Source organism: Pelagicoccus sp. SDUM812005 (assembly GCF_031127875.1).
Taxonomy (GTDB): Bacteria; Verrucomicrobiota; Verrucomicrobiia; order Opitutales; family Opitutaceae; genus Pelagicoccus.
The window spans coordinates 1-57,671 of sequence record NZ_JARXIA010000001.1 but is presented as its reverse complement, the minus strand read 5'-3'; the positions used below and the strand labels follow the sequence as shown (position 1 = coordinate 57,671).

The 57,671-nt window shown below is 59.7% G+C and carries 42 protein-coding genes (1 of these 42 running past the window's edge); 17 read left to right on the top strand and 25 right to left on the bottom strand.

All coding sequences use genetic code 11. The features are described from left to right. The 3 genes in view from QEH57_RS00210 to QEH57_RS00200 are tightly spaced (at most 43 nt apart) and all read right to left on the bottom strand, a layout consistent with a single transcriptional unit that may run on beyond the window. Window positions 1–219, bottom strand: partial view of an SDR family oxidoreductase gene (locus QEH57_RS00210; RefSeq protein WP_309004643.1) — the start only. The gene continues 603 nt to the left of window position 1, outside the view; only the first 219 of its 822 coding nucleotides appear in the window; the start codon lies at window positions 217–219; its stop codon lies off the left edge, out of view. Between the two features lie 4 nt (window positions 220–223). Next, window positions 224–673, bottom strand: a complete 450-nt coding sequence (locus QEH57_RS00205) for a 3-hydroxyacyl-ACP dehydratase FabZ family protein (RefSeq protein WP_309004642.1) — start codon at window positions 671–673, stop codon at window positions 224–226. A gap of 43 nt (window positions 674–716) precedes the next feature. Next, window positions 717–2,201: an FAD-dependent oxidoreductase gene (locus QEH57_RS00200; RefSeq protein ID WP_309004641.1), complete on the bottom strand. Its 1,485-nt coding sequence runs from the start codon at window positions 2,199–2,201 to the stop codon at window positions 717–719. Between the two features lie 165 nt (window positions 2,202–2,366). Between QEH57_RS00200 and QEH57_RS00195 the strand changes: the two genes are divergently transcribed. Beyond that, a complete protein-coding gene (locus QEH57_RS00195) occupies window positions 2,367–2,843 on the top strand; it encodes a peptidylprolyl isomerase (protein WP_309004640.1) in 477 nt (158 codons plus the stop codon). A gap of 95 nt (window positions 2,844–2,938) precedes the next feature. Here QEH57_RS00195 and QEH57_RS00190 read toward each other — a convergent pair whose 3' ends face one another. Then, window positions 2,939–3,793 carry a hypothetical protein gene (locus QEH57_RS00190; protein ID WP_309004639.1) on the bottom strand — a complete coding sequence of 285 codons (855 nt, stop codon included), beginning with the start codon at window positions 3,791–3,793 and terminating at the stop codon, window positions 2,939–2,941. A gap of 79 nt (window positions 3,794–3,872) precedes the next feature. On the opposite strand from QEH57_RS00190, the gene QEH57_RS00185 reads away from it, so the two are divergent. The 5 genes from QEH57_RS00185 to QEH57_RS00165 all read left to right on the top strand — a co-directional run bounded on the left by QEH57_RS00185 (window position 3,873) and on the right by QEH57_RS00165 (window position 10,964). Continuing rightward, the gene (locus QEH57_RS00185; protein ID WP_309004638.1) at window positions 3,873–4,877 is read left to right on the top strand and encodes a 3'(2'),5'-bisphosphate nucleotidase; all 1,005 of its coding nucleotides are present in this window, start codon (window positions 3,873–3,875) and stop codon (window positions 4,875–4,877) included. Window positions 4,878–5,164: 287 nt separating this feature from the next. Continuing rightward, entirely contained in the window at window positions 5,165–6,391 is a 1,227-nt protein-coding gene (locus QEH57_RS00180; protein WP_309004637.1) for a TolC family protein, read from the top strand. A gap of 39 nt (window positions 6,392–6,430) precedes the next feature. Next, window positions 6,431–7,306, top strand: a complete 876-nt coding sequence (locus QEH57_RS00175; protein ID WP_309004636.1) for a response regulator — start codon at window positions 6,431–6,433, stop codon at window positions 7,304–7,306. Beyond that, complete coding sequence (locus QEH57_RS00170; RefSeq protein WP_309004635.1) at window positions 7,306–9,543, top strand: type I secretion system permease/ATPase; 2,238 nt, start codon at window positions 7,306–7,308, stop codon at window positions 9,541–9,543. Before QEH57_RS00175 ends, QEH57_RS00170 begins: the two co-directional genes overlap by 1 nt. Before the next feature lie 11 nt (window positions 9,544–9,554). Next, a complete protein-coding gene (locus QEH57_RS00165) occupies window positions 9,555–10,964 on the top strand; it encodes an HlyD family type I secretion periplasmic adaptor subunit (protein WP_309004634.1) in 1,410 nt (469 codons plus the stop codon). A gap of 131 nt (window positions 10,965–11,095) precedes the next feature. On the opposite strand, the gene QEH57_RS00160 is transcribed toward QEH57_RS00165, so the two are convergent. The 7 genes from QEH57_RS00160 to QEH57_RS00130 form a co-directional block, all read right to left on the bottom strand. Next, window positions 11,096–11,305, bottom strand: a complete 210-nt coding sequence (locus QEH57_RS00160) for a hypothetical protein (protein ID WP_309004633.1) — start codon at window positions 11,303–11,305, stop codon at window positions 11,096–11,098. A gap of 8 nt (window positions 11,306–11,313) precedes the next feature. Continuing rightward, complete coding sequence (locus tag QEH57_RS00155) at window positions 11,314–11,910, bottom strand: cytochrome c oxidase subunit 3 (RefSeq protein WP_309004632.1); 597 nt, start codon at window positions 11,908–11,910, stop codon at window positions 11,314–11,316. A 30-nt stretch (window positions 11,911–11,940) separates the two neighbouring features. Further along, window positions 11,941–12,369, bottom strand: coding sequence for a cytochrome C oxidase subunit IV family protein (locus tag QEH57_RS00150; protein WP_309004631.1), 429 nt, complete (start codon window positions 12,367–12,369; stop codon window positions 11,941–11,943). A gap of 29 nt (window positions 12,370–12,398) precedes the next feature. Beyond that, window positions 12,399–12,977, bottom strand: coding sequence for a cytochrome c oxidase subunit 3 (locus QEH57_RS00145; RefSeq protein ID WP_309004630.1), 579 nt, complete (start codon window positions 12,975–12,977; stop codon window positions 12,399–12,401). 26 nt (window positions 12,978–13,003) lie between these two features. Continuing rightward, a complete protein-coding gene (locus tag QEH57_RS00140) occupies window positions 13,004–14,725 on the bottom strand; it encodes a cbb3-type cytochrome c oxidase subunit I (protein WP_309004629.1) in 1,722 nt (573 codons plus the stop codon). Further along, window positions 14,718–15,452 carry a cytochrome c oxidase subunit II gene (locus QEH57_RS00135; RefSeq protein ID WP_309004628.1) on the bottom strand — a complete coding sequence of 245 codons (735 nt, stop codon included), beginning with the start codon at window positions 15,450–15,452 and terminating at the stop codon, window positions 14,718–14,720. The genes QEH57_RS00140 and QEH57_RS00135 overlap by 8 nt, the downstream gene beginning before the upstream one ends. Before the next feature lie 228 nt (window positions 15,453–15,680). Then, window positions 15,681–16,334 (bottom strand): c-type cytochrome, encoded by a 654-nt coding sequence (locus tag QEH57_RS00130; protein WP_309004627.1) that lies wholly within the window; start codon window positions 16,332–16,334, stop codon window positions 15,681–15,683. A 494-nt stretch (window positions 16,335–16,828) separates the two neighbouring features. Between QEH57_RS00130 and QEH57_RS00125 the strand changes: the two genes are divergently transcribed. Beyond that, on the top strand, window positions 16,829–18,667 hold the full coding sequence (locus tag QEH57_RS00125; protein WP_309004626.1) for a response regulator: 1,839 nt from the start codon (window positions 16,829–16,831) through the stop codon (window positions 18,665–18,667). A 14-nt stretch (window positions 18,668–18,681) separates the two neighbouring features. Continuing rightward, on the top strand, window positions 18,682–22,050 hold the full coding sequence (locus QEH57_RS00120; protein ID WP_309004625.1) for a HAMP domain-containing sensor histidine kinase: 3,369 nt from the start codon (window positions 18,682–18,684) through the stop codon (window positions 22,048–22,050). A 60-nt stretch (window positions 22,051–22,110) separates the two neighbouring features. Here QEH57_RS00120 and lepB read toward each other — a convergent pair whose 3' ends face one another. The 5 genes from lepB to QEH57_RS00095 all read right to left on the bottom strand — a co-directional run bounded on the left by lepB (window position 22,111) and on the right by QEH57_RS00095 (window position 35,747). Next, window positions 22,111–23,442, bottom strand: a complete 1,332-nt coding sequence (gene lepB, locus QEH57_RS00115; RefSeq protein WP_309004624.1) for a signal peptidase I — start codon at window positions 23,440–23,442, stop codon at window positions 22,111–22,113. 141 nt (window positions 23,443–23,583) lie between these two features. After that, the gene (gene lepA / locus QEH57_RS00110) at window positions 23,584–25,380 is read right to left on the bottom strand and encodes a translation elongation factor 4 (protein ID WP_309004623.1); all 1,797 of its coding nucleotides are present in this window, start codon (window positions 25,378–25,380) and stop codon (window positions 23,584–23,586) included. A gap of 95 nt (window positions 25,381–25,475) precedes the next feature. Then, entirely contained in the window at window positions 25,476–26,687 is a 1,212-nt protein-coding gene (locus QEH57_RS00105) for a hypothetical protein (protein ID WP_309004622.1), read from the bottom strand. Window positions 26,688–26,690: 3 nt separating this feature from the next. After that, the gene (locus QEH57_RS00100; protein WP_309004621.1) at window positions 26,691–27,275 is read right to left on the bottom strand and encodes a VPDSG-CTERM sorting domain-containing protein; all 585 of its coding nucleotides are present in this window, start codon (window positions 27,273–27,275) and stop codon (window positions 26,691–26,693) included. Window positions 27,276–27,347: 72 nt separating this feature from the next. Continuing rightward, complete coding sequence (locus QEH57_RS00095) at window positions 27,348–35,747, bottom strand: Ig-like domain-containing protein (protein WP_309004620.1); 8,400 nt, start codon at window positions 35,745–35,747, stop codon at window positions 27,348–27,350. Between the two features lie 328 nt (window positions 35,748–36,075). Between QEH57_RS00095 and QEH57_RS00090 the strand changes: the two genes are divergently transcribed. Continuing rightward, a complete protein-coding gene (locus QEH57_RS00090) occupies window positions 36,076–36,579 on the top strand; it encodes a hypothetical protein (RefSeq protein ID WP_309004619.1) in 504 nt (167 codons plus the stop codon). A 26-nt stretch (window positions 36,580–36,605) separates the two neighbouring features. Here the strand turns inward: QEH57_RS00090 and QEH57_RS00085 are convergent, their stop codons facing one another. The 7 genes from QEH57_RS00085 to QEH57_RS00055 all read right to left on the bottom strand — a co-directional run bounded on the left by QEH57_RS00085 (window position 36,606) and on the right by QEH57_RS00055 (window position 44,933). Next, window positions 36,606–38,636, bottom strand: a complete 2,031-nt coding sequence (locus tag QEH57_RS00085) for a TonB-dependent receptor (protein ID WP_309004618.1) — start codon at window positions 38,634–38,636, stop codon at window positions 36,606–36,608. Window positions 38,637–38,718: 82 nt separating this feature from the next. Then, window positions 38,719–39,624, bottom strand: coding sequence for an ACP S-malonyltransferase (fabD, locus tag QEH57_RS00080; RefSeq protein WP_309004617.1), 906 nt, complete (start codon window positions 39,622–39,624; stop codon window positions 38,719–38,721). 134 nt (window positions 39,625–39,758) lie between these two features. Then, a complete protein-coding gene (locus QEH57_RS00075; protein ID WP_309004616.1) occupies window positions 39,759–41,318 on the bottom strand; it encodes a sigma-54 dependent transcriptional regulator in 1,560 nt (519 codons plus the stop codon). A 115-nt stretch (window positions 41,319–41,433) separates the two neighbouring features. Further along, on the bottom strand, window positions 41,434–41,937 hold the full coding sequence (locus QEH57_RS00070) for a M50 family metallopeptidase (RefSeq protein WP_309004615.1): 504 nt from the start codon (window positions 41,935–41,937) through the stop codon (window positions 41,434–41,436). Between the two features lie 70 nt (window positions 41,938–42,007). Then, window positions 42,008–42,784: an alpha/beta fold hydrolase gene (locus QEH57_RS00065; RefSeq protein WP_309004614.1), complete on the bottom strand. Its 777-nt coding sequence runs from the start codon at window positions 42,782–42,784 to the stop codon at window positions 42,008–42,010. A gap of 87 nt (window positions 42,785–42,871) precedes the next feature. Further along, window positions 42,872–44,473, bottom strand: coding sequence for an agmatine deiminase family protein (locus QEH57_RS00060; protein WP_309004613.1), 1,602 nt, complete (start codon window positions 44,471–44,473; stop codon window positions 42,872–42,874). Between the two features lie 142 nt (window positions 44,474–44,615). After that, window positions 44,616–44,933 (bottom strand): hypothetical protein, encoded by a 318-nt coding sequence (locus QEH57_RS00055; protein ID WP_309004612.1) that lies wholly within the window; start codon window positions 44,931–44,933, stop codon window positions 44,616–44,618. A gap of 306 nt (window positions 44,934–45,239) precedes the next feature. Between QEH57_RS00055 and mutS the strand changes: the two genes are divergently transcribed. Then, window positions 45,240–47,828: a DNA mismatch repair protein MutS gene (mutS, locus tag QEH57_RS00050; RefSeq protein WP_309004611.1), complete on the top strand. Its 2,589-nt coding sequence runs from the start codon at window positions 45,240–45,242 to the stop codon at window positions 47,826–47,828. A gap of 144 nt (window positions 47,829–47,972) precedes the next feature. Here the strand turns inward: mutS and QEH57_RS00045 are convergent, their stop codons facing one another. Then, window positions 47,973–48,248: an SWIB/MDM2 domain-containing protein gene (locus tag QEH57_RS00045; RefSeq protein ID WP_309004610.1), complete on the bottom strand. Its 276-nt coding sequence runs from the start codon at window positions 48,246–48,248 to the stop codon at window positions 47,973–47,975. 100 nt (window positions 48,249–48,348) lie between these two features. Beyond that, window positions 48,349–49,506, bottom strand: a complete 1,158-nt coding sequence (locus QEH57_RS00040; RefSeq protein ID WP_309004609.1) for a response regulator — start codon at window positions 49,504–49,506, stop codon at window positions 48,349–48,351. Between the two features lie 302 nt (window positions 49,507–49,808). On the opposite strand from QEH57_RS00040, the gene QEH57_RS00035 reads away from it, so the two are divergent. The 7 genes from QEH57_RS00035 (at window position 49,809) to QEH57_RS00005 (ending at window position 56,980) form a co-directional block, all read left to right on the top strand. After that, window positions 49,809–50,507, top strand: coding sequence for a response regulator transcription factor (locus QEH57_RS00035; RefSeq protein WP_309004608.1), 699 nt, complete (start codon window positions 49,809–49,811; stop codon window positions 50,505–50,507). Between the two features lie 211 nt (window positions 50,508–50,718). Further along, the gene (locus QEH57_RS00030) at window positions 50,719–51,435 is read left to right on the top strand and encodes a lipid-binding SYLF domain-containing protein (protein ID WP_309004607.1); all 717 of its coding nucleotides are present in this window, start codon (window positions 50,719–50,721) and stop codon (window positions 51,433–51,435) included. 407 nt (window positions 51,436–51,842) lie between these two features. Then, on the top strand, window positions 51,843–52,460 hold the full coding sequence (locus QEH57_RS00025; protein WP_309004606.1) for a MotA/TolQ/ExbB proton channel family protein: 618 nt from the start codon (window positions 51,843–51,845) through the stop codon (window positions 52,458–52,460). A 38-nt stretch (window positions 52,461–52,498) separates the two neighbouring features. Next, window positions 52,499–53,152 carry an energy transducer TonB gene (locus QEH57_RS00020; RefSeq protein ID WP_309004605.1) on the top strand — a complete coding sequence of 218 codons (654 nt, stop codon included), beginning with the start codon at window positions 52,499–52,501 and terminating at the stop codon, window positions 53,150–53,152. A 246-nt stretch (window positions 53,153–53,398) separates the two neighbouring features. Beyond that, window positions 53,399–54,052: a TonB family protein gene (locus tag QEH57_RS00015; RefSeq protein WP_309004604.1), complete on the top strand. Its 654-nt coding sequence runs from the start codon at window positions 53,399–53,401 to the stop codon at window positions 54,050–54,052. Between the two features lie 217 nt (window positions 54,053–54,269). Then, complete coding sequence (locus tag QEH57_RS00010) at window positions 54,270–54,728, top strand: 2Fe-2S iron-sulfur cluster-binding protein (protein ID WP_309004603.1); 459 nt, start codon at window positions 54,270–54,272, stop codon at window positions 54,726–54,728. A 29-nt stretch (window positions 54,729–54,757) separates the two neighbouring features. Next, the gene (locus QEH57_RS00005) at window positions 54,758–56,980 is read left to right on the top strand and encodes a molybdopterin cofactor-binding domain-containing protein (protein WP_309004602.1); all 2,223 of its coding nucleotides are present in this window, start codon (window positions 54,758–54,760) and stop codon (window positions 56,978–56,980) included. The last annotated feature ends 691 nt before the right edge of the window (window positions 56,981–57,671 follow it).

Below are 57,671 nucleotides of genomic sequence, written 5' to 3'. Positions count from 1 at the left end.
GAGCTTGGCGACCTCTTCCTTGTTCTCCACATCGCAGACATAGACCGGCTTGTCCTTGAGCAGCTTGGCGGCGCTCTCCTTGCGGGCTTCGGAACGCACGCTGTAGATGACTTTCGCTCCCTCTTCTTCCAAAGTCTTGGCAATGAACCAGGCCACGCTCTTGCGATTGGCTACGCCCATCACAAGAATGTTCTTACCTTCCAGGTTTAGGAATCCCATGGCACTATTTGTTTTGGGCGCTCGCCAAAGCCACGCAGAAGGAAACCGTCATCACGCGGCGACCGTCCTCGGTCTGCACGCTGCCGTCCATGAAGCTGAAGCTTCCCACGCTTTCCTTGTAAGTCGCGGTGATCAACAGGGTATCGCCCGGACGCACGATGCTCTTGAAACGCGCGTTCTCGATCTTCGACAATACCGGAACCAAGCTAGGGTCGTCCTTGATCTTGTCCGCAAACAAACGGCTCATCAAAATGGCGCCCGTCTGGAAAACCGCTTCCGAAATGATCACGCCCGGCATGATCGGATTGTTGGGATAGTGCCCTTCGAAGAAGGCTTCCGTCTCCGGCACATGGCGACGGGCAGTGAGCGATTTTTCGGTCTGCTCAACCACTTCGTCTACGAATAGGAAAGGAGGACGGTGCGGGATCGCGTTGAGAACTTCTTCGGTAGCCATAGTCAATCGGGGTCGTGGGTTGCGGAAAGGGTTGTATTCAATATTAGGCGACAGGCTTGCCGGCCGCCGCGGCCTTCATCGCGACAATCTGCTTGTCGACCTTGTTGGAAGTGATGACGCCGTAGTTCATCGAGCCCAGCCAGCCGGACATAATGATGCCGACCGAGCCAGCGTGATAGAGTCCGGTGACTTGCTCCGGCAGCTCCATGGAAGACTTCAGCCCCTCGAACTTGGTTCCGAAGGAAGTGCCTTCCGGGTGGCGGGTGTAGTGGTTGATGGTGCGCGGGGTGGCCGCTTCCAGGTGGTCGATCTTGGAACGCACGTCGGGAATGTACTTCTCGAGCGAAACCAGCGACTCCTCGATGAGGCGTTCCTTGTGCTGCTCGTACTCCTCGTCGCTGAGGTTCTCCCAGTCGACCATCTTGGCGTTCAAGGATGCAACTATAGTATAGCGGTCGGTTCCGGGACGAGTTTCGGGATAGTAGACGGAAAAGGTCCGGCTGGTCGTGTGCAGGTCCACCAGCTCCTCGCTGCTGAAAATGGGGGCGTCGGAAGTGAAGACGAGGTCGCCGATGTTGGGGATGGTTTCGCCTTCCTTGATGCCCATGTAGACTTGGCAGGAGCTGCTGTTGATGCGTACCGCGTCCAACTCCTCGAGGTACTCCTTGGAGAACTTCTCCGCGCCGACCATCTTCTTGACCGTGGTCACCACGTTGGCGTTGGAAACGACCGCCTTGCTGCGAACCGTCATCACGTTGTCCGGCTCCGAATCCCGGGTGCGGCCCTCGATGACCACGCCCGTTACCTGCGGCTTGCCGTCCACCTCCTCGGTCAGGATCTGACGCACGAGCACGTTTTTCTTGAGGGTCGCTCCGTTGCGTTCGAGCTCTTCCACCATCTTGCCGATCAGCACGTCCGTGCCGCCTTGGAAGGTGTAGACCCCCTTGCTCATGAAATTGGAAAATACGATGCCGTAGGTGATCGCCGGCTCGTCGAGGGTGGAACCGTTGGCGTAGGCGATCGGCTCGAGCAGGAGGCGGTGCACGTCCTTGCGGCCGGGGAAGAACTCCTCGAAGAGCTCCCGCGTGGTGCGCTTGTCGTCGTCGTAGAAATTCATCTGGCGCAAGTGGGTGTAGAAGCCTTCCACCTGCTCGAGCTCGAGCTTGAAGTCCTCGACCAGGATCCGCGTGAAGTCCTTGCGATCGAAGGTGGTCCACACGTCGAACTGCGGGTTGATGAAACGCACGTCCTTGAGCTGGTGGATCGAGTCGGCGATTTCCTTGGTCCAGTACTTGCGGCAGGACTTCACCATGCCATGGGGAAAGCCATGCAGGGAGATGTCGAAGATATGCTTGCCGGGGCGCTTGAACCAAGTGGCAAGCCCGCCGAATTGGTAATGATGCTCGAGCAGGAGGACCTTGTGTCCGCATTTGGCGAGTACATTGGCGCTGGTAAGCCCGCCTAGGCCGCTGCCGATTACGACCACGTCGTACTCCTCATCTACTCCTTCTAGCCAGTTTTTGCCCATAAGCGGCCAACGAATAGGGCTGGAAACGGGAAATACAACTGAGAAATCGCCTCTGGGAAATTCCCCGAGCTTTCCGCCGAACCCGCGATTCCGCCCCGAACGCCGCCCTCCCAAATTCAGCTTTTCTGCTTGCGGATCACCCAACACGCGCAATTCGTAACAAAGATGGCTAAGACCAAGATCAAATTCGAAACCAATCAGGGAACGATCACCCTGAAGCTTTATCCCGACGTAGCTCCCAAGGCTTGCGAAAACTTCGCCACCCACGTGGAGAACGGCTACTACGACGGCATCATCTTCCACCGCGTCATTCCAGAGTTCATGGTTCAGTGCGGCGACCCGACAGGCACCGGACGCGGCGGCCAATCCATCTGGGGCAAGACCTTCGAAGACGAGTGCACCCCGGACGTGCGTTTCGACAAGACCGGACTGCTCGCCATGGCCAACGCCGGCCCCGGCACCAACGGCAGCCAATTCTTCATCACCACCGCCAAGACCCCTTGGCTCAACATGCGCCACACCATCTTCGGCGAAGTGGAAGAAGGCTACGAAGTCGTGCAAGCCATCGAGTCCGTCGAGCGCGACGGCATGGACAAGCCGCTCGAAGAGCAAAAGATCCTCAAGGCCACCGTCATCGACTGAGCCCAAGGCGCCCTTTCAAAACAAAAGCCCGTTCCTGCCAAGGAGCGGGCTTTTTTGCGGAGCAAGGCCTGAGCGGAAGCCCAAGCCGTCTCCAGTCAGTCCCGCTTCTTCGTCAAAGCCACCAAGCGGTCCCACTCCTCCAGGTAGCGGATGAAGTGCGTCTTCCCCTTCTCGATCTCGTCGTCCAAGAGCTCGCGCACCAAAGTCTGCTCGCGCTCGTACCCCTCCGAGCTGAGCAAGCCGGAAAAGTGGGCGATGCGGGCCCATAGCAAATGCGTGGTGATCGCATCGAACTCGTTGTAGTCCAAGATATCCTGCAGCTTCCCCTGTAACCAGAGGTCGGATACGAACCCGCCCTCCGTGTCCACCTTGCCGGGAATTCCGGACAGGGTCGCGATCTCGTGCAAGCGGGGAGTCTGCCCCCAGCGCCCCACCATGGGCGCCAAGTCCACGTTGTGGTCGCCGCTGGTCGCGAAGTAGTCCACCCCTTCCCAGGGCTTGTTCGGACGCTCGCCCATGCCTTGGCTGAAAAGCCCGTGCACGATGGCCCGCTGCACGATGATCGGCACGTCCGCGTTGTGCGAATTGTAGCCGACCAGCTGCGGCTTACGGGAACCGATCGCCTTGAGCAATTGCTTCAAAATGGTCCGCTCCTTGGCCTTTTCCTCGTCGCCCGCAGTCGCCGGCAAGGTCACGAGCTTGAGCTTCACCTCGCCCCCCACTACCTCGCGCAGCACGCCCGAAACGGAAACGATGCGGCAGAGCACCGTCTTCAAGTACGGCTGCGGATTCTCCTCCGTGGCTCCGCTCTCGCGCCAAAGCCGCTTCATGGCCTCCTCGCTCCCGTGGGCCCCGCTAGTGTCGACACCGAAAAGCATCTCCGCGCTCAAGGGATCGGGGATCCATTCCAAGTCGAAAGAAAACAGGCAGGTCTCGATGGTCTTTAACACGGCAACAGATATAGGAGAGGACTTTCCTCCGTGTTAAGTCTTTCTTGCACAAGCCGCCCAGCTTTCCATCGTCTTCGCCATGCCATTCCAACAGGAACTCAACGTCGCCAAAGAAGCCGTCCTCAAAGCCTCGCTCCTCTGCTCCGCCGCCCAACGCGGACTCGTAGACGCCGAAAAGCACGACAAGGCGGACAAGTCCCCCGTCACCGTCGCCGACTACGGCGCCCAAGCCCTCGTGCTCTCCACCCTCGCCCAAGCCTTTCCCAAAGATCCCGCCGTCGGCGAGGAAGACTCCAGCGACCTGCGTAAGCCGGAAAACGCCGAACTCTTCGCCCGCGTCGTCGAATACGCCCAAAAGATCGACGGCTCCCTCGACGCCGATTCAGTCCTAGCCGCCATCGATCGCGGCAACCATGCCGGCGGAGCCGACGGGCGCTTCTGGACCCTCGACCCCATCGACGGCACCAAGGGCTTCTTGCGCGGCGAGCAATACGCCGTCGCCCTCGCCCTCATCGAAAACGGCCAAGTCGTGCTTGGCGTGCTCGGTTGCCCCAACCTGCCCGTCGACCCCGCCAATCCCGACAGCGAAAAGGGCTGCATCCTCTTCGCCGTGCAAGGCCAAGGCGCCTTCCAAGCGCCCTTGAGCGACATCGCTGCCGCCGTTCCCATCTCCACCGACTCCGTATCCGAGGCGGCCCATGCCGTCTTTTGCGAATCCGTCGAGTCAGGGCACACCGCCCACGGACGCTCCGCCGCCATCGCCGAAGCCCTCGGCACCGCCGTGGAGCCCTTCCGCATGGACAGCCAGTGCAAGTACGCCGCCGTCTCGCGCGGCCAAGCCTCCGTCTACCTTCGCCTCCCCACCCGCCCCGGCTACGAGGAAAAGATCTGGGACCACGCGGCCGGCTACGTCGTGCTGCAGGAGGCTGGCGGCAAAATCGCCGACACCTTCGGCCAGCCGCTCGACTTCTCCCTCGGCCGCACGCTCAAGAACAACAAAGGCATCGTGGCTACCTCCCCCGCCGTCTTTGAAACGGTCGTAAAAGCGGTGGTCGCCTCCGGCCAATCCTCGAAAGCCGTCTAGGGAAAATCCCGCATCTCGGACTGCCCTCCGCATTACGTCCCCTTCCAAGCTCCCAATCTGGGAGCTTTTTTTGGGCTCGAACCCCATGGTCTGAGGAGTTCGCCTGCCTCGAAATGAGTTTTGCACCTCTCTTGGACCCCGAGCTCAAGTTTCACTTCGTTTGAACGATCATAGAGTACCACACCTAACCAATTAGTACTCTGAAAGCTCCATCCCACAGCCAAACCCCGCTCCCATGCGGACGATCACGACGCCCGATCCACACGATCTGGCGCCTCTCGCTAACGATGGCCGCTCTGGCCGCGACCTCCGCCAGCCAAGCCCAGACGCTCGGCGAAGCCCTGGAGGCCACCCTTTCCCGCTACCCGAAAGTGCGGGTCCTCGAATCCCGCGTACAGATCGAGCAAAACAAGCTCGAAGGCGAACGCGCCGCCCGCCGTCCACAGCTCTCCCTCAGCATGCGAGGGGGCGAAGAACGCTTCGGCAACGACAAAGGCTTCCAGGTCTACGGCGAAACCGGCGACGCCTCCCTGCAAGGCAAGCAACTGCTTTTCGACGGCGGCAACACCCGCCACCGCATCACCGAGGCCCAAGCCAACCTGCGCACCAGCGAGGAGTCCCTGCGCAAAACCCGCGAAGACCTCGCCCTCGAGCTCACCCTTACCTACGTCAACGTCCTCAAATACACTCGCCTGCGCAACCTCGCCGAGCAAAGCGTCTACCTCCACCAGGACGCCCTCGACAAGATCGAGGAAAAGTTCGAGGCCGGAGCCGGCCCCAAAGCGGACGTCATTCTCGTCAGGGCCCGCCTAGCCATGGCCAAGGCCAGCCTCGAAGCCCGCAACCGCCAGCTCAACAACGCCAACAATACCTTCCTCAAGCTAACCGGCTCCTACCCCACCCGGCTCATCGAACCGGAGTTTCCGGAATGGGCCATTCCCGATTCCCTCGACGAAATCTCCTTCGAGGCCAACCCCAGCGTCCGAGCCGCCCATTCGGAGCTCCAGGCCACCTACTCTCGCCGCAAGGTAGCGGAAAGCGCCTTCCGCCCCAAGCTCAACTTCGTCGTCGAAGGCGACGCCGCTCGCTCCGACCGCTACGACAAGCTCCAAGAGGACGCCGTAGCCCTCATAACCCTCTCGTATAACATCTTCGACGGCGGCCGACGCCGCGCCGAAATCTCCCGCACCAACTACCAAATCGAAGAGGCTGACTACAAGCTGCAGGACACCCTCGTCGAAACCGAGACCACCTTCGCCAACGCCTGGAACGAACTGACCTCCACCAACGAGCGAATCTACCTGCTGCAGACGCACCGCGACTCCATGGAAGCGGTCGTCTCCGCCTACCACGAGCAATTCGAGCTCGGCAAGCGCCCGCTGATCAACCTGCTCGACGTCGAAAACGAGCTCTCCTCCGCCCGCGCTTCCGTCGAAGAGGAACGCCTCAACCGGCTGCAGGCCGCCTATCGACTCCTCTCCGCCATGGGCGAGCTGACCAACGCCATCCGCTAACCTTTCCGAAGCCAAGATTCCAACTAAGAGCAACCCAGAATGAGCGGTCACAAAGAAGAGAAAGTATCCAAAGGGAAACTACGAGTCCTCATCGTAGAGGATTCGAAGATCGAGGCGAAGTTCACCGCCAACCTTCTCAAGAAGAACGGATACGAGGTCACTAGCGAGCGGGTAGAAACGCGCGAGGACATGAAATTCCAACTCGACGAGCGCGAGTGGGATATCGTCATCTCCGACTACCAGATGCCCGAGTTCGACGGCATGCAAGCCTTGCAGCTCTTCCAAGCCTACGATCTGGACATCCCCTTCATTCTCGTTTCCGGAAAGATCGGCGAGGAAAGCGCCGTGGACCTCATGAAGATGGGCGCCCACGACTACATTATGAAGGGCAATACCGCCCGCCTCCTCCCCGCCATCGAGTCCCACCTCAAGGACGCCGCCAACCGCCGCGAGAAAACCCAGCTCGAAAGCAAGCTGCGCGAAAGCGAAGCCCAATACCGCGGCTTCTTCGAAAACGCGGCCATCGGGATTTTCCGCTGCGACGCGGACAGCAACCTGCTCGACGTGAACAGCTTCCTCGCCCACGCCCTCGGCTTCGAGACGCGTGAAGACTGTATCCAAGTTTGCGAGACGCTCGTCCCTGAAACCTACGATCACCAAACCCACCAGGCCGCGACCATAGACCTCGCCGACGAAGCCGAGCAAGGCGGTCGCTTCGAAGCCATTTTCCACCGACAAGACGGCTCCATCATGGAGGCCATCATCAACGTCTGGGCAATCGAAGACGAAAGCACCGAAAGCGTTTTCCTCGAAGGCACCATCGAAGACGTTACCGAACAAAGAGAAATGGAGCGCAAGCTCCGCGAAATGGAGCAACTCCACGAGTCCCTAATCGACCTCACCAGCAATCTCTAATGATCTCGGACAAAAAGAACACGAGGCTCGCTCCCTCCATACGGAAGGCAGCTCCCCGACCCAGGATCGACAAGGCAAAGCCAGAGACCAGCGCTCCTGCGCCTTCCGCTGAGGAAACGCGTGTATTCGACGACTCGCTACTGGATTGCTTGATCATGATCGGCAAGATGCATGATCGCCAGCTCTCCGGCGACGTGCTCACCTCAGGCCTTCCCCTTGTCGATAACCGACTCACTCCGCGCCTCTTCATCCGAGCCGCCGAAAACGCCAACTTCTCGGCCCGCCTCGTAAAGCGCAAGCTCGCGGAAATTCCCGAACTCGTCTTTCCCTGCGTCCTGCTCCTCGAGGACAATCGCAGCGCCGTGCTGGTCAGCCGCAAGGACGACGACTTCTCCGTTATCCTTCCCGAAACCGGATCCGGCCAAGTCGTCCTAGACAAGGCGAAGTTGGAATCCGAATACATCGGAACCGCCATTTTCGTTAAGCCGGAGTTCGCCTTCGACGCCCGGGCCGACAAGAACGACAGCTCCGTCAAGTCGAAGCACTGGTTCTGGGGAACCCTCTGGAAATACCGCCGCGTCTACCAAAGCGTCCTTCTCGCTGCCGTCTTCATCAACCTCTTTGCCGTAGCCGGATCCATGTTCGTCATGAACGTCTACGACCGCGTCATTCCTAATAACGCGATCGAAACCCTCTGGGTCCTCGCCAGCGGCGTCACCCTCGTCTACGGCTTCGACTTCCTCCTGAAGATCCTGCGCACCTCCCTCATCGACAAAGCCGGAAAGAACGCCGACGTGCTGCTCTCCAGCTTCATCTTCCAACGAGTGCTCGGCATCAAGATGGAACACAAGCCCGCCTCCGCAGGCAGCTTCGCCAACCAAGTCAAAGGCTACGAAAGCCTGCGGGAGTTCTTCACCTCCGCTACGATGGCGACCTTGATCGACCTCCCCTTCGTGGTCCTCTTCATCGGATTCATGTATTTCATGGCAGGCTGGGTAGCCTTTATCCCGGCAGCCGGCATCCTTCTCATTTTGGCAGTCGGAGCGATCCTGCACATACCGCTCAAGCGAGCTGCCGAAACGGCCCAAGGATCCGCGGCGCAGAAGCATGCCCTGCTAGTGGAAGCGATCGGTGGCTTCGAAGCCATCCGAGGACTCTCCGCTGCAGGCATCTTCCAGCGCCGCATGGAAAATTTCCTCGGCAGCTCCGCCAAGAGCGAGGTCGCCTCCCGGCGCATCTCCGCCGCCGCCACCAACTTCACCGTGTTCGTCACGCAGATGGTATCGGTCGTCATCGTCGTCGCATCCGTTTACCGGATACGCGAAGGAGAGATGAGCATGGGAGCCCTCATCGGCTGCACCATCCTTAGCGGCCGCGCCATGGGCCCCATCGGCCAAGTCGCCGCCCTGCTCTCCCGCATGCAGTCCTCCCTCGTCTCCCTCAAGGGACTCAACGAAATCGTGGCCCTCCCCCAAGAACGCGAAGCCGGCCGCAACTACGTGCGCAAAAGCGACTTCCGCCCCAGCATCGAATTCAAGGAGGTCACCTTCTCCTACTCGGAAGATGCCGAACCCGCCGTCAGGAACGCGAGCTTCACCATCGAACCCGGCGAGAAGGTAGCTATTCTCGGACGCGTTGGCTCCGGGAAAAGCACCCTGCTGCGCCTCATCCTCGGATTCTACCAGCCGACCTCCGGCATGATCCTGGTCAACGGTACCGACATCCGCCAGCTCGATCCCGCCGAACTGCGCCGCCGCCTCGGATACATTGCCCAGGAGAACAACCTCTTCTATGGCTCCCTCAAAGAAAACATCCTCATGGGCGCCCCTTGGGCCGACGAGGAAGAGCTCCTGCAAGCTGCCCAGCTTTCCGGCGTGGAACGTTACGCCTCTCGTCATCCCATGGGCTACGACATGCAAATCGGCGAACGCGGCGAACGCCTCTCCGGCGGCCAGCGCCAAGCGATCAACATCGCTCGCGCCATTATCGCCAAGCCGCCCGTACTCGTCATGGACGAACCGACCAGCGCCATGGACGCCAATGCGGAACGCGAATTCATCGCCGCCATGGACGCCTACGGAAACGAAGGCGGCCGCACCCTCGTGCTTTCCACCCACAAGCCTTCCATGCTCAAACTCGCCGACCGCATCATCGTGATGGACCAAGGCCGCGTCGCCGCCAACGGCCCCAAGGCCGAAGTCATGCGCCAACTCTCAGGAGGAGCCGGTAGAAACTGATGTCCGATCCCATGAACACGCCAGAACCATCCAAGCCCGCCGCCAAGACGGAGCCGGAAAAAGCAGAAGCACCCGAGCCAAAGCCGGAAAAAGCCGCTGAGTCGGAACCGCAAACGGAAACCGACGCGAAGCCAGCAGCCAATCCCGAAGCCAAGCCGGAGCCCGTTCCTACCGAAGCCGCTGCGACGCCACCCGACGCAGAAGGGCAGGAAGAAGGCAAAAACCTTAAGCTCAAAAAGGCCGACCTCGACTTCGTCTCCGATACCAAAGCAGCTTTCCTCGAAAATCGCAGCCCCCTCGCCACCCTGCTGATGTTCACCATCGTCGGCATCGTCAGCGCCCTCGTTTTCTGGGCCAGCTCTTCCGAGGTGAACGAAATCACTCGCGGCCAGGGAAAAGTGGTCCCTACCGACTTCCTCCAGGTCGTGCAAAGCCTGGAAGGCGGTATCCTCGCCGAACTCAACGTTTCCGCGGGAGATCGCGTGAGCCAGGGCGACAGTCTGCTACGCATCGACAGCACCGCCTTCTCCGCCGCCCGCAGCGAAACCGCCGCCCAGCGGGACAACCTCATGGCTACCATCGCCCGCCTCGAAGCGGAAGCGAACAACCGGGAAAGCATCGAGTTCCCCAACTACATTCTCCAGAAACGCCCCGATCTCGCGGAGAGCGAACAAGCCCTTTTCGCAAGTCGTCGCGGCAACTTGGCAGGATCTATCCGACACCTCAGCCGCAGCCTCGAGCTCAAGCGCAAGGAGCTAGACATCACCATCCCCTTGGCGGAAAGAGGAATCGTCTCCCAAGTGGAACTGCTCCGCCTCCAATCCGCCGTGAACGACACGGAAAGCGAGCTGAGCCGCATCCAGTCCGACTATACCAAGGAAGTCCTCAGCCAGCGCAACGAAGCCCGAGCCAAGCTCGAGCAGATCGAGCAAAGCCTGCTCGCCTTCGAGGACAAGATTCGCCGCACCGACGTCACCTCACCCGTCAACGGCACCATCAACAAGGTTAATTTCAACACCATCGGCGGCGTCATCCGCTCCGGAGAGCCCATCGTCGAAATTGTCCCCTACGAAAGCGACCTCATCGTCGAAGCCAACGTCTTGCCCAAGGACATCGGCTTCATCCACCCCGGACAGGAAGCCACCGTCAAGCTTACCGCTTACGACTTCTCCATCTACGGCGGGCTCAAAGGAACCGTCGAGCACATCAGCGCCGACACCTTCACCGACGAGCGGGGCGACAGCTACTACACCATTCGAGTCCGCACCGGCGAACGCTCGCTGAAAACCAGCACGCAAGAACTCAAAATCATCCCCGGCATGCAGGTGGAAGTAGACATTCTCACCGGTAAGAAGACCGTGCTCGACTACGTCTTCAAGCCCCTGCTTCGGGCCAAGATGAACGCCCTCACCGAGCGCTAGGCCGCTCGCCGAAGGGCCATGCTTAATCCGTTTCCGAACGGAGACCCTTTCCCTCCGCCAAAGCATTAAAAAGCCCTCGCTGTCCATCAGCGAGGGCTTTGAAATAGCTAAGCAAGCGGAATCGAGCAGCCTTAGCGCTTCTTCTTGAAGAGGAAGTAGACCAATCCGCCAATCATCATCAGCGGGAGGAAACTCAAGATCGCGGTCGTCGCGTAGTAAGCGACGCGCGCCTCTTCCTTCCCCACCGCGCACACCGAACAGGCTTCGGCCGAAGCGGCGAGCGCGAACGCTAGCGAAAGGATTGCTGCCTTGTTGGAACGGTTGCGGGTCAGAAAGCTCATATCTTAACTTAGTCGAGATAAACGAGAACGTAGAGGATAGGCCAAACGCCTACCACGAAGTACCAAAAGGTCTGTCCTGCCCGGAAGCTCTGCAAACGAAGCGTTCCCTTGCGGAACTTCCAGAAGAGGCGAACCTGAGCAACGATGGAACCGATGGCGTGCACTGCGTGAGCTCCGATGATCAGGTAGAAAAACGCGCCGTAGGTGCTCGACTGCATGGTCAGGCCTTGGCTAAGGATGCGCACCCACTCCACTCCCTGGAAAAGCACGAAAAAGGTGCCGAGTCCCAAGGTCACCAGGAACAGCAGCTTGCTCTTGTCCCCGAAGCCTTCGCGTTGGAAGACGCGTCCCGTCAGGTACATGGTCAAACCGCTCGCCATGAGCACCGCCGTATTGAAGGCGGTGGCTCCGATCGGAAGCCGAGGCTGGTCGATTGGAGGCCATTCGACCGCATTCGCCTTGGAAATCATGAAGGCGCTGATCAAGCCCAAGAAGAACATCATCTCCGCCATGATGAAGACGATGACCCCTAGCACGCTGTTCGAAAGGGCCGGTTCGCGAACCGAGCTGCCCTCTCCTTGAATTCCTGCTTCTGCGTATCTCATATTCCCTCCTCCTGGTCAGCCTTGGCCCAACTAGTGGGCGTGGCCGCTGTGGTCGTCTTGCGAATGGTCGCCGTGGTCGTCGCCGTGCGATTCGCCGTGATGGTCGAATCCCTTGGCCTCAGGCAACTCGATCGGCAGCTTCTCCCAGTTCTTGCCCTCGGACATCATCGAGTCCGTAGCAGTTCCGAAGAAGAAGACGAAGAGGATCGCTACCATGGAAAGCAGCAAGTAAGGAGCGTAGATCTTCTCGAACTTGAGGTGCATGAAGTACGCCAAGACGTAGTAGGCCTTCACCAAGGCGATACCGAAAGCCGTGACGAGGACGAGGATCATTCGCGAAACCGAATCGTCCTCAAGCCCTATCCAGTGCGCAACTTCCGGCCCGAGCACGCTCACGACGAAAAGTCCGAGCAGCAGCAGATAGATTTTAAAGTAACTTGGATGGTTTTCTGAAGCCATGTCTAATAGTTTCCGTAATTAAGATTCAACTACTTGGCGATGTAGAGCAGTGGGAAGAGGAAGATCCAAACGATATCCACGAAGTGCCAATAGATACCGATGTTCTCCACGCGGTGCCAGTTCTGCTCGTGCTTGATGTCCTTCTCGGCGATGATGGCCATGATCACCATACCGCAGAGAACGTGGAAGCCGTGCAAGCCAGTCGCGGTGTAGTAGAAGCTCCAGAAGTTACTGGTGAAGATCGTAAAGCCGTGCGAGATTTCGGAGGCGTACTCGTAGGACTTGAAGCCCATGAAGCAGGCGCCCAAGCCGATCGTAAACCAGAGGTATTTTCTCGCCGTCTTGGCATCCCGCTTCTCGGCGGCCGCGTGAGCGAGCACCACGAAGTAGCTGGAAGTGAGCAGCCAAAACGTATTGGCGGCTCCGATGAAGGTGTTCGTGTAGGCTGCCGAAACAGCCCACGAATCGTGTAAGAATCGGTTCAGGAGATAGGCGGCGATGAGGCCGCCGAAGATGACGATTTCAGAACCGACAACCCACCATACCGCGAGACGGCCAGTTGGAATTCCTGTGCGGTTTCTGCCAGTTGCAATGATTTTATGACCCATTGTATCTAGAAAGAGGTTACGTTGAATTACTTGGATTTATCAGGCTCGTTCTGTGGCCAGTAGTCTTCCTCGCGTCCTTCGACCGAGAATTCGTAAGGGCCGCGGTAAACTTGCGGGAGGTTGTCGCCGAAGTTTCCGTGCGGTGGAGGCGATGGTGCCACCCACTCGAGCGTGTTGGCCTTCCAAGGATTGGGTCCGGCTTTCTGGCCGCGCTTCAAGCTAACGATGAAGTTGATGAAGAATGGAATCTGGAAGAGGATGAGAACGATGAGCGAACCGGTGGCGAATACGCGCAGGTCCTGGAAGTTCTCGGTGTAGAGGTCCGGATACGCAGTGTAGCCGGCGATACGGCGGTGCTGTCCCGCGGCTCCCAACACGAAGAGCGGAAGGAAGATGCCGTTGAACGGGATGATCGTACCCCAGAAGTGGATCTTGCCCCAGAACTCGTTGAGCTTGCGACCGAACATCTTCGGGAACCAGTAGTACAGGGCCGAGAAGGTTCCGATGATCGCGATCGGCACGAAGGTGTAGTGGAAGTGAGCCAATACGAAGTAAGTGTCGTGCAAGTAGATGTCGGTACCGCTCGAGCCGAGCCAGATGCCCGTCACACCGCCGATGAGGAATTCAGCGATGAAGGACAGAGCGAACAGCATCGGAGTGGTGAAACGGATCGAACCTCCCCACAACGTGCCGATGAAGGCGAAAAGCATCAGGGCCACCGGGATGGAGATCAAAAGCGTCGTCGTCGTGAACAGGTAGGTTGCGCGCGGATCCACCCCGGAGATGAACTGGTGGTGAGCCCAAACGAAGAAGCTGAGAATGCCCAAGCCAATGGAGCTGTAGAGGATCATCTTGTAGCCGAAGAGCTTCTTGCGGGAGAAGGTACAGATGATTTCGGCCACCACTCCCATCGCTGGAAGCAGTACCACGTAAACTTCAGGGTGACCGAAGAACCAGAACAAGTGCTGCCACATGACCGGGTCGCCGCCCGCTGCAGGATCGAAGAATCCCGTGCCGAGCGTCTGGTCGAAGAGGAGCATTACGGCGCCGGCAACCAGAGGACCAACCGAGGCCATGAAGAGGATGGATGCGATAACGATCATCCAGACAACCATCGGAATGTCGTAGAGCTTCATTCCCTTGGCGCGGGCATTCATCACGGTAGTGATGAAGTTGATACCGCCCAAGAGGAAGGCCACGATTTCCAAGGTCACCGCTATCAGCCACATCGGGGCGCCAAAGGGCGTTCCGTTGTATTGGGATTCGGCAGACAAAGGCGGATAGGCCGTCCAAGCGCCGCCGAAGCCGCCCTGAGGGACGAAGAAGGAAGCGATGAGCACGATGGCGCTGATCAAGAAGATCTGGTAGGAAAGACGGTTGATCTTCGGAAAGACCATATCGTCGCAGCCGATCATCAGCGGGATAAGGAAGTTACCCAAGGCAGCGATCAAGACAGGCATCGCTACCCAGAAGATCATGATCGTTCCATGGTTGGTCACCAGAGAGTTGTAAGCCGCCGGCGAAACCACCCCGAAGAACGGGATCGAGGAGCCAGGGAAGGCAAGATGCATGCGGAAGACATAGGAGAAGAAGCCTCCGATAAGTCCCATCGCCATACCTGTGAAGAGGTACTGGAAGCCGATGATCTTGTGGTCAGTGGAGAAGCAGTACTTGCTCCAGAAAGATTCAGTGTGGCCGTGGTCGTCGTGATGGTCGACAGTAGCCGTTGCAGTTGCGGTATCAGCCATTGTTAGGCGCCTCCTTCGATTCAGATTCTGTAGTAGCGTAAGCGGTGTCTTGCTTCAGGTGCGCTGGAGTGTTCTCAGCGATCCAAGCGTCGTATTCCTCAGCAGATTTGATGATGACGCGCGCCGGCATGAAACCATGTCCGTAGCCGCACATCTCGGCGCACTGGATATCCCACTCCCCTTCCAGGATGGGCTTGAAGTGGCCGAAGATCTTGCGTCCGGGAACCGAATCCTGCTTGAGGCGGAAAACCGGGATCGAGAAGCTGTGCATCACGTCCAAGGCCTGCAGCTCGTACTGGTACTGCGTGTCCTTCTTGAGGACCATCTCGTTGATCAGCACGATGTCGTCTTCGGTGTCCAAGACTCCGTCCGCTCCCGCGTGCTCGAAGGTCCAAGCCCACTGCTGGGAAATGACTCGCACCTGCTCGTCGTACTCCGGCATGTCGATCTTAACTTCGTGCCACACCTTGAAGGTGTAGAAGAGGATAGCCAAGTCGCAGACCAGGATGAGGTAGTGAGGAATTTCGATCGCTTGCTTCTGCTTGTGCGTTTCCCCGGTGATGTACTGAGCCTTTTGGCCCGGCTTGGCACGAAAACGGAAGACGACGTACAGGAAGAACGCGAAGGTCAGCAAGAACCAGAACATGACCAGGTAGGTGATCAAATCAAACAGGTGGTCGATGCTTCCGGCAAATGAAGATGCTCTAGGAAGGAAGTACTCTAGCATGGGAGACGGATTAGGTTAAGATCGTAGGCCAGACGGTCAGGCCGCCTACACGAAGAAATACCAAAAACACAATATCGTGGCAGAGAACAGAACCGTTCCGACCAAGGTATATTTGAAGAGCCGACGCGTGACTGCGTACACGTACTGCTCTTGTTGCGGATCAATTTCGGTGGGCTCTTCGCTCATTATTCTGTCAGGCGGTTAGAAGGAGGAGAAATACAACGAACCTTAGTTCGAAAGGGTTTGGATGTAGGCGACGACGTCCTTAACGGCCTGCTCGTCGGTCAGCATCATGGCCATCGGACGCATCTGGGCTCCCGTGGTGTCCTGCGGGTTCGAGCCGCGCACGCCATCCTTGAACTTTTGCAGCTGGGCTACGTGGTACCAGTCGTGCTGGTTCAGCAGGGAGGGAGCGTTGAGCAGGTCGTTGCCCGCTCCGTCGGCGCCGTGGCAGGCTTGGCAAGTCGCGTAGAGGGCCTTGCCGCGCTCCGCGTTGCCGCCTTCGAGGGTGGCCGCGATTGGCTTCGGCTCAAGCGACGCCACGTACTTCGACACGGCCGCGATGTCCGCTTCGGAAGCCAAGAGGCTCGCCATGGGACGCATCTGCAGACCGGAGGTGTCGCGTGGATCTCCGCCGCGGTGCCCTGCCTTGAACTTGGCGATCTGAGCGGCGACGTACTTCTCGGAAAGCCCAGCGATCGCAGGCGCGTTGAGAAGCTTCAGGCCAGATCCGTCCGCCTGGTGGCAAGCGACGCAGTTCGCGTAGAGCTGCTTGCCACGCTCATCGTTCGCATGGGAAACAGCGGATCCTAGGGACGCCAAAAATCCGACCATCGCGAGCCGGAAAGCAGTCTTCGAGAGAGACGAGATAATCGATTTCATATGTCAAAAGAGGGGCCAGCCGGACTATTTGACCGGGAAGGCATCGTTGCAGTGCTAGATGTTAATACTCTGAGTTCGTCTTGGCGCAAGTATCCCCAGGAACGGGATCGTAAAAAGTAGGCACGACAGGGCAGGCAACCGCTGTCAGAAAAGGGGGCTAATACCCTTTTTGACCTCTTCGATGTCAAGGCTAAAGGCCTTGAGATTTAAAGACATAGTCCGTCCTTGCTCCAGGCCCGATCCAAGCTCGCGCCGCAGCTGAATTCGAAGCGCTCCGGACCGCCCGCAGGTTGCGCTTTGCCCCGAAGGCGACTCCCCGCCGGTAAAAGTAGTTTCAAAAGGGCCCGCAGCCCTCCCGAACGCCTTAGAAAGCTGGCAGCCCCGCCGAAGTCTAACTCTACTGACTCTTCGAGCGCCCCGAGCCAGCGCTCGCTCCCACACACCTCAAACCAACCTTATGCGACGAATCGCAGCATCAACCCCTTGCCCCGCCGATGAGTGAGCAGCGCCCTAACGCGCTGCCTCGGCGCATCATCGTTATAGACGACACCGAATCGATCCACTCCGACTTCGAAAAGGTGCTCGCCCCCACCAGCTCCAGCGAAAGCGAGCTCGCCCTCGAGGAGCTAGACCGGCTCATGTTCGAGGAAGAGCCCTCGCCTTCCCGAGCCTCCTCCCCCCAATTCAACTTCGAGATCGGACACGCCTACCAAGGCGAAGAAGGACTCTCGCAAATCTCGGCCGCCCGCGCGAACGGTACCCCCTACTCCGTCGCCTTCGTCGACATGCGCATGCCGCCCGGATGGGACGGGCTCAAGACCGTCGAGGAAATCTCGAAGTCCGACCCGCACATCCAGCTCGTCATCTGCAGCGCCTACTCCGACTACTCCTGGCGCGAGATCATCGAGCGAGTCGGCCACACCGATCGGTTGCTCATCCTCAAGAAGCCCTTCGACCAAGCCGAGGTCTACCAGCTCGCCGTCGCCCTGAGCGAAAAGTGGCATACCGAAAAGCGGACCCGCAACCTGCTCGCCGAGCTCGAGCAGAAAGTCGCGGACCGCACCCAGCAAATCACGGAAGCCAACCAAAGCCTCAAGGCCCTCAACACCGAGCTGCAAACCGCGGTCGCCGAAGCCAGGGCTGCCGAACGCGCCAAAGGTCGCTTCCTCGCGACCATGAGCCACGAGATACGCACCACCCTCAACGGGATCATCGGCGCCTCCCACATGCTCAACCACAATTCCAGCTTGCCGGAATCCGACCTCGAGTTCGCCAGCATCATCCAAAAGAGCGGCGACGCCCTGATGATCATCATCAACGACATCCTCGACTACTCAAAGTACGAGAGCGGCCAACTCGACCTGGAACAGATCCCCTTCTCCCTCCGGGACCTGGCCCGAGAATGCACCAACCTGATGGACACCGCCCAATCCGGCATGAACATCGACCTCAAGCTGCAACAGGACGAGAAGCTCCCCGAACTCGTCGTCGGCGACCCCGCCCGCATCCGCCAGGTCGTACTCAACCTCCTCAACAACGCCTTCAAGTTCGGCCGGGACGGCACCGTGACCCTCGCCATCAAAGCTGACGCCATCCGCGAAAGCTCCGCCACCTTGCGGATCGAAATCATCGACGAAGGCATCGGCATGGCCCCCGAAACCGTTGACCGCCTCTTCTCCGCCTTCATGCAGGCCGACTCCTCCACCACCCGCGAATACGGCGGCACCGGACTCGGACTCGCCATCTGCAAACTCCTCGCCGACGCCATGGACGCTCGCATCGAGGTCAGCAGCGAACTCGGAAAAGGCTCCTGCTTCGCCTTCGTGCTCGATCTGCCGCTGCCCGAAGACAGCGTCCAAGGCGTCGCCATCGAAAAGACCCAAACCAAGAAGCAGGAAGCCGCCCGCGTGCACAAGGCGGTCCACCAAAATTTCGGAGAGAAGCGAGTCCTGCTCGTCGACGACAACGCCATCAACCGCAAGCTCGGCAAGCGCTTCCTCCAACAGATGAAGCTCGACGTCACCCTCGCCACCAACGGACGCGAAGCCTTCGAAACCGCCACTAGCCAAGACTTCGACCTAGTCCTCATGGACTTGCAGATGCCCGAGCTCGACGGCATGGAAGCGACCCAGAAGATCCGGCAGACCGACGGCCCACGCAGCGAAGTTCCCATCGTGGCCCTCACCGCCAACGCCTTCACCGACGTTCGGGAGCAATGCAGGAACGCAGGCATGGACGACTTCCTCACCAAGCCGCTCCGCGTCAACGAGCTGGCCGAAACGCTCGAGCGCTGGATCAACCGTCCGCAAAAGCCCTCCCCTTCCTCCCACTAGCAAACACGATAAAGATGATTCGCTTTGTCGCGCCGCTCTTCCTCGCCTTCGGGGTCTCCGTTACCGCCTGCCTCGGCCAGTCCGAACTCCTCAGCTCCCCGCCTCCGCCGCGCCTCAACGGCATCCCCTTCTACCAGATCTACGAGGAGAAGGATATCGAGAACAGCTCGCGGGCCAACTTCATCACCACCGCCCCCGACGGACGGCTTTTCTTCGGCTGCGAAAACGGGCTGCACAGCTTCGACGGCACCAGCTGGAACCATCTTCTCGAAACTCCATCCACCCAACAGAAGGTCAAATGCGTGACCTGGACCGAATACGGCGTATTTGCGGCCGGGTACGGCACCATCGGCCGGCTCCATTTCGAAGGCGACTCCGGCCTGCGCTACGAAGCCCTAAACGACAGCCCCTTGACCAAGCGATCAGGCGAGTTCTACTCCAAGATCCACCGCCTTGGGAACAAGCTCTACTTCATTGGCGAACGCAGCGTCGCCCATCTCGACCTTGACACCCTCGAGCTGGGAGCCACTGCCTTCGAGGCTTGGGTCAAAGGTTCAGCCATCTACCAAGGAAAATTGCTCGTGGCCACGACGCGAGACGGCATCGTGCAGTTCGACGGAAACGAGCGTGCCGTCCTCCCCGCCTTCCAAGGCTTTATCGACAAGCGCGTCATCCTGAATATCGAGGTCAGCGAGGCTGGCGAAGTCTACTTCGCCACCGAAAGCAACGAACTCTACCAGGTTCCAGCCGGAGCTCCTCTCGAGGCCTTCGCCCCCTTCCCCTTCCGCCCCGACGGGGCCATTCGCGACCTGGAATTCGTCACCCCCGAAAAGCTCGCCATCAGCGTCGCCCACCAAGGCATCTACTTTCTCGACAACGCCGGACAGGTGCTCTCCACCTTGGATCGAAGCTTCGACTACCGCTGGGGAGGCGCCAACGCCCTCCACCGCGACCCAAGCGGAACCCTCTGGGTCCAGTTCAACTCCACCGTCGGCAAGGTCATCGCCAACAGCCCGGTTTCCCAAATCGACGAACGCCTCACCAAGGGCATCGAATACCCGATCGCCCACGAGGTAGATGGCCAAGTCTACCTCCGCACCAAGGGACGGCTCCTCAAACCCGACTTCTGCGAGGATGGCAGCCTGCAGGGCTTCGCGGATGCGCTTCCCGGTTTCAATCGCTCGATCGACGCCGCTTCCGCGATTCAGGACGGCATCTACCTGCAAGGCGAAGCCTCCACCTACTTCCATACCCAAGGGCAAACCACGGAGCTCGGAAAAACCGGCCGCATCGAACGCATGACCCCCTTTGAAGGAGACGCGAACAAGCTCTTCGCGGCGACCCCCGACTCCCTACTCGTCCTGCAAGCGAGAGCCGACTCCATCGAAGTCCTCAGCCAAACCTCGCATCAAGCGGGCCACATCAACAAGGTCGCTCGAGCCTATCACGACGTCTTCTGGCTCGAAATCGGGATCGGCCAAATCGCTCGCGCCCAAGTCGCGAACGGAACGATCGACTATCAGCTTTTCAACCGAGACCACGGTCTACCGCTCGCCTGGATCGCAGTGTGGGAGCACGAAGGCGAGGTCCTTTTCACCTCCAGCAAAGGCATCTACCGCTTCGAGCCCAACTCGCAGCGTTTCGTCGCCACCGACATCCTCGAGCAGCACCTGCCCGCCAGCGGCATCTTCCACCGCGTCGCCACCGACCCCCACGGCAACATTTGGGCGTCGTATGAAAAATCAAACTACATACTCTGGAAGCAAGGCGACGGCGCCTACCTGAAAGACTCCCACTCGCTCAGCCAGCTGGGCGATCAATTCTTCAACCAATTCAAGTTTCTCTCAAACGGAGACACCCTTCTCCTAAGCGCGACCGAGCTCTTTCATATAGAAGGCGCCAAGCTCTCCCCTCCCAGCCCGAAGACCGAACCCAACCTCTCCCTTTTCGAAATTTCGGACCTCGAAGGATCCGCCATCTACTATCTCAATTCCGGAATAGGAAAACTGCCCGAATCGCTCGAGTTCCCGAGCGGCCAGCGCAACCTCTCTATCCGAGTCGGAGCCACTCGCTCCTCCACCATCAAAGCTCCCCAGTACCAGTACCTGCTCGAAGGCATGTCCAAAGACTGGTCAAAGTGGAGCTCCTCCAACGAGGTCAGCTTCACCAAGCTCGACGCCGGTTCCTACACCTTGAGAATCCGCTCCCGACCCCACGCATCCGCAGAGCCCGAGGAGATCGCCATCCCGCTCCACATCGCCCCCACCTTTTTTGAAACCCCCATCGCCTACCTTCTCTACGCCTGCGCATTCGTAGCGCTACTGCTTTTTGGATACAGCCTCTTCGCCAAAAACCTCAAGAAAACCAACCTCAAGCTCGAGCGCATGGTCAACGAGCGCACCCGCGAAATAGAGAACAAAAACAGCGAGCTGCAGCGCAACGCCAACGAACTTTCCAAGACCCTCGACGAACTTCGCAGCGCCCAGGGATTGCTCATGGGCGCCTCCCGCAAAGCGGGCATGGCGGAAGTCGCCACCAACGTGCTGCACAACGTAGGCAACGTACTCAACAGCATCAACGTCTCCTTGCTAGCGGTCTCCGAAAGGCTCTCCCAACAACGAATCAACAAGCTGGTACGCGTATCCAAAATGATAAACGACCACCAGCATGACCTCGCCCACTTCCTTACCAACGATCCCAAAGGCAAGGCCATCCCCGAATACCTCATGCAGCTCTCCTCCGTGCTCGGCGACGACCATTCGCGCTACCTGCTCGAGGTCGATTGCATGCAGGAAAACATCGAGCACGTTAAGAAGATCATCGCAACCCAGCAGACCCACGCCAAGACCGTGGACGTCTGCCAACCCATCAAGGTCGAATCCCTCGTCAACGACGCCTTGGAAATGATCACCGGCGACCTGGAACACAGCTTCTTCGAAATCGTGCGCGACTTCGAGCCGGACCTCGAGATCGTCTCCGACAAGCACAGCCTCCTGCAGATGATTACCAACTTCGTCAAAAACGCCAAGGAGGCGATCATCGAATCCGAAAAACCGCTGGGCCTGATCACCATCTCCGCCCATACCGATCCGGAGAACGATTGCGTGCGTATCCAAATTTCGGATAACGGAATCGGCATCGCCCAAGAGAACGAGCGCAAGATCTTCACCCACGGCTTCACCACCAAGGCCGACGGCCACGGATTCGGCATGCACAGCTGCGCGATCGCAGCCCGCAACCTCGGCGGAAACCTCCAAATCAGCAGCGAGGGCCTCGGCAAAGGCGCCACCGTAACCCTAGAGCTTCCTCGCTCGCCTAATGGCGACGCGGACCGACGCCACGCTAATCGCCTCTCGGGAGATTCCCCCTTCGCCAAGAACTAGAGAGCTGCGGCGCGCTTTCGCGACCTCGCCGAACTCCGAAATCCAACTCGTCCCGCCCAGCTACTTGGCCAAGCCAAAGCGCTTCGTGAACGGATAGTAGATCATAACCGGGCGCCCCACCACCGCTTCCGGCGGCACGTAGCCCCAAACGCGTCCGTCCGAGCTATTGTGGCTATTGTCGCCGATCGCGAAGAAGTGCCCCTCCGGTACGGTTTGCTCCGTCGAAAGGTCGACCGCCAAAGGCCCCTTCCCCTTCATGTCCGTGTAGCCGCCGTAGTTGTCTTCCAGCTTGGAATTCTTCTCGAAGGCCACCGAACCGGTGGCTGGCTTTCCGTTCACGTAAAGCGTCGTGCCATCGATCTTAACCGTATCCCCTGGAGTGCCGACCAAGCGCTTGATGTAGAACTTGTCTTCCGCAACCGTCGGGATCGAGTCGGTCTTGAAAACGAATCCGTCTCCAACTTTTGGCGACACGAAATGGTAGGACATGCGATCCACGAAAAGCTGGTCGCCCGTCATGAGATCGAACGAAAGCAGGCTCTCCCCCTTCTCGACCTGACGACCGGTAGGCAGGAGATAAACGGTGACGTTCATGTTTCTCCCGCTACGCGGGTCGTAGACCACTTCGTTCACCGTTTTCGCGAACGCTCTTTGGCTCAGCCCGCCCCGCGCCAGCAGCCGATCGTAGGGAGACTCCTCACCTTCCTCCTGCAGCGGCATCAGCACCTGGCGATCGATGTTGAAATCCGATGGATACTTGAAGGAAACGCTCTGGTCTCCGACATAGAGCACCCGCTCCATGCCCGGAGCATTGATCACGAAATACCGCTTCACGTTGGCCGGGCGCTCGAAAATCCGGTAGGAGCCGCTGCCCGTCTTGACCATCGGGATCATCAGCTCGCCGCTGGCCGGAGCCTTCACGTCGTAGTGCTTGGCGCCGAAGGCCACGAAGCGGAACGCCTTCTCGATCGCGTTGGGCTTCTCCGCCTCGTCCGCGTAAACCTCGCCCGTCATCCCATAGTAGCTAGGCCACATGGAATTGGTCGGGATCTTGAAGGGCTTAATGAAAAAGGTGGTAAAGCCGACGTAGATGATGAGGGCCGCAAAGAAGAACTCCACGTTCTCTGCCATCGAACCGCGCGGGTAGTAGTTCCCGCCCACATGCTCCATGTGCTCCTTCAAGGACTCGATCGAGGAACGCAGCCGGCTGTCCGCCGATTCCGACTTGTCCTTCATGCCCGCCTTCACCTCTTCGCTCAGTTGCAGGAGCTTGGATACGTCGGTTTCGCTGAGCCGGTCCTTGCGGAAATGGTAGACCTTACCCGCGTGGTAGAGCCAATTCTTGGCGGTTTCCCGCAACTTGGTGGATTCAGATTTGAACAAGGAGAACATAGGGCTTCGCTTGAGGAAAGCCAGACACTGGCCAGCCGACTTCGATCCCGCGAGCGAAAAATCCCCCGAAAAATCCGTCGGTCGCGCGGAGCTTCAGCCGCGCCCCTGTGGCAAGATCGATCTCCGAGCGGACGCTGGAAGCTAGTCGTTCTTCAGCACCTTGATGAAGGCGTCGGGCGGGATGGAAACGTTGCCGATGTTCTTCATCTTGCGCTTACCTTCCTTCTGCTTGTCGAGCAGCTTGCGCTTACGCGAGATGTCGCCGCCGTAGCACTTCGCCGTCACGTCCTTGCGCATGGTGCGAACATTGTCGCGGGCCACGATCTTGCCGCCGATCGCCGCTTGCACCGCGATCTTGAACAGGTGCGGCGGGATGATGTCGGCCAATTTCGTACAAAGCTCGCCGCCCTTGGTGTGGGCCTTTTCGGCATGCACGATAGAGGAAAACGCGTCCACCGGCTCGCCGTTCACGAGAATGTCCATCTTCACCAGCTTGGCCGGACGGTATTCGCCGAGCTCGTACTCCATGGAGCCGTAGCCGCGGGTGATGCTCTTCAAGCGGTCGTTGAAATCCACCAGGATCTCGTTGAGCGGCAAAATGCACTCCAGGATCAGGCGCGTGCCGTCGAGCGTATCGGTGCGCTCGCAGGAACCGCGCTTCTCCATGACCAAGGCCAGGATGTCGCCCACGCAGTCGTTGGGCACGTGGATGTGAGCCACGATGGTCGGCTCGAAAATCGTTTCGATGTGGGAGGGATCCGGCAGGTTGATGGGATTGTCGACCTCAATCTCGTCCCCGTTCTGCTTCCGGACCTTGTATACAACGCTCGGATACGTGGAGATGATGTCCACCCCGTACTCGCGGCGAATGCGCTCCTGGATGATCTCCATGTGCAGCAGGCCGAGAAAGCCGCAGCGGAAGCCAAAGCCGAGCGCCACGGAGCTCTCCGCCTGGAAGCTGAAGGCCGCGTCGTTGAGCTGCAGCTTGCCCATGCTGCTCTTTAGCTTTTCGAAATCGTTCGTCTCCACCGGATAGATACCGCTGAAAACCATGGGACGCACTTCCTTGTAGCCCGGAAGCATTTCCTCAGCCGGATTCGCGTTTTGCGTGATCGTGTCCCCAACCTTGATGTCGGCCGGATTCTTAATGTTGCAAACGAGGTAGCCGACGTCGCCCGCCTCCAAGGAGTCGACCTTCTTCTGGGCCGGCGTGAAAACGCCCACTTCCTTTACTTCGGCTCGGGTGTGGTCGCTCATCATGAGGACTTGGTCCTTCGGCTTGATGGAGCCGGAAAAGACACGCACGAAGGCAATGGCGCCGCGGTAGGCGTCGTAAACGGAATCGAACACCAAGCAACGAGTGGCCTGGTAGTCGCTCCAGCGCGGCGGCGGAATACGGGTCACCACCGCTTCCAAAATATCTTCGATGCCGATGCCTGTCTTGCCGCTGGCCAGGATCGCATCCTCGGCTGGGATCGCCAGCAAGTCTTCCAGCTGCTGCAAGCAAAGCTCGAGATTGGCGCTGGGCAGGTCGATCTTGTTGATGACGGGGATGATGGTCAGCCCCTGCTCTTCCGCGAGGTGGGCATTGGCCACTGTCTGAGCCTCCACGCCCTGGGCCGCATCGATCAACAGCAAGGCGCCTTCGCAGGCCGCCAAGCTGCGAGAAACCTCGTAGGAAAAGTCCACGTGGCCAGGAGTATCCGCAAGATTGAGCTGGTAGGTCTTTCCGTCCTTGGCCGGATAAACCAGCGTCACCGGATGGCTCTTAATAGTGATGCCGCGCTCGCGCTCCAAATCCATGGAGTCTAGGTGCTGGGCCTCGAGGACGCGCTGGGCGACCGTGTTGGTATGTTCCAGCAGACGGTCGGACAGAGTCGTCTTCCCATGGTCCACATGGGCAATGATGCTAAAGTTGCGCTTATTTACCGTCTCCATTCGAAAAGCGGATGAAGTTGAGCGCTCCCCGAGGGGCTTTCAAGTCGGGAGTTTGCCTATTACGGCCAAGAGCGAACGAATTCCGCCCTTCCCACTCACGGCAAAGGCCCGTCGATGCCAAATTCCTTGGACTCGCCAAAGAGAGCGAGCAACTCCTGCCGCTCCGGCAAGCCAAGGCCCGCATGCTCCCGCACGTAGCGAATCGCCGCCTTCCGGTCGGTCGCCGCCCATTGCTTCACCACCAAAGCCACCGTATCCGCCCGCAAATTTTCGTCCCAAAGCGATTCCGCCCAACTCACCGCGACCTGCGGGCTCCGCTCCGCAAGGTACGGATGCGTCGCCAAAGCCAACACCCCAACGTCCAGCTCCTGGGCCGGCCCGCGGCTCTCCAGCCACTGGGCAGCCTCCTGCGGCGAGCGTCCGACCCATTGCTGCAAGGCGCGGCTCATCGCCAACGCACGCGGCTCCCCCTGCGGCAGTTTCTCCGCAAACTGCGCCAGCCCCGCCGGATCGACCTCGCTCCAAGTCGCCGTCACCACCGAGTAGGCCTCCTGCCGTTCCGTCCGGTCCTCGATGTCCATGGCCGCGACCACCGCAAACTCCGGCTCGAAGCGACTCCAACGGGAAAACCCAGCCGTCAACAATTCCTGACGCCGCCGCGCCTCGCCCTCGCTCCGGGCCATGGCAAGGGCCTGCTCGAAATTCCCCTCGTCCGCCAAGGCCACCACCAAAGCGAGCTGCGTCCTCTGCAGCTCCGGCTTCGAAAGCGCTCCCTCTGCCCGCAAGCGAGCATAGAGCTCCGTCGCCGCCTGCGGATCGACCGCAGCTCCGCTCAAAACCGCCTTCACCGCCGCCTCCGCCTCGTCCCATTCCAAGGCCGCCGCCAGCGCCGCAGCCGGATCGGACTTGGCCCACCCTTGCAGCGCCGCCAAACGCAACTCCCGTCGATCCACCTCGAAACGCTCCCCGTCCGCCAAAGCCAAAGCTCTCGCCGGATCCCTCTCCGCCAGCCGCCCGAGCTCTCCCTTGAGCAAGGCTAGCCGCCGCGCAAAGTTCCGATCCGTCGACTCCATGTTCCCAAGCTCCGGCGCAACAGCCGAAGCCTTCCCGGCCGGAGCCGGCACCGGCACTACCGACAGCGGGGAACCCGAATCGAGCCCGCGGCCCTCCAGCCGCATCAGCCTCGCTGTTTCGCTCGCCTCGCCCCCTTCCGCGCTCCAACGTCCCGCATAAAACGAAAGCAAGCAGCCCCCCAAGAGGAGACTGCTCGCCAACCCAAAACGTAGTTTGCTACCAACTACAGACATAAGCTATTTGTTGCGAGAAAAGCGACGCCCCACCGCAAACAGACCCAGCATCGCCCCGCCTAGCAAGGCCGCCGAGCTCCCTGAATCCGGCACCGTCTCGACCGCTGTCGCATCGCTGGTCGACTCGAGAAAGTCATAGGAATAGAAATTTCCGACTTCGCCCTGAACTCCGGCCGAAAGGGTGAACGCGTCACCCGCATAAAAGTAGTTTCCAGTCGCGCCGTCGAAAGCCGTCAAACCTTCCGGGAGCCCATCGGGATTGAAGTCGTTGCCTAGGATGTCGTCCCCGTCGATCTTAAAGATGAGGCCTTCCAGATCGGCAAGGCCGAGGCTGAACGCCCCGAGGCCTCCACCTCCGGAAAACAGCAAGCTAAAGGCGCTCACCGTATCCGCTCCCGGAGCGAAGAGATCAAAACTCAAGAAGCCGTCGCCATCCACGTCTTCGCCCGAAAAGCTGCCCGTTACCGAGCCGCCAGCGAAGCCGCTTTGAGAGAAGCTGAAATCGATCGCGTTCGCTCCGGCGCATGCAAGGCTAGCCGCGAGGGCGCCCGCCAAAATACGAGCGCGTTTCATTACTGATAGGTTCATTGTATGTGTCGTTCTTTGATTTAGGTTGGGACCGCTCGCCCTGGAGCGGTCCAGTCGTATTCTCGCAAGCAATTATTCAACAAGGGTAAGCGTCCAGCGCTGGAAGTCGCTGGCCACGTCCGTCGACCAACCGACGTTCGCCCCATCCGCCACGCTATCGCCATCGACGCTCAAGACGTTGCCGATCCGAGACCGCGATTCGAAGCGGTAGGCCCCGTCCTCCACGGAAACCCACCAATTCTGATTCGCGTTCGAGGAATCAGCGGTCCATGTCCCGGTCTGGTTTCCATTGTACGCGTCCAGGTTCTCGGAATTGCCGTGAGCCGTGATCGCATAGGCGCCGCTATCGAGCTTGGTGATAGTGAACTTCTGGTTTTCCGCCGCCGTCGCCACGCCTTGGGTGATTTCTCGCCCGGAAACGTTTTGCAGCTGCAGGCCGCTTCCGACGTTTGCTATCGTATAGCTCGCACCCGAGAAGATACCGGTAACCGGATCCGCCTCGACCACTTCCACGAAGTCCCAACGCTGGTAGGCGCTTTGCGTATCCGCCGCCCAAACGATGCCCGCTCCAGCCCCTGACCCATCACCGACGCCGAGAACGAAGTCGCCGCGGTTCGCAGTCTGGATACGGTAACCGTCATCGCCAAGAGTGATCGCCCATTGCTGGTTTACGTTGCCGGTGTTCTCGGTCCACGTTCCCACCGAGCCATTGTTATAAGCGTCGACGCCTTCGCCATTCCCCTTGGCAAGGATAGCGTAGTTGCCACCACCGAGATCGGTGATTCCGAACGATTGGAACCCGTCCTCATTCCTGGCTTCCTGGGACAGGGATCCGCCGACGCTGCCGGTCGAGGTAACTTGCAAGTAAAGGCCGCTTCCCCGGTTCACCAACGCATAAGTAGCATCGGATTCGAGGCCAATGTCCGGAGCGCCTTGAGCGAACACTGCATGATAGCTCCTGGCCGATGCCTCCATGGTGAATCTCAACATTCGTTCGGTCGAAACCACCTCGCCGCTGGCATCTTCCCATTGCACGAACTCGTATCCATCATTTGGTAACGCCTTGATCGTCACGGCCGCGCCCTCCGGATAAGCGGCGGTGCGAGTCACCAAGCCCATGCTGGAATCGTTGCTCGATACCGCGACTTCGTAGGACGGCTTGATCCATTCGATCAGCTCGCTCACTTGCGCATCGCCAGAAAGGGCTTCGATCCCCTCCACAACGAGACGAGCCATTTCGATGGCGCCCATTTCCTGGAAGTGGACATTGTCCGCCTTGGCGCCGATCGGGTATTCGTCCGCCGCCAAGTTCATGTACATGAAGGGGCCAGCGTAAGCGCTACCCAGCGGCTCGATCAAAGCCTTCGACTCGAGATCGAGATCGATCAGGGGAACTCCAATTTCGCCAGCGAGTTCACGAGTCGCCACCGGGTGCTCGTGGTAAGCGTCGTACATGATCGCAGGATCGCCGCCATTCCACTCTCCGTTCCAAGCGTTACGGCGTACTGTAGAAACCAATACAGGATTGGCTCCCACAGCCTTGCTGTCGTTAACGAAGCTCGTGAGGAAAGCCTTGAAGGTTTCCTTATCCGTTTTCCGGGCCTCGTCGTTCGCTCGGTCGTTGATCCCGAACTGGATGAAGACAAAGTCTCCTTCCTTCAATTCCGCGAGCACGGGAGCCCAATGGTTCTCGTAGTAGCTCTTGGAACTGGTGCCGCCAAGGGCGCGGTTCTTCACTTCGACTTCATCTTCGAAGAAAGCTCCAAGCACCTGTCCCCAACCGGTTTGAGGATAGTATCCGGCGGCGTAATCCGCCACGGTGGAGTCTCCAATCGTGTAGATCGTATGGGTCGCCGCGCCTAGGTGCACAAGCTCGACCTTATCCAAGGACAGCGTCTCGCGAGCGCCGAAACGGATGACATGCACCCCTTCGCTCAGGTTAACCACAACCGGATCCGGACCGTCGCGCTGGCTCACCAAATCCTCAAGGTAGCCCGATCCGCTCGCAGTGTCGAACAGGTATTGGCCTGCTGGCGCTCCATCTACCGATACATACATGGAATCGTTCTGCACGCCGATCGCATTCAAATGCACGCGGATGTGGTACTCGCCCGCATCGACGATCGCGAATCGAAGCTCCACGTAGTTCTCTGCCGCATACGCCGCTGAGAAGTCGCCTGCCGGTAAGTTAACTGCCTTCCCTCCGCTCGCGGCCGAATCATCGATGATCGCGGCGGCGCCAACGAGGTCGCCAACTTCCGCCTCCTGCACCAAACCGCCTGTCGCTTCGATGGCAGCGCTGAAGGAACGGGTCACCAGCTCGGACTCGAAACCGTATTCGTCGAAAGCCGTCGCGGCGAGAACGTGCAAACCTGCTTCCACGCTTGCGATGCTCGCTTCAAAGGGAGCCTCTGTATCTTCCGCTAGCAACGCGTCGTTTAGGAAGAACTGCACCGAGGCAATCTCGCTTGCGGTCGAAGACGCGTCCGCAGCGATCTCTACCCTCTCGCCCGGGTCGAAAGTAGCTCCATCCGCAGGGGAAGTGAAGGAGATGGAAAGCTCAGGAACCTCTTCCCCGTCGAAAGCAGTTACGAGCTCCAACTCGACTTGGTCGAGCTCCAGGTGCTCGCGGTAAGCGAAACGTACCACGTGAGCGCCGCGCGGCAAAAGAACGATCACCGGATCCTCGCCGCGACGATTCTTCACATAGTCGTTGATGAAGTTCGAGGAACGAGCGACATCCCAGGTGTGCGTCGTGCTGGTGTCGCCGTCGATCGTTACGAACATGGAGTCGTTGTTGCCGTCGATCGCCTTCACCAAGGCGCGGATCTGGTAGAAGCCGCCGACTTCCACGTTGAACTGGAACTCGACCCAATCCTCCCCGCTTCCACCGAAAGCTTCGACCGCTTTTCCGCCGCTTGCAGCTACGTCATCGATGATCACGAAGTTGCCGGACAGGATACCGTCTTCGGCCTCCTGCAACAGCTCTCCTCCTTCCGCGAAGAAGGCAGAGACCTTTACTTCGTCGACGGCCGAGGCTTCGCCGAAATTATCCACAGCCCTGACGCCTAGGATATGGGTACCCGCCTCCGGCACCGACCAATCCAAGGCATAAGGCGCTTCTTCGTCGCTACCAAGGAGGCTCCCGTTTGCGTAGAACTCGACGCGAAGGATCTCCCCATCCGCGTCCGCTGCATTCGCTTCGATAGTAACGTTCGAGCCCGCGTCCACAATCGCGCGATTAACTGGGCTAACAAGCTCGACGGTCGGCGCGTCGTTCTGGATATCGATGTCTACCAAATAGGACTGCGAACGACCACGGGCTCCATGCTCGTCAACCGCCTCCGCCCAGACCTCGTAGACTCCCCCTTGCACCGCCCAAACGAAGGCGTAGGGAGCTTCGGTCGCTTCGCCGATCTTGTTATCCGAATTGCGAGCGAAGTACTCCACCTTCACCACTGAGCCATCGGGATCGGTCGCATCCGCCGTGAAAAGCATTTCGTCGCCAACGCTCCAACCGCTTCCCGAGTTCGAACCCGCAGGAATCTTGCTCCCTGGTGCCGGAGCGGAAACAGCGGTCTCGTTGTCGAAGTAAGCGATGAACGTCAGGCCTTCACGCCCCATTTCAAAGGTGTGGATGTTCGTAGCTGCGACCGCTTCATTGTCCCCGTCCTTCCAGCTAACGAAACTGTGCCCCTCGGCCGCGAGAGCCTTCAGGGTAACAGTAGCTCCTTCCGGAAGCTCTGTATTCAAGGTTACAATACCATAGCTACCGTCATTCGCTTTAACGGAAATCGGATACTGAGCCTTCAACGCCGCAGCGAGCTCGCCCACGATGGCATCGTCTTCAAGTTCACGGAATCCTTCGGCGATGAACTTAGCCATCAGCAGGGCTCCCATTTGCTGGAAGTGCGTACCGTCGTTGATGCCATCCGGAAAGTTCGCGTACTCACCCGCTTCATACTTGTTGAAGTAATAGCGGCCTGCGGTCTCGTAGTCCATGACGCTGAAGAACGCGTGCGACTTGGCATTGAGATCGACTAGCGGCACGCTCAGTTCCGCAGCCACTTCCTTCATGGCTCCCGCGTAATCGTTTCCAGACTCGGTGAAGACGTTGCGCATGACGCCGTCTCTCCAAGCGTTCATAACCATCGGAGTGACAAGGATCGGGTTCGCGCCCAGGGCTCGCGCCTCGTTGACGTACTGAGCCAAGTAGACCTTGTAGTCAGCCGGCGGCGTATAGCGCTCGGCCTTCGACCAATCGCGATCGTTGTGTCCGAATTGGATCAAGACGTAATCGCCCTCCGCCAACTCCGCCTTCAAGGAATCCCAGATCCCTTCTTCGATATAGCTGCGAGAGCTGCGTCCACCGCGAGCGCGGTTGACCACCTCGAACGCCCCATCGTACAAGAAATGCTGGAGCTCCTGGCCCCATCCACGCTGCGGATAGTAGTTGCTGCCGTAGGACGCGACTGTGGAATCACCCACCGCGAATACGCGAACGGGATCGCTCTCCTGATCGGTCGGAGTGAGCAGCGTAACCTCTGGAATTTCGTTCGGAGTGATTCCGGAAAGCACGATCTCGTCGACATTGCCAAGGTCGTTCCCGATCGAGGCGATGCGGATCGTATTCTGAGGTCCCGCCAGCAAGGAAACGTTCAACTCGATGAACTGATAAGAAGTCCAAGCTCCGGTGGATGGGAAGTCGATCGGCGACGCGACACCGTTGATCGTGAGCGTTCCCGTACGCACACCCGACGCTCCGAGAGCATAGCGAACCCGCATCGTAATGCTGCCGCCAATACCGCCGTCGATCTCGCGGAATTCGAGCACTCCATCCGAGCTTGGGAAGTTGTAGAATCCGGTTCCGTTAAAGCCGGCGTTGTTCGATTCGAGCGATACGTTTTCCGCATCCGCGTTTTCCGCGTGGTAGGTACGATCTTCTTCGCTCTGCAAGCCGAGTACCGCGATCTCGTCGATGTTGGCAAGGTCTTCGCCGGTCGACTCGATCTCGACGGAGTTCGATTCCATCGCGTCGAAGGGAAACGGCAAATCCATCGTCGTATACGTCGTCCAACTACCGGTTGGCGGAAACTCAATATCCTGGCTGGCGCCATTCACCGTGAGCCTTCCCGTACGGGACGCTGCCGCGCCGAGCGCATAGCGAATCCGCAGGATAGCCATGCTACCGGAACCGCCGTCCACGTTTTCGAAAAGGATCGAGCCACCTTCCGTGGGCGAGTTGACGTAACCCGTTCCGTTAAAGCCGGCATTGGTCGACTCCGGCGCGGAATCGCCCGCTAGAGTGGCGTCCTCCGCCTGGTAGACCACACTGTATCCAGCCGGATTTACCGTGACCTCCACGGACCGCGAACGCGTCGACGCTCCGCGATTGTCGGTCGCCACCGCAGAAAAGCTGTAAGGCCCCTCCACTTCGCTCGACCAATCCATCGAAAACGGTGCTTCGGAATCGCTGCCGAGCAGATTCTCGCCCTCGAAAAAGTCTACCGCCGCAACGTTGCCAACGCCGTCGTCCGCATCCGCTACGATCGTAACCACTTCGCCAGAAGGAATGTAAGCTCCCGGGCTAGGAGCGCTGATCGCCACACTCGGAGGATTGTTCACGAGCACCACCGCTTCGTTCGATTCAGCGCTCGCGCCGAGATCGTCAGTCGCCCTGGCCTTAAGCGTGTAGAGCCCCTCGCTCACACCGTTCCAAGCGAGTTGGTAAGGCGCTTCGGTCACGCTGCCGAGCGACACCTCTCCCGCAAAAAATTCCACCGACGCAATAGCGCCGCCGATGTCCTGAGCCTGCACACGGATCAAGATGTCGGAGCCTTCCGCGAAGCTCGCTCCGTTCTGCGGCGTGACCAGATCGAGCTCCGGATCCTGGTTGCGGACCACGCCCGCGACCGTCAACTCATCGATCATCGCCTGACCGCCGCGCGCTTGCAAACGCACTGTATTCACCGGACCACTATCGAGCGGCACCTTGATTTCGAAGGTACGCCACTCCGTCCAAGCGCCGGTCGACGGCAATTGGATCATTTGACGCACCCCGTTCACGATCAGAAAGCAAGGGTTCACGCCTGGGCGTGCCGCGCTGTAGCGGATACGCAACGTTTTCTCACCTCCTACCAGGCCGCCGTCCAATTCGCTAAACTCGATAAAATGCCAAGGGCGGCTAAAAGCGAAGTATCCATCGCCTCGATACCCGGCATGCTCGGATTCCAAAGGCGTCCAGCCGCTCTCCGCAGTTGCTTCGTCATGAGACTCCGTGTGGCCCACCGTTACCGTCACCGGAAGCGAGACGGACTGCAGCCCCTCGTTGTCGGTGGCCACTGCTCTCAGGAGATAGGAACCGCCGTTGCTCGCGTCCCAAAGCGCCGTATAAGGATCGGTCAGATCCGTTCCCAAGAAGCTCGCGTTCTCGAAAAACTCGACCGCGTCTACGCTTCCATCGACATCGGCCGCTTCCGCAACCAGCGAAGCCACATCGCCTTCCTCAAAGATGCTACCTTCCCCAGGAGAAACCAGCTCTACCAACGGGGCTTCGTTCGAGCTCGCGTAAAAATAGTCCGGCTTCGGAGGCGTCGCCATCCCTTCTCCAATGAAGAAGCTGGGGTGCGGCGGTTGGTTGTAAGCTACGTTTTGCCAGCTGATCGCAATGCGGTACTGACGATCGTGCATCAAGGTCGTCATCCGGTTTCTCGCCGGAATGATCGTGCTATAGATGCGTAATTCGGAGCTATCGGTCGAACGCCAGATGACCTCCTCGCGCCAGTCGCCATAGATGTCACCACTCAAGTTGGGAGTCGCCTTGGTAGAGTTGTTCGAAGAAATGCCCGTATCGGTGAAGATCTCTTCCCGCACCCCCAAGTTCCAGTTCCACTTGTCGATGCGAGTTCCATCCAACAATTCGCGCAGCGGATCCTCGTCCCACCAAACCAGGAAGTTCATGGACGGATTTCCGTTGGTCGGAATAGACTCGCCCGTAATCGAGTGAACGCCACCACGCGACGCCCACGTTTCATAGCCACGGTAGCGCGGATCAATATCGGCTGCGGCGCCGCGACCCACGTCCGAGCCTTCGCCCGAAACGCCGAACAAGACCTCGCCCGTCGCCGCATCGTGCAGCTCCGAACCGTATTCGCCATAGCTCGACGGAGACTCGTGCGGCATCCAAACCTCCAAACCGGGACGATCCGGATCCATGTCGGACAGGTGCAGCGCGTCTCCATGACCGATGCCTGTATTGTAAAGTCCAGTACCGTCGTCGTCGATGGCGCAGGCGCCGTAGACGATTTCGTCGCGGCCATCGCCATCCACGTCGCCTACCGTTACGCTGTGGGCCCCTTGTCCACGATAGGAATCGTTCTCCGGATTGCCATAGGTATCGAACACCCAACGCTTGCTGAGCACTCCATCACGCCAGTCGTAAGCCGCCAACACCGTTCGCCCGGGAATGCCATTGCGACCCGTGTAGTATCCACGACACATGACAAGGCTCGGACGCTCGCCATCGAGGTACGCAACCGTGCCTAAGAAACGGTCAATGCGGTTGCCGTATCCATCTCCCCAGATCGCTTCCGTTTCCGCTGGCGTCGGGAAATAAGTTCCCGGAACGCGCTGCGGCTCGTACAAGGTCGAAGAGAGCTCGAGCCCTGTGCGACCATCGAAAACGGTAAGAAACTCCGGTCCATCCAGAATGTATCCACTGCCATTGCGGCGGTCCGCGCTATGATCCATCGGCGGACGATCGCCAAACCACTTTTCCTCCGCTCCCACGAAAGCGCCGCTCGCGTCCATCGAACCTTCCGCCGTACGGCAGGCCAACTCGGCGATGCCGTCTCCATCGAGATCGTACACGATAAACTGCGTGTAGTGAGATCCGGAGCGGATATTCACGCCAAGATCGATCCGCCACAACAACTCCCCTTCCAAGGTGTAGGCATCGAGCAAGCAATTGCCCGTGTGACCGGACTGGGCGTTGTCCTTCGCGTTCGAAGGGTACCACTTCACCACGATCTCGTAGCGACCGTCCCCGTCGAGATCTCCCACCGAAAGGTCATTCGCCGAATAGGAATACTCGACCCCGTCGGGCGTCGTCCCTCCCTCCGGTATCTGAAGCGGAAGACTCAGGTACTGCTGCACCGGAGCGCCCGCCGCAATTTCGAAGGGACGGCTCGCAGCAAGCTCGACCCCGTTCTTCACCGGACGCACGTAATAGGAATTGGATACAGAAAGATCAGCAGCGCTATCAGTATAGTCCGTGGTCGCGAACAAGGGCGACGCATTCAAGCGGGTGGCCGGCTGACCGTTGGCCGAGCGGTAAACGTTAAAGCCGACTTCATCCGAATCGCTCACCAGCAATCGCCAGGTCACGTAGATCTGCGCCTCATTCGCCTTAACGGCGACAAGGCCTCGGTCGAGAAACTCCAGCTGGTGCGGCTGGGCTTGGATTTGAGTCAACAGGATAGCTGAAAATGCAGCCAAAGCAGCAGCTATCCCACGTAGTAAGCGGGTTGGTCTAAACATCAGGCGAGGTCTATAAACGGGTTGGGCTAGCGTAGGGCTAGTTTCAATACAGCGAAGAAAACAAGGTCTCTAAAGACGCATGGGGTGAGTTTCTACAAAAGTTAAAATTTGCCTAAAAACAGGCAGTTTCCTAAATCCTCACAGCAACCGGAAAAACTCCACCCAACTCGATTCAGACAGTCAAATCGCGGAAGAATCGCAGCCCTCCGCTCCACTATAAATGCTTTAGGAAAAATCCCTTTTCCCCAGTGACTCCAGCATCATGATACGTCCCTTCTTCCTTTGCGCATTCGCCTCATTAGGGCTGTGCGTCTCCCACGCTCACGACTCCTTCGAAATCACCCTCGAAATCCAAGAGAAACGAAAGTCGACCGTCGCGAAACTGGAGATGGCCCGATCCACCGGCGTCGCCGCCTGCGACCCCACCCCCTCCAACGGCATCCTTTTCGATCCAGCCGAGTTCCCCGCTTGGCAGCAGCGCTTCCAAGCGGCCGCTCCCGACCTCATCCAAATCTTGGATACGGAATCCGCTCTCCAGCTCGAGTCCGCCACCATTGGCTTAAACCGAGAGGACGACATACAGATCGACTACGTCTTCACCCCTTCGAGCGACCCCGAACTCCGCCTGTCCGCCCCCATCCTCAATCGCTTTCCGCCCGACGGATTCGGCGTACGCGTCACCTATCGCGACAAGTCGGGACGCTGGCATCCTCCCTTTATGCTCTTCGTGGACCAACAGGACTCGCCACTCCCGCCCCAGAAATAGCAGGAGCGAGCTAGCTCGCGAAACCGCTAAAATTTCCGCTTCACGCGCAGCTGTACCGTGCGTGGCTTCATCACATGGGAATGGATGTCGGCCACTCCTGCCAACGATTCCCCGGGCAGACGCGACTCGTAATAGTAGCTAATGTCCGGATCCCGAGAATCAAAAAGGTTAGAGACTTGCACCGTCCAATCCCACGATTCGCCTTCTCGGCTCAAACGCAGCGACACGCTGTCGGACGCCTCCGAATAGACGCTCCCGTCCTCCACCAAAGGCCTGCCTCCAAAATATCGATACCGAGCAGCCAAGTTGAGCGACTCGGTCAACTGGTACGAAACGCCAGCGCCCCACTTGCGTTCGACCACCCCGGGAATCAAGTTCCCGTCGGGAGAGCTGTCACTGAACTGGGCGTCGCTCCAGGCGAAATCCAGGTCCGCATTCACCTTTTCGCTCAAAGCGAAAAACGTCGTCCAGTCCACTCCCTGCCGCTCGCTCGGCCGTGACGCCTCCGTGCTGCCAGCATCCCCCACATACAGCAGCTCGGAATCGAGATCCAGGTCCCAAAGAGCGATCGATGTATTCACTTTTCCTGACAACTGGTAACGAGCGCCAATTTCCCTTCCGTGCGAACGTACCAAAGGATCGATTCCCACCGCCGCGCCTCGCGCGTCATTGCTGTGAAAGGCGTCCCCCGCGCTCGCGTACCACTCCACCGAGTCGTTCATGGTATAGACGAGATTCAGCTTGGGGCTAGCGATCCAATCCGTAGCGCTGCCCGTATTTCCCGCCTGTTCGCCTCTCACCGACATATCCGTACCATCGATACGAAGCCCGAGGTGACTCCTGAAACGAGGCGTCCAATCGATCTTCGCTTCGTACGCCAAAGCAGTGGAAACCACATCCGCTACATCTTCCCTCACTGTCGCAAGCCGCTCCCGCTCCTTCGTCGCGTACAGACCTAATCGGTCGATGGCGTCCCACCGGCCTTGCAGGGCAACGGTCTGGCTCATCTGCTTACCGAAAAGTTCCTGGTAATAAAACGTTTTCCCAAAGGTCATGCCGTAGCTTTGCCGTCGGTCCGCCTGCTCGAACTGGTCGCCATTCTCAGGATCCTCCAAGAAATAGGTGAAGTTCGACCATAGGTTCATGTCGTAGTGGATCGCGTACGCCGTCGCAAAAGTCCTCACGTGGCCCACGTCTCGTCTCCAATTTGCCGATACGCTATACCGGGTCGTCCTGCCGCCTACTGTCGGATCCACGAAACCGAAGTCCGAGAGCTCACCCGCTTGCACCGAGCGCTCCGGGATCTGGTCGGTCGCGTCCCAACTGGAGTCGTAGGACATCGCCGTTACCGAATACCGCTCGTCGTAGCTGCCGCCGGAAAGGCGAAACAAGGCGTTTCGCTTGTCCAAATTCTCGTCGAGCTCCCAAGGCCCGTCGTTCGACTCCAGCTCCAACGCGAAGATCGTGTCAGCCTTTCCCCAATCGCGCCCCATGCCTGCAACCACTCTCTGCCGACCGTGCTCCTCCAAGGCGAGCTCGGCGAAATCCTGTTCCAACACGTTCCTTAGCTGGAGGCTGGCGGAGCCGGTCGAGGCGAAGTCCCCTACCAAAGCGTAGTAGGGCCCCTTCAAGTACGAAACCATCGAGACCATCTCCGGAATCAGGAAATTAACGTCAGCGTAGCCCTGTCCATGCCCATGGCTCGGCGTATTCACCTGCATCCCGTCCACCGAAACCGAGAAGTCCGTCCCGTGGTCGAGATTGAAGCCGCGCAAAAAGTATTGGTTCGCCTTGCCCGAGCCGCTGTGCTGGGTGGCAACCATTCCCGGCACCGCTTCCAGCAAGCCGCCCGCTCCATCCGCCATACTTAGCGACAGGTCGCTCCCGCCCGCGAACCCTTGCGAGGCGCTGATGGCCTCCCCGTGCAAGGGCGTATCCTGTCCGGTCACTTCGAAACCGGGCAGGTAAACCGCGTCGTGAGCCTGTAGTTCACAAGCAACTACAAGGCAAGCAACAGAAAATGCAAAAGGCAAAGGAGGTCGAATGGTCACACACATGGCTACAAGCGGGGGAACGTCCCCCTGCAACCTTGTAACGCGTCAGACAGTCAGCCGGATTCCTCCGATTCCCGCTTTACTGTTACGATTGCAAGTCAGCCCAAGTTTCGAAAGCCGCGTTCGCCCAATCCTTGTTGGTGCGCTTGACCTGCCCCTTGAGCACGCCGCCCACGCCGAGCTCCCAGAAGAGATCCACTCCGCCCGCGGCCGCGTTCACCATGCAGTCCTCCCAAAGCACCGAGGAAACCACTTGCTTGACCAAGGCCTCGCGCAGGTCGTTGGGCTCGGATACTTCCTTGCCGGTCGTGTTGGTGAAAACCGTGTACTGCGGAGCCTTGAATTCGATCCCCGCCAAAAACGCCGCGAAACCGTCGCGAGCCGGCATCATCAGACGGCTGTGGTAGGCGCCCGCCACGTCGAGCGGCATCACGCGGCGAAAGCCGCGCTCCTTGCCGGCCGCCACCGCAGCCTCGATCTTGGCCGCCTCGCCGGAGATGACGATCTGGCCCGGGCAATTGAGATTGGCCATTTCCACGCCCATCTCTTCGCAAAACGACGCGACCACCTCGCGCTCCACGCCGATCACCGCCGCCATGGAACCATTGGTCGCCTCGCAAGCTTCCTGCATCAGGCGAGCCCGTTCGGCCACGACCTTCAGACCGGTCTCGAAATCGAATACGCCCGCGGCCGTGTAGGCCGTCACCTCGCCGAGGCTCAAGCCCATGGCAACCTTGACGTCGTCGAGCTTCCCCTGCGACTTCAGGATCTCGAACACCGCGTAGCCGTGCACGAAAAGCGCCACTTGGCAGACCTTGGTTTCGGTCAAAGCCTCCTGCGGCCCCTCAAAGGAAAGCTCGGTGATCTTCCAGCCGAGAATCTCGTCGGCCTTGTCGTAGAGAGCGCGAGCAATCTCGCTGTTCTCGTAGAGGTCCTTGCCCATGCCCACTTTCTGGGCGCCTTGTCCGGAAAACATCAACGCGGTCGTCATAAGGGCAAACTTGGCAATCGATTTCTCCCCAGCTGACAACCAAAAAACACCGCCAGTCCAGCGCCCCGCCGCAGGCTCGCATCACCCCGCGAGCCCGACCTGCCTTGGAAACGGATCCGACCTAGCGTTGCCCCTTATTCCGAAGCGTACTCGTCCAAGCGCTTCTTCAAAGTGTTGCGCGTGATCCCCAGGATCTCCGCAGCGCGAGCCTGGTTGCCTCCCGTTTCCGAGATGGCCCGCTCGATCATCTGACGCTCGATCAAGGTCAGGATCCGCATCTCCTGCCGCTCCCGCAGCTCGTGGTAAAGCTTGTCGTAAATCGCTGGCAGCGAGATCGGCATCACCTCCGCCACCGGCAGAACGGGCGCCGGCATCGGAACCGGTTCCGCCGCAGCAGCCGTCGACTCGACCGCGGCGCTTTCCGATATACCCGCAGGCTTCTCCGCGGCGAGCGGCGCCGCGACGGGCTCCGCTGGCGGGACGGGAGCCGCCGGGGCCACCGCTGCCGCCGACTCCCCGGAAGCGCCGCGGATCGTATCCGGCAAATCCTTCAGCAAAATCGCATCCCCCTGGGCCACCACGGCACTGCGGTAAACCACGTTGCCCAGCTCGCGCACATTGCCCGGCCACGCATAGGAGACGATCGCCTTCAAGGCATCCGGCGACACCCGCGTCACGCGAGCCTTCCGCTCCTTCACCAAATTCTGCAGCATGAAGTCCACGATATCGGGAATGTCCTCCTTGCGCTCCTTCAGGGCCGGCACGCGGATCCGGAAAACGTTCAGGCGATAGTAGAGGTCCTCGCGGAACTCCTTCTCCTCCACCATCTTCTCCAAATCCTTGTTGGTGGCCGCGATCACGCGCACGTCCACCTTGATGGTCTCCGTGCTGCCCACCCGCTGGATTTCGCCCTCCTGCAGGACGCGCAAAATCTTGGTCTGGGTCGCCAAAGCCATGTCCCCGATCTCGTCGAGAAAAATAGTGCCGCGATCGCACTGCTCGAAGCGGCCGATGCGCTGCGTGGTGGCGCCCGTAAAGCTTCCCTTCTCGTGGCCGAACAACTCGCTCTCGATCAGATTGTCCGGAATCGCCGCGCAATTCACCGCCACGAATGGGCCGCCGGAACGCAAGCTGTGCTGCACGATACATTTCGCGATCAACTCCTTGCCGGTGCCGCTTTCGCCCGTGACCAAAACCGTCGCGTCGCTGGCCGCCACCTGGCCGATCACCTTAAAAACTTCCTGCATCGCCGGCGAATTACCCACGATGCCTTCCTTGTAGTCGTCGTAGTTGACCTTCTTCTCGTACTTATTGGCGGACTTCATGTCCTGCGACGAGCTGATCGCCTTCTCCGCGATCTCGATCACCTTGTCCACGTCGAAGGGCTTCATGATGTAGTCGTAAGCCCCGAACTTCATGGCCTCGATCGCCGTCTGGGCCGTGCCGAACGCCGTCATCAACACGATCTGCAAACTCGAGCTGGCCGAACGCATGTGCTGCAAGGTTTCGATGCCCGAAATCCCGCCCATGCGCACGTCGCACATGATCAGGTCCGGCTTCAAGCCTGCCTTGATCTTCTCGATGCCCTCCTCGCCGCTGCCGGCCGTTTCGATGTGGTAACCGCGACTGCCTAGGACGCGTCCTAGCGAATAACGGATCTCTTCGTCGTCATCGACGATTAAAATGGTGCTCATAGTCGTATCGTTCGGCATTCAAGGACCGTTTTCTGGGAAAGAGCCAATGGAGCGCAACCCCATAAGCGCGATTCAGCAATTTCCATACCTCCACCCAACTCGCCCCGCAAATACCCTAATCGCGCTTCTTTGTCAGCAAACGCCAGAGGTCCAAGCCATCGCTCAGCCACAGCTCGCCGCCCTCTCCCTCCGGACGGTACGCGATCGGCCAGACCGCCACGATCAGGATGCGGAAATTCGCCACCGCCAGACCCAAGGCCACGATCCACAGCCAGCTTCCCACCACGGAAGTCACCATCAGCCCCAGAAAACTGCCCAAGGCCAGCAAGCTCGCCAACGGTCCGCCCGCAGCCACCGCCGCCTGGGTCCCCCGCGACTCCGCCGCCCGCTCGTAGCGCGTCGCCCCATAGCGAAGCCCACCGGAGCGAACCACCAAGGACAAGCGCCCCAGCCTGCAAGTCCCCCGTTTCCCCGCCGAGCCGATCTCCACTTCCACCCGCTGCCGGGTCGCCAGCAAGGCCACAAAGGCATGCCCGAGCTCGTGCAAAAACACGCCCGCCACCAAGCCGCCCAAATAGGAGCCCACCAAACAAACGAACTTTCCCAACATCAGCAGCATAACTCAGCCCATCCAAAGCATTCCCTGCCGCCAAGCGACACTAAACAGAACCCCGCGTCCCCGCTCGAGCTCAGCCTCTCACGAACGCGCCTAGGATCTCCACGAAGCGTTCCCGGCACTCGAAATGCGGATTGTGCCCGCTCTCCGGGATCACCTCCAAGGCGCTCGCCGGAAAATGCTCCCGCAAAAGCGGCACTTCGTCGCGCACGAAATAGCCGCTCTTGCCGCCCATGATGAACAAGGTATCGCCCTCGTAGCGGTCGCCCTCCTCCAAGGGACTCGACTCGATATCCCCGCGCCCCTCGATGATCGCGTCCAAGTTCACCATCCAGCGAAATTCGCCCGTGTCCCGATCCTTCTCCAAATTCGTCAGCAAAAACTTCCGCATCGCCCAGCTCGCGACATGGGGCTCCAACTGAGCCTCCGCATCCGTGCGGGACTGGAGGGAATCCATATCCACCGCCTTCATGCCGGCGAAATCGTTGTCGTGATTATTCGGATACGAGCGGGGCTGGATATCCACCACCACCAGCTTGCGGATCGCCTTCGGGTACTCGCAAGCCAGCTTCATCGCCAGCTTCCCTCCCATGGAATGCCCCACCAAAACCGGCCGAGAGTCGAGGTTCTCGTCCATCCAAGCCATCACGTCCTCCATCATCACCTCGTAGGAATGCGGCTCCTCCCAAGGGGACTCCCCATGGTTGCGCAAGTCCAAGCAATAAACGTGGTGCTCGGCAGCCAAGGCCTGCCCCGCCGCCTGCCAGTTCCGCGACGAGCCCAGCAGCCCATGCAGGATGACCATCACCGGCTTCCCCGCCTCCCCAAACTCTCTGTAGTGCAAATCCATCGTAAAGCCCGCATTCACAAGGGCTCCCGATCGATTTCTCAATGTAAAAACATCCCGAGCTCGCCCCGCCGAGAGGCCCCAAAAGACCTACTCCGCAGGAAGCGCCGGAATCGTAAAGGTCGTGCAATGGATTGCTCCCAGCATTTCCGACATCACATCCGCCTCGATCCAATGAATGCGACTCTCTGGAAAGAGCGATCGATAGACAGCCTCAACCCGCCGCTCAATATCTGAAATCGCCTCCTCCGTCTCGCCCCGCTGCGGCAGGTAGCGGGGCAAGAGCCAAGCTTCCCGCCCGTCCTTGGTTCGCAAATAAACGCTGTTCAAATAGGTGCGGTAGGCGCTGCTCGAATCGACGTTCGTCTCCAGCAACACCTGTAAATCCGCGCCCAAGTAAGTTTCCGTCAGGAAACTCAAATCCTCGTCGTCGTAGAAATCGATGCTCCGCTGAAACCGGTTCACCAAATATTCCAGCACCTTCTTTTCCACCAATTCCTTCTGGCTATCTCCTTCGCTCAACTTGACGTATCGCAGGTAGCTAACCCCGAGCTCTTCGCAAACGCGGGCGAACACCTGCGAGCGGAAGCGGTGCGTCACGTTGGGAGCGTCTTCCGGCACAGGCGGCAACATCGGCAGCCGGACGATCTTCGCAGCCGGAAAATGCTTCCGCAAATAAGCTTCGTTGGCGGCCAAGACCTCCCCTACCTCCTGCGACAAGCGACGAAGGTGCGCCGAGCTCGCCTGCCCGCTAAACTCCAACGGCTCCGCCACCAAAAACGTGTCCGGGGCCACCAACTTCACCAGCTGGTCCAAATGCTTCACCGTGATCCCCGGCAAGGCGTTCAGCGTATGCACCCGATCCGCCCCGTAGTAGTCCCGAAAAACGCTGCGCAGGTAAGTCAGGCGACCATCGTTCCCCAAGACCGTATCCTCCGAGACGAACACCGCCCCGCTCCCGTCCGTCAGGTAATCTCCCCCCTGCAGGTGCAAGGGCGGACGCACCACCTCGCAATCCACTCCGTACCGCTGCCGCACGAACTTCGCCACGTACATCGGAGTGACTTCCCGTCGCCGATTCCAAGCGCTTAACGATTCGAAATCACGCTCGTCTTCCTCCGGATCGGTCCCCTCCGCGTTCATCGCAACCTTTTGCCACGCCTCCCGCTCCTCCATCAGCGGACGATCCGAATTGTCGAGCAACAAAAGCCGTCCATCCTCGCCCAGAGCGAAAAGCGGCCCAAAGTCTCGAGCCCAAAAGTCACCCGTCTGCACCTGCAAAAACCGTACCCGCTCCAGCTGCGCCGGAACGCCTTCCATCTTCCGCAAACGCTCGGAAAACAAATCGACATACCTCTCGTCCTGAGGGCGATGCAGCACCACCACGTCGACGTAACCGCTGGCAACGCCAATAAGATTCGAGTAGTACGCCAATATGCGAGGATGGTCCATGCTCTCCTTGATCGGCAGACACACCGCTAAAGCCTCAAGCGGCTCCCACTCCGCGATGGCTCGCTTCACCGCTAACGGCTTCGTCGGAAGCGTCTGAATCCCGAAGAATCCAGGCAGCGACGCGTGCAAAGCATCGATGGCCTTAGGCCAATCCGTCACCTCGGCCCTTGCCGAAACTGCGAGACAACAAATAAGGTGCGAACCGCGCCAAAGAGGCCGCAGCGGGAAGAGTCTTTTCATGGATGCGAGAGCAACGGAGTATCAACTGCATCGATTGCCTAACCAGCAGACTGATTTTTCCTTCAATCAACTCGCGTAATTTCAGGCCCAAAGAAAAGCGCAAACCGAGACGGACCCGCAAAAAGACTGCACACGGCCCCGCCTAGCGGCGGCTCGGGTCGGAGGTGGACGGCGGATCGCTAGCGGGAAAGGATTCTTCCAGCGCCTCGTCGATCTTTTCCTCATCGTCCAGTGGCTTCTCCGCAGGACGTTTCGGTTTCTTTTCGTCTCGCTCCTTTCCCTCGGACGAGCTCGCTGGATACGCCTCCCCTTGCTTCTCCGGATAGAACTTCTCCTTTCCCTCCTGCTCGCGCTCGGAAAAGCTTTGCGGACTCGTGGCATTGTCCGGGTCCAGCTCCTGGTTGAAACGCGGCGAAGGCTTCGCAGCCCGTGACTCATTTTTTCTCTCTTCTATATTCATAAACGAAACCTATGCATTGACCGTACCAAGCCCCGCTCCCCGGAGAAGCGTCCCCTTTCTCCCTGCGCAATGCACGCTTCCCTTCGCAAGCTGCAATCGTGCTCGCCACGCCCCGCCTGGATCGCTTCCCCAATTCCGTCCCTCGGAAATCCAGCCCCAAAGCGCCGATTCCCAATTTCTCCCTTTACCTCGCCCAAGCCGCCCCCAAATTTCCCTGCCTTGCCAAACCGGTAGCGGCCGCAGTCCTATTTGCCGCGCCGCCGCCCGATCCCTTTTCACCACTCACGACTCACCACTTTCCTTCCCATGCCTCGCGAAAAGAAGATGACCCCCATGATGCAGCAGTACTACGAGGTTCGCAAGACCCTCCCGGCCAATACGCTGCTGCTGTTCCGCTTGGGCGACTTCTACGAGATGTTCCACGAAGACGCCGAAATCGGCGCCCAGGTCCTCGGCATCACCCTCACCAAGCGCAGCGACTACAAGATGGCCGGCATCCCCTTCCACGCCGCCGAGCAGTACATCGGAAAAGTCCTCGCCGCCAACATGAAGGTCGCCATCTGCGAGCAAGTGGAAACGCCCCAAGCGGGCAAGCTCGTCAAGCGCGCCCTTACCCGTATCCTCACTCCGGGTACGACCATCGAGGACAACCAGCTCGACTCCCAACGCAACCACTACCTGGCCGCCATCGAGTACGACAAGTCCGGCTTCTCCCTCGCTTGGATCGATCTCTCCACCGGCGAATTCCGCATCGCCCACGACAGCAAGCCGGACGACCTCCTGCCGGTGCTCGTCTCCATCGACCCCGCCGAACTCCTCCTCATGGAAGGCACCCAAGAGTCTTGGCAAAAGCAGTCGCACAACAATCCGGTATTCGAGGAGCTGATACACTTCGCCAACTCCCGTTCCACCTCCGAGCAACCGGGCTTCCAGTTCGACTGCGACTCCGGGGCCCAAGCCGTCATGGAAACGCTGGGCGTCATCAACCTCGAAGGATTCGGCATCGAAAAGACCCACGACGCCCTCGGCTGCGCCGGCGCCCTGCTCCACTACGCTCGCGAAACCCTCCGCTCCGAGCCAAAGAACCTGTCCTCCATCCGTGAATACAGCGCCAAGGCATCCCTCCTCATAGACCCCGCCACCCTGCGCAACTTGGAGATCTTCAAGTCTACTCGCGGCCTGCGCGAAGGCTCCCTCATCGAAGCTATCAACGGCTGCAAAACCGCCGCCGGAGCCCGCCTCCTCGAGCAATGGCTCATCGCTCCCGAAAGAGACATTCCCGAGCTGCAACGCCGCCTCGACTCCGTCGAGCAATTCTACCGCAACCCTATGGCCGCCGCCGAGTTGCAAAGCACCCTCAAGTCCGTCCGCGACATCAAGCGCATCCTCTCGCGCATGCAAAACCGCCTCCGCAATCCGCGCGAGCTCGGCGGCGTGCGCGACACCCTGCTGCAAATTCCCGAACTCAAGGCCAACATCCAAGAGGTCGCGTCCTCCACCTCGCCGGACTCCCCCGCCGCATCCCCGCTCGACGACCTGACCAACCGCCTCCACGAGCTCCCCGCCCTCGCCGAACTGCTCGACCGCGCCCTCAAGGAAGAGCTCCCCAGCAAGCTCGACGACGGCGGCTACATCGCCACCGGCTACGACCCCGAGCTGGACCGCATGCTCTCCCTGACCACCGACAACAAAGTCTGGCTGGCCGACCTCGAAGCGGACGAGCGAGCCCGCACCGGCATCAAGAACCTCAAGGTCAAGTACAACGGGGCCTTCGGCTACTTCATCGAAGTCACCAAGTCCAACCTCTCCCTCGTACCCGAAAACTACATACGCAAGCAGACCACCGTAAACGCCGAACGCTTCATCACCGAAGACCTCAAGGCCAAGGAAAAGGAAATCTTCCACGCCGAAGAGAATTCCAAGCGTCGCGAAGAGGAGCTCTTCCTCGGCCTCATCGAAGCCGTGCTCGAAGAAAGCGCCGCCCTCACCCAAACCGCCGAAGCTCTCGCCGAGCTCGACGTTTTCTGCGGCTGGGCCGAAATCGCTCGCCGCTGGGACTACTGCAAGCCAGAGCTCAACGACAGCGACCTGCTCGAAATCAACCAAGGCCGCCACCCCGTCGTCGAACAAATGCTCCGCAAGGACACCCAAGGCCTCGCCGGCAGCCACGCCTTCGTTCCCAACGACATCGGCATCTCCGCATCCGAAAACCAAATACACCTTATCACCGGTCCCAACATGGCCGGTAAGTCGACCTTTATCCGCCAGGTCGCCCTCATCACCCTCATGGCCCAAGTCGGCTGCTGGGTGCCGGCCACCTCCGCCAAGATCGGCCTCGTCGACCGCATCTTTTCCCGCGTCGGAGCCAGCGACGACCTTGCCCGCGGCAACTCCACCTTCATGGTCGAGATGAACGAGACCGCCAACATCCTCAACAACGCCACCGAAAACTCCCTCATCATCCTCGACGAGATCGGGCGCGGCACCTCCACCTACGACGGCCTCTCCATCGCCTGGTCCGTCATCGAGCACCTTCACCGCGATCCCCAAACCGGTCCCAAAACCCTTTTCGCCACCCACTACCAAGAGCTCACCCAGCTCGACAAGCACCTCGGCCGCCTCGAAAACTACAGCGTCGCCGTCAAGGAGTGGAACGACGACATCGTCTTCGTCCGCCAAGTCGTCAAAGGCGCCGCCGACCGATCCTACGGGATTCAAGTAGCCCGCCTCGCCGGCCTCCCCACACCCGTCATCGACCGCGCCAAGGAGATCCTGGAAAAGCTCGAGTCCGACGACTCCAGCGTCACCGTTTCCAGCCCCACGCCCGTCCCCGTGGCGAAGCCTCGCAAGAAGATCAAGGTCGAGACCGACAAAAACCAACTCGGCCTCTTTTAATTAATGTGGCGAGCGCGCGGTGGTGGGGCTCGACGGCCCGGTGCCCCACAGCCGACAGATCCCGCAAGCCAGTCCCTGCCGCCACGAAAAAGCCCGCAACCATTAGGCTGCGGGCTTCTCCTGAAAATTTGTAGGGGGGGTGTCTTACTTAACTACGTGGCCAGAAACAAGCTTGGTCATTTCGAACATCGTAACCTTGTCGCGTCCGTCGAAGACCTTCTTGAGGGCTGCGTCAGCGATGATTTCGCGCTTGTTTTCTGGGTTCTGGAGATTGTTAGACTTGATGTAATCCCAAAGCTTCTTGGTGAGCTCGGTACGTGGAAGTGGGTCAGCACCGACAACTGCAGCAAGAGCAGCATCAGGAGTAACAGGTTTCATGAAAGCCGCGTTGGCTGGTTTTGAAGAAGAAGATTTTGCCATAAGGTTCTCTTGGATACGACTGCCCCCCGCCAAATCAACTTAAATAAACCGCTCGGCGGCCTATTTTAGCGGATCAAATCAAGCCTGCTGAAAATCAATCTTAATCACGTAGGAGACCTCGCCCAGCCGCGTATAGACGAAATCCCTCAATCTCGACAAGTAAACGGTCCAGCCGAGCCAACATGCGCCGCGACTGGGCATCTTGGCTCACATCCAGCAAGTCCTTGCAGGCCTCCGCCAAACGGTACGCATGCAAGATATCGCAGCCGTTCTTGAGCGAAGTGAGGTCCTTCATGAAATCGACGCTATCGGGATAGCTCGGATTTTCGCTCAGACGCAGCCTCAACTCCATGCCCTGCGCCACCAAGGCTTTCGTCAAACGCTTCAACAACGCCTGGTCCTCCTGCCAAATGTCCAGGTTCAGAACCGCCAGCTCCTCGCCTTCCTGGGTGGCCGCCAAAGCTTGGATGCGAAAATCCCGGGCCAGCTTGACCGCCCCCTTCAAGTCGCTCATGGCCAGCGGCTTCTCCAGAACGTGGGCCGAGGCGTCGCTCTCGAAGCGCTCGTGGGGCGACATTACCGCCCACAACGGCGACCGCCCCCAGTCCTTCTTGCTGCGCTCGCTGATGATGGAGGCCAAGGCGCTCGCCCCCATGCCTGGAATCATGCTGTCCACGATGACCAAATCGTAAGCGCGAGCCTTGATCCGAGCCAAGGCCTCGCCTCCGGACCCGGCTCCCGTCGAGCGGCAGCCCAACTTGCGCGACAGCGTGCGGCAGTAGGCCACCACCTCCGGATTCTGGTCTACCACTAAAATATGAACCGGTGCCTCCGCCGGATTGCCCACTCTAAGACCCAAGGAACGGATCGTCCAGGAAGCCCACGCCCACGCCGCCGGCAAGGCGCGCTCCGCTTCCTCGTCCGCCCGCGGACGCAGCACCACGCAGCTCACCCCGTTGGAATCCGCAAAACCTCGAGCGACCACGCTCAAGCTGGGATTCCCCAAACGCAGACGCAACTCGCAGTCCGCCGGCATGTCCTCCAGGCAAACCAGCAGCTCGCCCACCTCCGCCAAGTCCAAGCCTTCATCCGCCAAATAGTCCGCCAGATCCAAGCCACGCGCCGGCTTCGCGCCCGCCAGCCCCGGCAAACCAGCAAATGCAAGCAGCTTCATCCCCTTGTCGATCAACAACAATCGCCAATCTGCGGGAAGTTCAGGCAGCGGGCCCGCCGAGTCCTTGCGTGTGGGTTCACTCATTCGAAAAAGGGAAACCACAATCTTGCCGGAAAATCCGCAATTTTCGACCCGGCCCGCATTTTTAGCAAAAGACTCGCAAATTCTCCATTTTTAAAAAAAATGTTAAAGCCCTTTGACAATTCTTGGGATCCAAGCAGCGTTACCTTAGCGCAAAGCCTCAATTACCCGCAAACTGAATGGCGGATACCCCTCGGGGCTGTCACTGAGTCTGCAGCACGGAATACTAGCCTACCTGGCGGGTCGCAAGACGTCGCCATTCCGCAATTGGAGCGAACCTGTCAAACCAACCAACCCTCACTACCATGACTCAACCAACCAACCAGACAAGTCGCATGGTCGTTTTGGAGGATCAGCTCCTGCTGAGAGACCTCCTTTCATCCCTAGCAACCACTGTCCCCGGCATCATGGTCGTAGGCGAAGCAAGCGAAGGCCGCCAAGGCCTCGCCCTATGCGAAGAGGAAAAGCCCGACATCGTCATGTTCGAGATGTACCTTCCCGGACTCAACGGCATCGAAATCCTCCGCCAATACGGCCCGAAGCACCCCAACACGCGCTTCATCGCGATCTCCTCGCATTTCGCTCCCGACTCCATCCGCGAGCTCCTGGAGCTCGGCTGCCACGGCATCGTCTCCAAATCCTCCGCCGCCTCCAAGCTCAAGGAAGGCCTGCGCGAAATCAAGAGCGGCAGCGGCTACCTCTGCCCCGTCTGCGCCAGCCTCCTGCGCGAGTCCCACCTCGTAGGCAGCTCCGTCTCCAAGAAGAAGAATCGCCTCTCCAACCGCGAGCGCGAAGTCCTTCAAGCCGTAGCGGAGGGCTTCAGCACCAAGCAAATCGCCGAAATGCTGGAAGTGAGCGTCAAGACCATCGAGGCCCACCGCGCCAACCTCATGAAGAAGCTCGACGCCCGCAGCGCCGTGGAGCTCACCCGCTGCGCCTTCGAGATCGGCATCATCGAACTGCCTGGGCAAAGCAAGCCCGCCGCCTACACGATGCCCAGCTAAGCCCCTTTCCATTCCCTACCCCACTCGAGAACCCGTCCCGCGCCTGCGAGGCGGGTTTTCCCGTCTCCGCTCGGCGGCATAAAAAACAGGACGGCGCCGCTCCCCCAAGCTGCCGCCCCCACCCGCAGCTCCCAAACAAAGCTTGCGGGGCGAATCCAAGTAGCAGACTAAGTAAAGCGGCAGCCTCTGCCTGCCGATATCCCACCACCTAATGACTCCACGCCACGCACTTCGTAACCTTTACCTGCTCCTCGCCGCCCTGCTCCTCGGCTGTTTGCTCCAGGCCGAAGAAGAGCTGGACAAGGATACCAGCCGCCTCGTGCGCCGCAGCGAAAAGCTGGCCAACTCCCTCGTCGACATCCAGTCCAAGGAGACCTCCATGATTCCGCCAGCGGTCATGCAAAAGGCCAAGGGACTCATCATCCTGAAGCAATACGAAGCCGGCGTCATCTTCGGAGCGAAAGGCGGATTCGGCGTCGCCCTGCGCCGCACGCCAGACGGCAGCTGGAGCCCCCCGGCCTGGATCAAGACCGGCGAGATCAGCGGCGGCCTGCAGCTCGGCGCCCAAAAGCTCAACGTCGTCCTTATCATTATGAACGACGACGGGCTCAAGATGCTCAACAAGGCTAAATTCAAGATCGGCGTCGACGCCACCGTGACCCGCGGCCCCACCGGCGCGAACTACGAGTCCAATATGAGCGACGTCGCCGACATCTTCGCCTACACCGTCAACGAAGGCTACTACGCGGGAGCCACCTTCGAAGGCGGAGTCCTCCTGCCCGACCGCCGGTCCAACGAAGTCAGCTACCAGCGCCGCCTCGAAATTTCGGAAATCCTCGCCAGCGATTCCCTGGAAAGTCCTTTTTTCTTCGAACGGACCTTGAAGCTCCTCGGCGAGATCGAGTCCGGCTCCTCCGACGAATTCTAGCCCGCTCCCCTCTTCAGGAAGCTGCCGGAGCTCGGGAAGCTCCGCAATTCCCCCTTTCTTCCCACGCCCGAAACATCCTTCCGGCGCCTGCTCTCCGCGCAGAAGTTCGCCCCTGCGCATACTGAGCCTTGATTTTTATCTGAAAATGCTTTGACGTACAAATGTAGGAAACAGATTTCGACGCTTCCTGTCACACGTCTCGGACCCCCTACACCCCCTTGCCGTAAGCGTTCGCCCACCCTCAGATCAAAGTTCAGGGATACGCTTGACTCATTTTCACAACACCATTTCAACCAACACCCGAAAAGTAGCGAAGTTCCCCACTCCCCACCCACCCAAGCCCGATCCCATCGAGCTCGCAACGGAGCGGAGCCGACTCGCCCCTTACGTCAATTTTAGATACCTCAATGGACACTTCATTCGCAGCTACGCTAATTGACGCTTGGAACATCATCGTTTCAGGCGGCTGGATCATGATTCCGCTCTTCTTGCTAGGGCTCGTCGCTTTCTACGTCGGAGCGCGACTGCTGCTCTTCTTCTTCCGAGGAAACCACAAGAAGACCTCCATCGCCACCTGCGAAGAGTGGGTACGCGACAGCTCCAAGGCGCAAGGCACCGTGGGCGAAATCATCCGCTACTCCCAGGACGGCGTTTCTTCCGTCGAAGACATCCAGGACCGCTTCTCGGAAATCCGCACCGCCGAGATCCCACGCCTCCAGCAGAACATCACCTTCCTGCAGATCATGATCAACACCGCCCCGCTGCTCGGACTTCTCGGTACCGTACTCGGCATGTTGACCACCTTCTACGGTATCGCCCTCGGCGGATCGGAAAGCACCACCTCCATCGTGGCCGGCGGTATCCAGGTCGCCCTCATCACCACCCAGATGGGCCTCTGCCTCGCCATCCCCGGCTACATCTTCGTCTACTTCCTCAAGCAAAAGGTTCTCGACTACGAAAGCTTCCTCGTCCGCCTCGAGAGCATCTCGCTCCAGCACTTCGCCGGACTCTCCAACAAAGCCTAAGCGCCTCAAGCTAAACGAAACACGAACCTTAAGACGCAATGAGCTCTAATTACACACCTTCGAACCAGCAAGGAAACGCCTTCTCCAATGGCGCCTTGGCTGTCCTTTTCACCGTAGCCGTCTTCGCCGTACTCCCCTTCATGCAGTACCTCGGCAAGTTCGCCAACCCTGGCGTGCAAGTCGCCACCGAAGACGCCTCCGTCCAGCCTCCGCCTCCTCCCCCCGAGGAAGAACCGCCTCCCCCCGAAGAGGAAAAGGAGATCGACGAGCCCGAGATGGAAGAGCCACCTCCGCCCATGACCCTCGCTCAGCTGGAAATGGCCCTCAATCCTGGTTCCGGCGACGCCGTCGGCGACTTCGGATTCGGCGACTTCAATACCGGCATCGACGCGCTGGCCGGCATGCAGATCTTCTCCCTCGCCGACGTTGACAAGAAGCCTAGCGCCTTGGTCATGTCCACGCCGCTCTACCCCTACTCCATGCAGCAATCCAAGACCAAGGGTCGCGTCATCGTAGAGTTCGTCCTCGACGCCGAAGGCAAGGTACACCGCGTCCGCGCCACTAAGTCCACCCACCGCGAGTTCGAAGAACCCGCCATCCAGTGCGTGCAACGCTCCACCTGGAACCCTGCCGCCAAAGACGGCAAGCCGGTTGCCTGTAAGGTTCGCATCCCTATCGACTTCTCCCCCTAGAACTCGAACAAACACTTTCACGAAAAGCGATCGCTTCCCAGCGATCGCTTTTTTTGTGCGTCCGTCGCCCCCTTCCCAACTCACCGGCCCGCCAAAACTGCAGGTGCCGAGATCCCAAGCCCGCCCCGAGATCCGCTTTTTCCAGGAATTCGACCCAAATCCTACATCCGTAGTCTTTACTTTTCCGCATTTATTCCTACATTCGTAGTACACAACTCGACAATCACCTCAACCCCAGGAAAAAGCATGAGTCACATATACACCCAAGTACGCATCCCCCTCGCATCCAACCTCAAGGCCCTCGCTCTCGGAGCCCTCGGCGTCACCGCCATCTTCGCCCTCCTTCCCATCCTGATGGAGATCCCGAACCCCTTCAAAAAGGTAGAGCTCGTCCCCGCGCCAGACGTTCCCATCGACCTCCCCGATCCTCTTATCGTAGAACCTCCTGAACCGATCGTCGAAAAGCCCCCCCTCAAAGTGGAAGAGCTCGAGGTACCTCCGCCTCCCATCACTCTCGACCAAATGGCCCTGCTGCTCGACCCCAGCGACAACGGGGTAGGCGTCGCCGTCGATTCCGGCCGGACCTTTCTCGACGACAGGGCGACCGGCATCGTCAACTTCCTCCCCAGCGAGCTGGACCAGCAACCGCGGGCCCTGGTCGCGACCAAGCCGCTCTACCCCTACTCCATGCAGCACTCCAAGACTGCGGGTCAAGTAACCGTCGAATTCGTCATCGACGAAAACGGCCGCGTTCTTCGCCCCCGCATCGTCAAGTCGAGCCATCGCGAATTCGAGCAAGCCGCTCTCGAGGCCGTGCTCAAGTCCAAGTGGCAACCCGGCCGCAAAGGCGGTAAGGACGTCCGCACCCTCGTCCGTCTCCCCGTAAACTTCAAGCCATAGGGCACTAAGAACAAGTCAGTTACACCACAGAGGCCGTCTCACATCCGAGACGGCCTCTGTCGCGTCCCATGCAAACAGCCGCCGCCCCTCCCCTTTGACCCCTAAAACCCAAACCAAAAATCAATTCCGATACTGCAAAATCAGAAAAGGCAGCTAAGCGTAGTTGAAGCGTACCCACGAAGCCATCAGCTTTCTCTCAACCCCAATCGCCTTCCCCATGAGCCAACACACCCTCCACATCAACGGACAAAACCGCACCGTCGACGTCTCCGACGACACCCCGCTCCTTTGGGTCCTACGCGACCACCTCGGTCTCGTCGGAACGAAATACGGCTGCGGAAAAGGCCTTTGCGGAGCCTGTACCGTCCACCTGAACGGCGCCGCCGTGCGTTCCTGCCAGCTACCCGTCGGCGCCGCCGCCTCCGGAAAGATCACCACTATCGAGGGACTCGCCCGAAACGAAAAACTCACTCCGCTGCAGGAAGCCTGGATCGAGCACGACGTCCCCCAGTGCGGCTACTGCCAAGCCGGCCAAATCATGACCGCGACCGCCCTGCTCGCCAGCAACAGCAAGCCCAGCGACTCGGACATCGACGCCGCCATGTCCGGCAACCTCTGCCGCTGCGCCACCTACACCCGCATCCGGCAAGCCATCCACACCGCCGCCAAAGCCTGATTCCCCAACCCACTGCACCCACTCTCCCCATGAACCTTTCCCCCACCGACACCCGCCACCCCGCCGCCATCGCCCGACGCGACTTCGTCAAAGCCAGCGCCATCGCCGGCGGAGGCCTCCTCCTCAGCGCCCTCTTTCCGTCCACCAAAGCCGCAGCCGCCACCAAAGGCTCCAGCATCTTCGCCCCCAATTTCTACATCAAAATCGCCAGCGACGGACTGGTAACCATCATCTCCAAGAACCCCGAAATCGGCCAGGGCATCAAGACCTCCCTCCCCATGATCATCGCCGAAGAGCTCGAGGTCCCCTGGCAGAACGTCACCGTCGAGCAGGCCGGCCTGGTGCTCGGCCTCAAAGGCTGGCAAGGAGCCGGAGGCAGCGGAGCCACCCCCGGCCACTACATGGACTTCCGCAAAGTCGGAGCCGTCGGCCGCACCCTACTCGAACAAGCGGCCGCCCAAAAGTGGGGCGTACCCGTCGCCCAATGCCAAGCCGATCAAGGCTACGTCAAGCACAGCGCCTCCCAGAAGAAGCTGGCCTACAAGGACCTCGTCGACATCGCCGCCCAACTGGAAGTCCCCGATCCCGATTCCGTCACCCTCAAGGATCCCAAAACCTTCAAGCTGCTCGGACGCCGCATCACCGGCGTCGACAACCGAGCCATCGTCACCGGCCAGCCCCTCTTCGGCATCGACCAGCAACGCGAGGGGCTGCTCCACGCCTGTTTCGTCCGCTGCCCCGTATTCGGAGGCAAGCCCCGTAGCGCAAATCTGGATACGATCAAACGAATGAGCGGCATCGTCGATGCCTTCATCGTGGAAGGGACCGACGACGCTTTCGGCCTCCGACCCGGCGTCGCCATCGTCGCCCGCGACACCTGGACCACCTTCAAAGCGCAGCAGAGCCTGCAAGTGCTCTGGCAAGACGACAACGCCTCCCAGCACAACTCCTTGCTCTACCAAGAACAAGCCAGCCAGCTCGCCCGCGAGCCCGGCCAGGAGCTCCGCTCCGACGGCGACGTGGAAGGCGCCCTCGCCTCCGCCGAGCAAGTTCTAGAAGCCACCTACGAATACCCCTTCCTCTCCCACACCAACCTCGAGCCCCAGAACACCACCGCCCTCTATCAAGACGGCGTCATGCAAATCTGGAGCCCCACCCAAAACGCCATCAACGGCCACGGACTCGTCAAAGAGCTCTTCCAGCTCGAGGACGACAAGGTCAAGATCGACATCACGCGCATCGGCGGAGGATTCGGCCGCCGCCTCATGTCCGACTTCATCTGCGAAGCCGCCGCCATCGCCCACAAGCTCGAAGGCACCCCCGTCAAAGTCACCTGGACCCGCGAGCAAGACATGCAGCACGACTACTATCGCGCCGCCGGCTGGCACCACTTCAAAGGCGCGGTCGACGCCCAAGGAAAGATATCCGCCTGGTCCGACCACTTCGTCACCTTCGGCCTCGACTCCACCGAAAAAACCGGTCGCGGCGCTGGCATCTCCAGCGACGAGTTTCCCATCCGCTTCGTGGAAAACGCCCGCCTAAGCCAAACGATTCTCTCTACCAACGTCCCCATGGGCTGGTGGCGGGCCCCCGGCAGCTGCGCCATCGCCTTCGCCACCCAAGGCTTCATCGACGAGCTCGCCCACCAGGCCCAACGCGATCCCCTGCAATTCCGCCTCGAGCTGCTCGGTCCCGACCGCCAAGTTGCGCCCGCCGGCAAACGCGGCCCCGACTACGACTCCGGACGCATGAAAAACGTCCTCCAACTCGCCGCCGAGAAAGCGAGCTGGGGCAAAAAGCTTCCCAAAGGGCGCGGCCAAGGCATCGCCTTCCACTTCAGCCACCGCGGCTACGTGGCCGTGGTAGCCGAAGTCACCGTCGCCCCTAATGGCTCCCTGAGCGTCGACAAGCTCGTCGCCGGCGTCGACGTCGGCCCCATCGTCAACCTCTCCGGCGCCGAAAACCAAGTGCAAGGCTCCCTCATCGACGCCCTCAGCGCCGCCTGGCAACAAGAGGTGACCATCGAAGGCGGGCGCGTACGCCAGACCAACTTCGACGACAACCCCATGCTCCGCATCGCCCAGTCGCCCCAGATCGAAGTCCACTTCGACCAAAGCGACAATCCCCCTACCGGCCTTGGCGAGCCCGCCTTCCCTCCAGCCGCCCCCGCCATCGCCAACGCCATCTACGCAGCCACCGGCAAACGCATCCGCAGCATGCCCTTCAGCAAAACCGACCTCACCTGGACCTAGCCGAAAAGCCTTGGGCGGCCCTTCTGCACTCGTAAGCACATTCCGTCCCCCACACCCGCTCGCATCACAATCGATTCCAAACAAACCCGCTAGCCAGAAGAGCCGAGCCAGCAAACACAACTGCAGCTACCCAATTTCGCTGGTAGGGCTCGACGGCCCGGCGAGCCGCAGACGGCAGATCCCGCAACCCAGTCCGCCCGGCGGTCGGACCCTACCCATCCAAAGCCAAGTCGCCCCCTGCGCAAAACAAACACAACGTTATGTTTAACTTGCGCAGAACAGAAACGATTCGCCTTCTCCCCCAAAGCCGAAAACGAGGAGGCCCAGGACCGTTTTGCCAAGCACGCAAACCTTCCTCTCAACGTCTCGCGTAGACCACCGGCGCTAGTAAGTTCATCCCATCGTCCCGCGAGTCGGGTCACCATCGAATTCGAACACAGCTGCGAGGGAGAAGAGCGGTGCTAACAACCTCAACTGCAGCTACCCGATTCCCCGGTAGGGCTCGACGGCCCGGCGAGCCGCGGACGACAGATCCCGCACCCCGGTCCGCCCGGCGGTCGGACCCTACCCATCCAGAGCCAAGTCGCCCCCCACCTGCGCAAAACAAACACAACGTTATGTTCAACTTGCGCAGAGCAGAAGCGATTCGCCTTCTCCCCCAAAGCCGAAAGCGAGGAGGCCCAGGACCGCT

What these genes read in the sequence shown, in the direction of transcription:
- QEH57_RS00205 (WP_309004642.1), bottom strand. Translation starts at nt 673, where the DNA reads ATGGCTACCGAAGAAGTTCTCAACGCGATCCCGCACCGTCCTCCTTTC.
- QEH57_RS00200 (WP_309004641.1), bottom strand. Translation starts at nt 2,201, where the DNA reads ATGGGCAAAAACTGGCTAGAAGGAGTAGATGAGGAGTACGACGTGGTC.
- QEH57_RS00195 (WP_309004640.1), top strand. Translation starts at nt 2,367, where the DNA reads ATGGCTAAGACCAAGATCAAATTCGAAACCAATCAGGGAACGATCACC.
- QEH57_RS00185 (WP_309004638.1), top strand. Translation starts at nt 3,873, where the DNA reads ATGCCATTCCAACAGGAACTCAACGTCGCCAAAGAAGCCGTCCTCAAA.
- QEH57_RS00180 (WP_309004637.1), top strand. Translation starts at nt 5,165, where the DNA reads ATGGCCGCTCTGGCCGCGACCTCCGCCAGCCAAGCCCAGACGCTCGGC.
- QEH57_RS00175 (WP_309004636.1), top strand. Translation starts at nt 6,431, where the DNA reads ATGAGCGGTCACAAAGAAGAGAAAGTATCCAAAGGGAAACTACGAGTC.
- QEH57_RS00170 (WP_309004635.1), top strand. Translation starts at nt 7,306, where the DNA reads ATGATCTCGGACAAAAAGAACACGAGGCTCGCTCCCTCCATACGGAAG.
- QEH57_RS00165 (WP_309004634.1), top strand. Translation starts at nt 9,555, where the DNA reads ATGAACACGCCAGAACCATCCAAGCCCGCCGCCAAGACGGAGCCGGAA.
- QEH57_RS00160 (WP_309004633.1), bottom strand. Translation starts at nt 11,305, where the DNA reads ATGAGCTTTCTGACCCGCAACCGTTCCAACAAGGCAGCAATCCTTTCG.
- QEH57_RS00155 (WP_309004632.1), bottom strand. Translation starts at nt 11,910, where the DNA reads ATGAGATACGCAGAAGCAGGAATTCAAGGAGAGGGCAGCTCGGTTCGC.
- QEH57_RS00150 (WP_309004631.1), bottom strand. Translation starts at nt 12,369, where the DNA reads ATGGCTTCAGAAAACCATCCAAGTTACTTTAAAATCTATCTGCTGCTG.
- QEH57_RS00145 (WP_309004630.1), bottom strand. Translation starts at nt 12,977, where the DNA reads ATGGGTCATAAAATCATTGCAACTGGCAGAAACCGCACAGGAATTCCA.
- QEH57_RS00140 (WP_309004629.1), bottom strand. Translation starts at nt 14,725, where the DNA reads ATGGCTGATACCGCAACTGCAACGGCTACTGTCGACCATCACGACGAC.
- QEH57_RS00135 (WP_309004628.1), bottom strand. Translation starts at nt 15,452, where the DNA reads ATGCTAGAGTACTTCCTTCCTAGAGCATCTTCATTTGCCGGAAGCATC.
- QEH57_RS00130 (WP_309004627.1), bottom strand. Translation starts at nt 16,334, where the DNA reads ATGAAATCGATTATCTCGTCTCTCTCGAAGACTGCTTTCCGGCTCGCG.
- QEH57_RS00125 (WP_309004626.1), top strand. Translation starts at nt 16,829, where the DNA reads ATGAGTGAGCAGCGCCCTAACGCGCTGCCTCGGCGCATCATCGTTATA.
- QEH57_RS00120 (WP_309004625.1), top strand. Translation starts at nt 18,682, where the DNA reads ATGATTCGCTTTGTCGCGCCGCTCTTCCTCGCCTTCGGGGTCTCCGTT.
- lepB (WP_309004624.1), bottom strand. Translation starts at nt 23,442, where the DNA reads ATGTTCTCCTTGTTCAAATCTGAATCCACCAAGTTGCGGGAAACCGCC.
- lepA (WP_309004623.1), bottom strand. Translation starts at nt 25,380, where the DNA reads ATGGAGACGGTAAATAAGCGCAACTTTAGCATCATTGCCCATGTGGAC.
- QEH57_RS00105 (WP_309004622.1), bottom strand. Translation starts at nt 26,687, where the DNA reads ATGTCTGTAGTTGGTAGCAAACTACGTTTTGGGTTGGCGAGCAGTCTC.
- QEH57_RS00100 (WP_309004621.1), bottom strand. Translation starts at nt 27,275, where the DNA reads ATGAACCTATCAGTAATGAAACGCGCTCGTATTTTGGCGGGCGCCCTC.
- QEH57_RS00090 (WP_309004619.1), top strand. Translation starts at nt 36,076, where the DNA reads ATGATACGTCCCTTCTTCCTTTGCGCATTCGCCTCATTAGGGCTGTGC.
- QEH57_RS00085 (WP_309004618.1), bottom strand. Translation starts at nt 38,636, where the DNA reads ATGTGTGTGACCATTCGACCTCCTTTGCCTTTTGCATTTTCTGTTGCT.
- fabD (WP_309004617.1), bottom strand. Translation starts at nt 39,624, where the DNA reads ATGACGACCGCGTTGATGTTTTCCGGACAAGGCGCCCAGAAAGTGGGC.
- QEH57_RS00075 (WP_309004616.1), bottom strand. Translation starts at nt 41,318, where the DNA reads ATGAGCACCATTTTAATCGTCGATGACGACGAAGAGATCCGTTATTCG.
- QEH57_RS00070 (WP_309004615.1), bottom strand. Translation starts at nt 41,937, where the DNA reads ATGCTGCTGATGTTGGGAAAGTTCGTTTGTTTGGTGGGCTCCTATTTG.
- QEH57_RS00065 (WP_309004614.1), bottom strand. Translation starts at nt 42,784, where the DNA reads ATGGATTTGCACTACAGAGAGTTTGGGGAGGCGGGGAAGCCGGTGATG.
- QEH57_RS00060 (WP_309004613.1), bottom strand. Translation starts at nt 44,473, where the DNA reads ATGAAAAGACTCTTCCCGCTGCGGCCTCTTTGGCGCGGTTCGCACCTT.
- QEH57_RS00055 (WP_309004612.1), bottom strand. Translation starts at nt 44,933, where the DNA reads ATGAATATAGAAGAGAGAAAAAATGAGTCACGGGCTGCGAAGCCTTCG.
- mutS (WP_309004611.1), top strand. Translation starts at nt 45,240, where the DNA reads ATGCCTCGCGAAAAGAAGATGACCCCCATGATGCAGCAGTACTACGAG.
- QEH57_RS00045 (WP_309004610.1), bottom strand. Translation starts at nt 48,248, where the DNA reads ATGGCAAAATCTTCTTCTTCAAAACCAGCCAACGCGGCTTTCATGAAA.
- QEH57_RS00040 (WP_309004609.1), bottom strand. Translation starts at nt 49,506, where the DNA reads ATGAGTGAACCCACACGCAAGGACTCGGCGGGCCCGCTGCCTGAACTT.
- QEH57_RS00035 (WP_309004608.1), top strand. Translation starts at nt 49,809, where the DNA reads ATGACTCAACCAACCAACCAGACAAGTCGCATGGTCGTTTTGGAGGAT.
- QEH57_RS00030 (WP_309004607.1), top strand. Translation starts at nt 50,719, where the DNA reads ATGACTCCACGCCACGCACTTCGTAACCTTTACCTGCTCCTCGCCGCC.
- QEH57_RS00025 (WP_309004606.1), top strand. Translation starts at nt 51,843, where the DNA reads ATGGACACTTCATTCGCAGCTACGCTAATTGACGCTTGGAACATCATC.
- QEH57_RS00020 (WP_309004605.1), top strand. Translation starts at nt 52,499, where the DNA reads ATGAGCTCTAATTACACACCTTCGAACCAGCAAGGAAACGCCTTCTCC.
- QEH57_RS00015 (WP_309004604.1), top strand. Translation starts at nt 53,399, where the DNA reads ATGAGTCACATATACACCCAAGTACGCATCCCCCTCGCATCCAACCTC.
- QEH57_RS00010 (WP_309004603.1), top strand. Translation starts at nt 54,270, where the DNA reads ATGAGCCAACACACCCTCCACATCAACGGACAAAACCGCACCGTCGAC.
- QEH57_RS00005 (WP_309004602.1), top strand. Translation starts at nt 54,758, where the DNA reads ATGAACCTTTCCCCCACCGACACCCGCCACCCCGCCGCCATCGCCCGA.